51 protein-coding genes, 1 tRNA gene and 1 pseudogene (2 of these 53 cut by a window edge) are annotated in these 56682 nt (G+C 66.5%); 39 read left to right on the forward strand and 14 right to left on the reverse strand.

Annotated elements, in window-relative coordinates; translation table 11 throughout:
* The 3 genes from AC5P98_RS04550 to parE form a co-directional block, all read right to left on the reverse strand.
* Window positions 1-608 carry the beginning of a S10 family peptidase gene (locus tag AC5P98_RS04550; protein WP_049405803.1) on the reverse strand. The gene continues 889 nt to the left of window position 1, outside the view, so only the first 608 of its 1497 coding nucleotides appear in the window; its start codon is at window positions 606-608; the stop codon falls past the left edge of the window.
* Between the two features lie 110 nt (window positions 609-718).
* On the reverse strand, window positions 719-1297 hold the full coding sequence (locus tag AC5P98_RS04555; RefSeq protein ID WP_041864133.1) for a GNAT family N-acetyltransferase: 579 nt from the start codon (window positions 1295-1297) through the stop codon (window positions 719-721).
* A gap of 178 nt (window positions 1298-1475) precedes the next feature.
* Window positions 1476-3365 carry a DNA topoisomerase IV subunit B gene (gene parE / locus AC5P98_RS04560; protein WP_049405804.1) on the reverse strand — a complete coding sequence of 630 codons (1890 nt, stop codon included), beginning with the start codon at window positions 3363-3365 and terminating at the stop codon, window positions 1476-1478.
* Window positions 3366-3536: 171 nt separating this feature from the next.
* Between parE and AC5P98_RS04565 the strand changes: the two genes are divergently transcribed.
* From AC5P98_RS04565 to truD, 10 genes are all read left to right on the forward strand, one after another.
* On the forward strand, window positions 3537-3770 hold the full coding sequence (locus AC5P98_RS04565; protein WP_014646695.1) for a hypothetical protein: 234 nt from the start codon (window positions 3537-3539) through the stop codon (window positions 3768-3770).
* A 400-nt stretch (window positions 3771-4170) separates the two neighbouring features.
* Window positions 4171-5835 (forward strand): CTP synthase, encoded by a 1665-nt coding sequence (pyrG, locus tag AC5P98_RS04570; RefSeq protein WP_014646697.1) that lies wholly within the window; start codon window positions 4171-4173, stop codon window positions 5833-5835.
* Between the two features lie 89 nt (window positions 5836-5924).
* Window positions 5925-6755 (forward strand): 3-deoxy-8-phosphooctulonate synthase, encoded by an 831-nt coding sequence (gene kdsA / locus AC5P98_RS04575; RefSeq protein WP_014036736.1) that lies wholly within the window; start codon window positions 5925-5927, stop codon window positions 6753-6755.
* Window positions 6752-7099: a hypothetical protein gene (locus tag AC5P98_RS04580; RefSeq protein ID WP_495229894.1), complete on the forward strand. Its 348-nt coding sequence runs from the start codon at window positions 6752-6754 to the stop codon at window positions 7097-7099. The genes kdsA and AC5P98_RS04580 overlap by 4 nt, the downstream gene beginning before the upstream one ends.
* A complete protein-coding gene (locus tag AC5P98_RS04585; protein ID WP_049405810.1) occupies window positions 7099-7428 on the forward strand; it encodes a hypothetical protein in 330 nt (109 codons plus the stop codon). The genes AC5P98_RS04580 and AC5P98_RS04585 overlap by 1 nt, the downstream gene beginning before the upstream one ends.
* Before the next feature lie 96 nt (window positions 7429-7524).
* Window positions 7525-8817, forward strand: coding sequence for a phosphopyruvate hydratase (eno, locus tag AC5P98_RS04590; RefSeq protein WP_014646700.1), 1293 nt, complete (start codon window positions 7525-7527; stop codon window positions 8815-8817).
* A gap of 4 nt (window positions 8818-8821) precedes the next feature.
* Complete coding sequence (gene ftsB / locus AC5P98_RS04595; protein ID WP_495229895.1) at window positions 8822-9175, forward strand: cell division protein FtsB; 354 nt, start codon at window positions 8822-8824, stop codon at window positions 9173-9175.
* The gene (ispD, locus tag AC5P98_RS04600) at window positions 9172-9870 is read left to right on the forward strand and encodes a 2-C-methyl-D-erythritol 4-phosphate cytidylyltransferase (protein ID WP_049405812.1); all 699 of its coding nucleotides are present in this window, start codon (window positions 9172-9174) and stop codon (window positions 9868-9870) included. The genes ftsB and ispD overlap by 4 nt, the downstream gene beginning before the upstream one ends.
* A gap of 34 nt (window positions 9871-9904) precedes the next feature.
* Window positions 9905-10402 carry a 2-C-methyl-D-erythritol 2,4-cyclodiphosphate synthase gene (ispF, locus tag AC5P98_RS04605; protein WP_014646702.1) on the forward strand — a complete coding sequence of 166 codons (498 nt, stop codon included), beginning with the start codon at window positions 9905-9907 and terminating at the stop codon, window positions 10400-10402.
* A complete protein-coding gene (truD, locus tag AC5P98_RS04610) occupies window positions 10399-11430 on the forward strand; it encodes a tRNA pseudouridine(13) synthase TruD (protein WP_049405814.1) in 1032 nt (343 codons plus the stop codon). Before ispF ends, truD begins: the two co-directional genes overlap by 4 nt.
* An 85-nt stretch (window positions 11431-11515) precedes the next feature.
* Here the strand turns inward: truD and AC5P98_RS04615 are convergent, their stop codons facing one another.
* Window positions 11516-12055: a Smr/MutS family protein gene (locus tag AC5P98_RS04615; protein WP_495229896.1), complete on the reverse strand. Its 540-nt coding sequence runs from the start codon at window positions 12053-12055 to the stop codon at window positions 11516-11518.
* Window positions 12056-12264: 209 nt separating this feature from the next.
* Between AC5P98_RS04615 and surE the strand changes: the two genes are divergently transcribed.
* The 5 genes from surE to AC5P98_RS04640 all read left to right on the forward strand — a co-directional run bounded on the left by surE (window position 12265) and on the right by AC5P98_RS04640 (window position 16109).
* Window positions 12265-13044 carry a 5'/3'-nucleotidase SurE gene (gene surE / locus AC5P98_RS04620; protein WP_032959183.1) on the forward strand — a complete coding sequence of 260 codons (780 nt, stop codon included), beginning with the start codon at window positions 12265-12267 and terminating at the stop codon, window positions 13042-13044.
* Window positions 13041-13718, forward strand: a complete 678-nt coding sequence (locus AC5P98_RS04625; protein ID WP_010485977.1) for a protein-L-isoaspartate(D-aspartate) O-methyltransferase — start codon at window positions 13041-13043, stop codon at window positions 13716-13718. Before surE ends, AC5P98_RS04625 begins: the two co-directional genes overlap by 4 nt.
* 18 nt (window positions 13719-13736) lie before the next feature.
* Entirely contained in the window at window positions 13737-14351 is a 615-nt protein-coding gene (locus AC5P98_RS04630; protein ID WP_014646707.1) for a YqaA family protein, read from the forward strand.
* Window positions 14348-15133 carry a peptidoglycan DD-metalloendopeptidase family protein gene (locus AC5P98_RS04635; protein ID WP_032959180.1) on the forward strand — a complete coding sequence of 262 codons (786 nt, stop codon included), beginning with the start codon at window positions 14348-14350 and terminating at the stop codon, window positions 15131-15133. The genes AC5P98_RS04630 and AC5P98_RS04635 overlap by 4 nt, the downstream gene beginning before the upstream one ends.
* 487 nt (window positions 15134-15620) lie before the next feature.
* Window positions 15621-16109 (forward strand): hypothetical protein, encoded by a 489-nt coding sequence (locus AC5P98_RS04640; protein WP_049404588.1) that lies wholly within the window; start codon window positions 15621-15623, stop codon window positions 16107-16109.
* A gap of 27 nt (window positions 16110-16136) precedes the next feature.
* Here the strand turns inward: AC5P98_RS04640 and AC5P98_RS04645 are convergent, their stop codons facing one another.
* Window positions 16137-16511 carry an Mth938-like domain-containing protein gene (locus AC5P98_RS04645; RefSeq protein WP_049404586.1) on the reverse strand — a complete coding sequence of 125 codons (375 nt, stop codon included), beginning with the start codon at window positions 16509-16511 and terminating at the stop codon, window positions 16137-16139.
* 13 nt (window positions 16512-16524) lie between these two features.
* Complete coding sequence (gene yhbY / locus AC5P98_RS04650) at window positions 16525-16830, reverse strand: ribosome assembly RNA-binding protein YhbY (RefSeq protein WP_014646711.1); 306 nt, start codon at window positions 16828-16830, stop codon at window positions 16525-16527.
* Between the two features lie 65 nt (window positions 16831-16895).
* On the opposite strand from yhbY, the gene rlmE reads away from it, so the two are divergent.
* From rlmE to AC5P98_RS04725, 15 genes are all read left to right on the forward strand, one after another.
* On the forward strand, window positions 16896-17528 hold the full coding sequence (gene rlmE, locus AC5P98_RS04655) for a 23S rRNA (uridine(2552)-2'-O)-methyltransferase RlmE (protein WP_005409014.1): 633 nt from the start codon (window positions 16896-16898) through the stop codon (window positions 17526-17528).
* 69 nt (window positions 17529-17597) lie between these two features.
* Window positions 17598-19532, forward strand: coding sequence for an ATP-dependent zinc metalloprotease FtsH (gene ftsH / locus AC5P98_RS04660; protein ID WP_005409015.1), 1935 nt, complete (start codon window positions 17598-17600; stop codon window positions 19530-19532).
* A gap of 99 nt (window positions 19533-19631) precedes the next feature.
* Window positions 19632-19817, forward strand: coding sequence for a hypothetical protein (locus tag AC5P98_RS04665; protein WP_014646713.1), 186 nt, complete (start codon window positions 19632-19634; stop codon window positions 19815-19817).
* 457 nt (window positions 19818-20274) lie between these two features.
* The gene (folP, locus tag AC5P98_RS04670; protein WP_049405700.1) at window positions 20275-21171 is read left to right on the forward strand and encodes a dihydropteroate synthase; all 897 of its coding nucleotides are present in this window, start codon (window positions 20275-20277) and stop codon (window positions 21169-21171) included.
* Window positions 21171-22124, forward strand: coding sequence for a tRNA (adenosine(37)-N6)-dimethylallyltransferase MiaA (gene miaA / locus AC5P98_RS04675; RefSeq protein WP_049405702.1), 954 nt, complete (start codon window positions 21171-21173; stop codon window positions 22122-22124). The genes folP and miaA overlap by 1 nt, the downstream gene beginning before the upstream one ends.
* A gap of 96 nt (window positions 22125-22220) precedes the next feature.
* Window positions 22221-22496: an RNA chaperone Hfq gene (gene hfq, locus AC5P98_RS04680; RefSeq protein ID WP_004152891.1), complete on the forward strand. Its 276-nt coding sequence runs from the start codon at window positions 22221-22223 to the stop codon at window positions 22494-22496.
* Window positions 22497-22510: 14 nt separating this feature from the next.
* Window positions 22511-23821, forward strand: coding sequence for a ribosome rescue GTPase HflX (hflX, locus tag AC5P98_RS04685; protein WP_049405705.1), 1311 nt, complete (start codon window positions 22511-22513; stop codon window positions 23819-23821).
* Between the two features lie 119 nt (window positions 23822-23940).
* Complete coding sequence (locus tag AC5P98_RS04690) at window positions 23941-24435, forward strand: CinA family protein (protein WP_005409020.1); 495 nt, start codon at window positions 23941-23943, stop codon at window positions 24433-24435.
* A gap of 34 nt (window positions 24436-24469) precedes the next feature.
* A complete protein-coding gene (ubiB, locus tag AC5P98_RS04695; RefSeq protein WP_049418894.1) occupies window positions 24470-26152 on the forward strand; it encodes a 2-polyprenylphenol 6-hydroxylase in 1683 nt (560 codons plus the stop codon).
* Window positions 26153-26357: 205 nt separating this feature from the next.
* Window positions 26358-26993 (forward strand): transcriptional repressor LexA, encoded by a 636-nt coding sequence (lexA, locus tag AC5P98_RS04700; RefSeq protein ID WP_049405707.1) that lies wholly within the window; start codon window positions 26358-26360, stop codon window positions 26991-26993.
* 204 nt (window positions 26994-27197) lie between these two features.
* Window positions 27198-28235, forward strand: a complete 1038-nt coding sequence (gene recA / locus AC5P98_RS04705; protein WP_005412937.1) for a recombinase RecA — start codon at window positions 27198-27200, stop codon at window positions 28233-28235.
* Between the two features lie 110 nt (window positions 28236-28345).
* The gene (recX, locus tag AC5P98_RS04710) at window positions 28346-28837 is read left to right on the forward strand and encodes a recombination regulator RecX (protein ID WP_049405722.1); all 492 of its coding nucleotides are present in this window, start codon (window positions 28346-28348) and stop codon (window positions 28835-28837) included.
* Window positions 28838-28946: 109 nt separating this feature from the next.
* The gene (alaS, locus tag AC5P98_RS04715; protein WP_014646721.1) at window positions 28947-31595 is read left to right on the forward strand and encodes an alanine--tRNA ligase; all 2649 of its coding nucleotides are present in this window, start codon (window positions 28947-28949) and stop codon (window positions 31593-31595) included.
* Window positions 31596-31742: 147 nt separating this feature from the next.
* Window positions 31743-31946: a carbon storage regulator CsrA gene (gene csrA / locus AC5P98_RS04720; protein ID WP_004152909.1), complete on the forward strand. Its 204-nt coding sequence runs from the start codon at window positions 31743-31745 to the stop codon at window positions 31944-31946.
* A 78-nt stretch (window positions 31947-32024) separates the two neighbouring features.
* Window positions 32025-32117, forward strand: a tRNA-Ser gene (locus tag AC5P98_RS04725).
* Between the two features lie 59 nt (window positions 32118-32176).
* On the opposite strand, the gene AC5P98_RS04730 is transcribed toward AC5P98_RS04725, so the two are convergent.
* A complete protein-coding gene (locus AC5P98_RS04730; protein ID WP_049418892.1) occupies window positions 32177-34507 on the reverse strand; it encodes a TonB-dependent receptor in 2331 nt (776 codons plus the stop codon).
* 221 nt (window positions 34508-34728) lie between these two features.
* Between AC5P98_RS04730 and AC5P98_RS04735 the strand changes: the two genes are divergently transcribed.
* The gene (locus tag AC5P98_RS04735) at window positions 34729-35211 is read left to right on the forward strand and encodes a hypothetical protein (RefSeq protein ID WP_014646723.1); all 483 of its coding nucleotides are present in this window, start codon (window positions 34729-34731) and stop codon (window positions 35209-35211) included.
* A gap of 51 nt (window positions 35212-35262) precedes the next feature.
* On the opposite strand, the gene aceE is transcribed toward AC5P98_RS04735, so the two are convergent.
* Window positions 35263-37938: a pyruvate dehydrogenase (acetyl-transferring), homodimeric type gene (aceE, locus tag AC5P98_RS04740; RefSeq protein WP_049407060.1), complete on the reverse strand. Its 2676-nt coding sequence runs from the start codon at window positions 37936-37938 to the stop codon at window positions 35263-35265.
* 320 nt (window positions 37939-38258) lie between these two features.
* Here aceE and AC5P98_RS04745 point away from each other — a divergent pair, with 320 nt between their 5' ends.
* The 4 genes from AC5P98_RS04745 to AC5P98_RS04760 all read left to right on the forward strand — a co-directional run bounded on the left by AC5P98_RS04745 (window position 38259) and on the right by AC5P98_RS04760 (window position 44471).
* On the forward strand, window positions 38259-38774 hold the full coding sequence (locus tag AC5P98_RS04745) for an RNA polymerase sigma factor (protein ID WP_041863300.1): 516 nt from the start codon (window positions 38259-38261) through the stop codon (window positions 38772-38774).
* A complete protein-coding gene (locus tag AC5P98_RS04750; RefSeq protein ID WP_049407080.1) occupies window positions 38771-39793 on the forward strand; it encodes a FecR family protein in 1023 nt (340 codons plus the stop codon). Before AC5P98_RS04745 ends, AC5P98_RS04750 begins: the two co-directional genes overlap by 4 nt.
* A gap of 141 nt (window positions 39794-39934) precedes the next feature.
* Window positions 39935-42865 (forward strand): TonB-dependent receptor, encoded by a 2931-nt coding sequence (locus AC5P98_RS04755; RefSeq protein ID WP_049407083.1) that lies wholly within the window; start codon window positions 39935-39937, stop codon window positions 42863-42865.
* Window positions 42866-42875: 10 nt separating this feature from the next.
* Window positions 42876-44471, forward strand: a complete 1596-nt coding sequence (locus AC5P98_RS04760) for an alkaline phosphatase D family protein (RefSeq protein WP_049407085.1) — start codon at window positions 42876-42878, stop codon at window positions 44469-44471.
* A gap of 108 nt (window positions 44472-44579) precedes the next feature.
* Here AC5P98_RS04760 and AC5P98_RS04765 read toward each other — a convergent pair whose 3' ends face one another.
* From AC5P98_RS04765 to AC5P98_RS04780, 4 genes are all read right to left on the reverse strand, one after another.
* Window positions 44580-46688, reverse strand: a complete 2109-nt coding sequence (locus AC5P98_RS04765; protein ID WP_049407087.1) for a phosphocholine-specific phospholipase C — start codon at window positions 46686-46688, stop codon at window positions 44580-44582.
* An 8-nt stretch (window positions 46689-46696) separates the two neighbouring features.
* The gene (locus AC5P98_RS04770; RefSeq protein WP_049407090.1) at window positions 46697-49075 is read right to left on the reverse strand and encodes a TonB-dependent receptor domain-containing protein; all 2379 of its coding nucleotides are present in this window, start codon (window positions 49073-49075) and stop codon (window positions 46697-46699) included.
* A gap of 115 nt (window positions 49076-49190) precedes the next feature.
* Window positions 49191-50117 carry a c-type cytochrome gene (locus AC5P98_RS04775; protein ID WP_014646731.1) on the reverse strand — a complete coding sequence of 309 codons (927 nt, stop codon included), beginning with the start codon at window positions 50115-50117 and terminating at the stop codon, window positions 49191-49193.
* A complete protein-coding gene (locus AC5P98_RS04780) occupies window positions 50114-51460 on the reverse strand; it encodes a c-type cytochrome (protein ID WP_049407093.1) in 1347 nt (448 codons plus the stop codon). Before AC5P98_RS04780 ends, AC5P98_RS04775 begins: the two co-directional genes overlap by 4 nt.
* A gap of 184 nt (window positions 51461-51644) precedes the next feature.
* Here AC5P98_RS04780 and AC5P98_RS04785 point away from each other — a divergent pair, with 184 nt between their 5' ends.
* Window positions 51645-52763 carry an alpha/beta fold hydrolase gene (locus AC5P98_RS04785; protein ID WP_014646733.1) on the forward strand — a complete coding sequence of 373 codons (1119 nt, stop codon included), beginning with the start codon at window positions 51645-51647 and terminating at the stop codon, window positions 52761-52763.
* An 81-nt stretch (window positions 52764-52844) separates the two neighbouring features.
* Here AC5P98_RS04785 and AC5P98_RS04790 read toward each other — a convergent pair whose 3' ends face one another.
* The gene (locus tag AC5P98_RS04790) at window positions 52845-53984 is read right to left on the reverse strand and encodes an MFS transporter (protein ID WP_049407095.1); all 1140 of its coding nucleotides are present in this window, start codon (window positions 53982-53984) and stop codon (window positions 52845-52847) included.
* Window positions 53985-54168: 184 nt separating this feature from the next.
* Between AC5P98_RS04790 and AC5P98_RS04795 the strand changes: the two genes are divergently transcribed.
* Together AC5P98_RS04795 and AC5P98_RS04800 are read left to right on the forward strand one after the other, a co-directional pair.
* Window positions 54169-54864, forward strand: coding sequence for an alpha/beta hydrolase (locus tag AC5P98_RS04795; protein ID WP_014646735.1), 696 nt, complete (start codon window positions 54169-54171; stop codon window positions 54862-54864).
* Window positions 54865-54888: 24 nt separating this feature from the next.
* Window positions 54889-55131, forward strand: a pseudogene (locus AC5P98_RS04800) (TonB-dependent receptor domain-containing protein); the annotation flags it as partial.
* 115 nt (window positions 55132-55246) lie between these two features.
* Here the strand turns inward: AC5P98_RS04800 and AC5P98_RS04805 are convergent.
* Window positions 55247-55948 carry a pirin family protein gene (locus AC5P98_RS04805; RefSeq protein WP_014646736.1) on the reverse strand — a complete coding sequence of 234 codons (702 nt, stop codon included), beginning with the start codon at window positions 55946-55948 and terminating at the stop codon, window positions 55247-55249.
* Window positions 55949-56088: 140 nt separating this feature from the next.
* On the opposite strand from AC5P98_RS04805, the gene AC5P98_RS04810 reads away from it, so the two are divergent.
* A protein-coding gene (locus AC5P98_RS04810) for a LysR family transcriptional regulator (protein WP_049407098.1) crosses the window boundary here: on the forward strand, window positions 56089-56682 show its 5' portion. The gene runs 327 nt beyond the window's last position; 594 of the gene's 921 nt are visible here — the first part of the coding sequence; its start codon is at window positions 56089-56091; its stop codon lies beyond the right edge, outside the window.

A 56682-nucleotide genomic window follows, 5' to 3' on the forward strand; every position in this document is an offset into this window, starting at 1 on the left:
AGGTACTTGCGCGAGGCCATGCGCTGGTTGCGCAGCAGCCAGTCGTAGATCGAGCGCGACAGGTATTCGACGTCGGCACTGGGGTTGTAGAGCGCTTTCTTGGCTTCATCGTCGCCGATCCGCGCGCGGCTGAAGCCGGTACCGACCGGATCGATGAACACCAGATCGGTGAAGTCCAGCCAGGTGCCCGGGTTGTCGTGCAGGGTGGCCGGCGCCGATGCGCTGTCACCCTCGGAGCCGAAGGTCACCACCTTGGGCCCGATCGCGCCCATGTTGAGGTACACCGACGACGCACCGGGGCCGCCATTGAGCGCGAAGGTCACCGGCCGGTCCTTGCCCGGCATCGTGTAGGCGGTGAACACCACATCGGCGATCACCTTGCCCTTGGCATCGCGTACCGGCAGGGTGCCGACGGTGGCGGTGTAGTCCAGGGTGCGGCCGGCCAGGCGCATGCTCTGGCCGGCCGAGGCGTCGGCGGGCAGCGCAGGCGCTTCGGTCTTGTCGTCTTTCGGGTCGGGCTTGCCCTCGGCGTCGGGCGCGGCCAGCACGCTGGCAGGGGCGATGAGCAGGCCGACGCAGAGCGCGGCAGTGTGCAGCAGGGACTTCATGGCACCGGTTCGGCAGCGGAAGGGGGTTCCGATGCTAGGCCGGTGGCGGGCCATGCCGTATGTGTCCAAAGGCATGGCCGTGCGTTGAGCCCGCTACTGGCCAGATTGGGTCAAGCGGGGAGGGTGGCTGCGGCGTCGTCATCGGCCAGCAGGCCGTAGACGGCCGAGTCGGCCAGCTGCCCCTGGATGCGCCAGCGCTGGCGCAGCACCCCCTCGCGGTGGAAGCCCAGGCGTTCCAACACGTGCGCGGACGGCGCATTGCGCGGGTCGATCTCGGCTTCCACCCGATGCAGGTGCAGGGTGCGGAACAGGTAGGCGAGTACCTGTTGCAGGGCCTCGTGCATATAGCCCTGGCCCTGGCGATCGGGTGCCAGCAGGTAGCCGATCTCGGCGCGCGCCGCATCGCGGTCCACCGCGAATACCACGCAGATGCCCAGCAGCGGACCTTCCAGCGACTCGCGCACGGCCAGCTTCAGCTGGGTGCCGATGGCATGGGCGGCGAGGTCATCGTCGATCTGCTCGCGCGCTTCGGCCAGTCGCGTCCAGGCTGGATGGTTCCACCATCGCATGACATCCGGGTTGGACTGCAGCGTGAACAGCGCGGCGGCGTCGTCACGACGGATCGGGCTCAGGACCAGCCGTGCACTGTGCAGCGGCAGGCCGGGGAACAGCAGCGAGTGGCTGGCCAATACGATGGTCCACACGGGTGGACGCGCATTATGGCGCTGCCGGGTTTGCCGATGGGGGCGGATGGGGTCGGAGCGCATGGGGTCGGATCCGTTTCCTGACAGGAAACGGCTCTGACCCCACTGCCGCCAACCGGGTCAGAGCCCTTTCCTGCGGAAAGGGATCCGACCCCGCTCCGGATCAGACTTCCAGCGAAGCCAGATCGCCCTTCGACTCCAGCCAGCCCTTGCGGTCGGACGCGCGCTTCTTGGCCAGCAGCATGTCCATCAGCGAACGGGTCTGCTCGCCATCGTCCACGGTCAGTTGCACCAGGCGGCGCGTATCCGGATGGATGGTCGACTCGCGCAGCTGGTTCGGGTTCATCTCGCCCAGGCCCTTGAAGCGGGTGACGTTGACTGCGCCCTTGATCTTCTCGCGCTCGATCTTGTCCAGCATCGAACGCTTCTCTTCCTCATCCAGGGCGTAGAACACCTGCTTGCCCACGTCGATGCGGAACAGCGGCGGCATTGCCACGAACACGTGGCCGGCATCGACCAGCGCCGGGAAATGCCTGAGGAACAGCGCGGTCAGCAGGGTGGCGATATGCAGGCCGTCGGAGTCCGCGTCGGCCAGGATCACCACCTTGCCGTAGCGCAGGCCGGTGATGTCGTCCTTGCCGGGGTCGCAGCCGATGGCCACGGCCAGGTTGTGCACTTCTTCGGAGGCCAGCACGCTGTTGGACGACACTTCCCAGGTGTTGAGGATCTTGCCGCGCAGCGGCAGGATCGCCTGGAAATCCTTGTCGCGCGCCTGCTTGGCGCTGCCGCCTGCCGAGTCACCTTCCACCAGGAACAGCTCGGTGCGCGACAGGTCCTGGCTGATGCAGTCGGCCAGCTTGCCGGGCAGGGCCGGGCCCTGCGTGACCTTCTTGCGGACGACCAGCTTCTCGGTCTTCAGGCGCGCACTGGCGCGCTCGATGGCGATCTGCGCGATCTTCTCGCCCAGCTCCACGTTCTGGTTCAGCAACAGGCTGAACGCATCGTGCGCGGCGCCCTCTACAAAGCCGGCGGCCTGGCGCGAGGACAGGCGTTCCTTGGTCTGGCCGCTGAACTGCGGGTCGGTCATCTTCAGCGACAGCACGAACGACACCCGGTCCCACACGTCTTCCGGGGCCAGCTTGACGCCGCGTGGCAGCAGGTTGCGGAAGTCGCAGAACTCGCGCAGCGCCTCGGTCAGGCCGGTACGCAGGCCGTTGACATGGGTGCCATGCTGGGCGGTCGGAATCAGGTTGACATAGCTTTCCTGGACCAGCTCACCTTCCGGCAGCCAGGCCACGGCCCAGTCCACCACCTCGGTGTCCTTCTTGAGGCTGCCGACGAACAGGTCGGCCGGCAGCGATTCGCGCTCGCCCAGTTCCAGCTTCAGGTAGTCGCGCAGGCCGTCTTCGTAGTACCAGGTATCGACTTCACCGGTGGCTTCGTCGGTCAGCTTGACGGTCAGGCCCGGGCACAGCACGGCCTTGGCGCGCAGCAGGTGCTTCAACGCGCGCACTGCGAACTTGGGCGTGTCGAAGTACTTCGGGTCCGGCCAGAAGCGCACGCGGGTACCGGTGTTCTTCTTGCCGACGGTGCCGACCACCTCCAGCGGCGTGGCGCGGTCGCCATTGCGGAAGGTGATGCGGTGTTCGGCACCTTCGCGCTTGATGTGCACCTCCACCAGGGTCGACAGCGCGTTGACCACGCTGACGCCGACGCCATGCAGGCCGCCGGAGAAGGTGTAGTTGTTGTTGCTGAACTTGCCGCCTGCATGCAGGCGGGTGAGGATCAGTTCGACGCCCGGGATCTTCTCTTCCGGATGGATGTCCACCGGCATGCCGCGGCCGTCATCGCTGACCTCCACGCTGCCGTCCTTGTACAGGGTGATCTCGATCGAGCGGGCATGGCCGGCGAGGGCCTCGTCCACCGAGTTGTCGATCACTTCCTGCGCCAGGTGGTTCGGGCGTGCGGTGTCGGTATACATGCCGGGACGGCGCTTGACCGGGTCAAGGCCGGACAGGACTTCAATATCGGCGGCGTTATAGCGGGCGTTCATCTATCTTCTAAAGCGCGGAGCGACGCGCAAGTGTGCGGTCTGGACGGCGATTTTGCACGCCTGCGGTTCAGCCTCGGCGCCGGGGAGGGGGTAAAATGGCAGCCGCTGGAATCTGAACGCCGGCGGCCCCATCGGGTCGAAACATCCAAGCCATACCGCGAGGAGGACCTCATGAAGAAGTTGCTGACCGTTGCAATCCTGGCCGCTGCCGCCGTTGCAGTGCCGCTGGTGGTGGCGCAGAACGCGGGCCAGCCGGCCCCGCAGCAGGGTGACCAGGCCGACAAGGCGCAGGCCGAGGCCGATGCCAAGGCCAAGCGTCGTGCCCAGGCCAATGCCGAAATGAAGGCGCAGGGCCAGCCGGCCCCGCAGAAGGAAGAAGAGGAAGAAGCGCGCAAGAAGCGCTGATCCCGCAACCTGCCAAGCGCCCTTGCGACAAGGGGTGCGCAACGGAACGCCCCGCTCAGCGGGGCGTTTCTTTTTAGGAACGTGGCGTCTGCCCCTTGGGTTGGCGGCCATCAATCTGTAAACTATGGCTTTCCGGGAGTAAGTGCGTGTCCACCCTTTGCGAATGGGCTGGAGCGGCCAAGCGTGGCTTCCAGCATGGCGGGTCGCAGGTGACGGTCGATTTGACCGGCACGGCCGCCCCGACCTCGCACGATGGTCCCCGTCCGGCGCCTGCCGCCGCACGGATCCGCACCTCCCTCGCTGTCCCAGCGAACCGGAAAACCCCCTCCGAGCACCATGCCCGCCCTCCGGGTGCGCGTGGTGTTGCCGTTTTCCATTTCCAGACAGGATGCTTGCAGCCATGACTCCCTTGATTTTCGTAACCGGCGGCGTGGTGTCCTCGCTCGGCAAAGGCATTGCCGCCGCGTCGCTGGCCGCCATTCTCGAAGCCCGTGGCCTGAAGGTCACGATGATGAAGCTCGACCCGTACATCAACGTCGACCCGGGCACCATGAGCCCGTTCCAGCACGGTGAGGTGTATGTCACCGACGACGGCGCCGAGACCGACCTCGACCTGGGCCACTACGAGCGCTTCGTGCGCACCCGCCTGAGCCGCAAGAACTCGGTCACCACCGGCCGCATCTACGAGAACGTGATCCGCAAGGAGCGCCGCGGCGACTACCTGGGCGCGACCGTGCAGGTCATTCCGCACATCACCGACGAGATCCGCCGCTGCATCGACGAAGCCACCGAAGGCTACGACGTGGCGCTGGTCGAGATCGGTGGCACCGTCGGCGACATCGAGTCGCTGCCGTTCCTGGAAGCGATCCGCCAGGTGCGCACCGAGCGTGGCCCGGAGAAGGCGCTGTTCATGCACCTCACCCTGGTGCCGTACATCGGCGCCGCCGGTGAGCTGAAGACCAAGCCGACCCAGCATTCGGTGAAGGAACTGCGTTCGATCGGCATCCAGCCGGACGTGCTGCTGTGCCGTTCCGAGCAGGCCGTGCCGGATTCGGAGCGCCGCAAGATCGCCCAGTTCACCAACGTCTCCGAGCGCGCAGTGATCAGCGTGCCGGACGTGGACGTGCTGTATCGCATTCCGTCGGGCCTGCACGCGCAGGGCCTGGACGAGATCGTGGTCAACCAGCTGAAGCTGGCCGACAAGGCCGGTCCGGTCGATCTGTCGATGTGGGAGGACGCAGTCGATGCGACCCTGCATCCGCTGGATGAAGTGACCATCGCCGTGGTCGGCAAGTACGTGGATCACCAGGATGCCTACAAGTCGGTCGGCGAAGCACTGAAGCACGGCGGCCTGCGCCAGCGCACCAAGGTCAACCTGAAGTGGCTGGAAGCACAGGATCTGGAAGGCACCGACATGGCCGCGCTGGCCGATGTCGACGGCATCCTGGTGCCGGGTGGCTTCGGTGACCGTGGTTTCGAAGGCAAGGTGCTGACCTCGAAGTTCGCCCGCGAGCAGCACGTGCCGTACTTCGGCATCTGCTACGGCATGCAGGCGGCCGTCGTCGATTACGCGCGCAACGTGGTCGGCCTGGAAGGCGCCAACAGCACCGAGAACGACCGCCAGTCGCCGAACCCGGTGATCGGCCTGATCACCGAATGGCGCACCGCCACCGGCGATGTCGAGAAGCGTGACGACAAGAGCGACCTCGGCGGCACCATGCGCCTGGGCCTGCAGGAACAGCGCCTGAAGCCGGGCACGCTGGCCCGTGAGCTGTACGGCAAGGACGTCGTCGCCGAGCGCCACCGCCACCGCTACGAGTTCAACAACCGTTACCGCACCCAGCTGGAAGATGCCGGCCTGGTGATCGCCGGCAAGTCGATGGACGACACCCTGGTGGAAGTGGTCGAACTGCCGCGCGACGCGCATCCGTGGTTCCTGGCCTGCCAGGCGCACCCGGAATTCCTGTCCACGCCGCGTGACGGCCACCCGCTGTTCATCGGTTTCATCCGTGCCGCGCGCGAGCGCAAGGCCGGCGGCAAGCTGCTTTCCGAAGCGCGCGCCTGACTTGTGAATGGGGGCTTCGGCCCCCATCCTGCATGCTTCAACCCCCAGCGCACCGGCCCGGCCGGTGCTGCGGACAACAAGGAAACGCCATGAAACTGTGTGGATTCGAGGTCGGGCTGGACCAGCCCCTGTTCCTGATCGCCGGCCCCTGCGTGATCGAGTCGATGCAGCTGCAGCTCGATACCGCCGGCAAGCTGAAGGAAGTCACCGACAAGCTCGGCGTCAACTTCATCTTCAAGTCCAGCTTCGACAAGGCCAACCGCACCTCGGGCACCGCGTTCCGCGGCCCGGGCATGGAAGAGGGCCTGAAGGTCCTGGCCGAGGTCAAGAAGCAGATCGGCGTGCCGGTGCTGACCGACGTCCATGAGTACACCCCGATGGACGAAGTGGCCTCGGTGGTGGATGTGCTGCAGACCCCGGCGTTCCTGGTCCGCCAGACCGACTTCATCCGCAAGGTGTGCTCGGCCGGCAAGCCGGTCAACATCAAGAAGGGCCAGTTCCTGGCGCCCTGGGACATGAAGCCGGTCGTGGAGAAGGCCAAGGCCACCGGCAACGAGCAGATCATGGTCTGCGAGCGCGGTGCCAGCTTCGGCTACAACAACCTGGTCAGCGACATGCGCTCGCTGGCGGTGATGCGCGATACCGGTTGCCCGGTGGTGTTCGATGCCACCCACTCGGTGCAGTTGCCGGGCGGGCAGGGCACCAGTTCCGGTGGCCAGCGTGAGCACGTGCCGGTGCTGGCCCGTGCTGCCGTCGCGGTGGGCATCTCCGGCCTGTTCGCCGAGACCCATCCGGATCCGTCCAAGGCCCTGTCCGATGGCCCCAACGCGTGGCCGCTGGACCAGATGGAAGCGCTGCTCGAGACCCTGATGGAGCTTGACGCGGTGACCAAGAAGCACGGCTTCTCGCGCTTCGCGTGAGTCGTGACCCGCGGGTGGCGCTGGAAGCCCAGCGTCATCGCCGGCACTGGAAACAGTTGCCCTGGGGCCTGATCGCACTGGGCCTGGCCGTGCTGTTCACCGTGGGCATGTTTGGCCTGGTGCTGATCGGTGCGGCGTCGGTGCGCCCCCCGGGTGATGGCAGCAGCGCGCTTGATCTGCGCGCGTATTTCATTGCGCTGCTGGTCGCGGAGCTGCTCGGTGCCGCGGGGTGCCTCGCGGCCGCGATGCTGGCCTGGCGGCTGAATCGCGGCAAGGTGGCGGCCGGCTTTGCGATCATCCTGCTTTCGCTGTGGCTTGGCGCCCTGTTCTACGGATTGCTTTGATGAATACGAGCACGTCAGCGTGCGGCTGGCCCTGGGGCCTGGTCGCGCTGGGGCTGTCCGTGCTCGCCTGGGCGTCCCTGCTGCTGGGAGTAATGGCCTTTGCGGCCAGCTTCGGCTCGCCGGGTGACGGAAACCATGGCATCCAGGCCATGCAGTACTGGATCGTGGCCGCGCTGGTCACGCTGGGTGTGTCTTTCGTCGGCAGCCTGGTGGCGATGGTGCTCGCTTGGCGACGCCGTCGTGGACCCGTCGCGGCGGCGGTGGCCGGTGCGTTGCTGGTGATGCTGGTGTCGCTGGCCCTGATCGTGATCGGGTCCAGCTGGGGCTGATGCCGCCCAGGCCATTTGGCAAGTGGCGGGCAGCCGGGGATAATCACGCGGCATTCGTTTTGTCGCCCCCTCTCCAGACAGGTAACCGGCCCGACCATGAGTACGATCCGCAGCATCCACGCCCGTGAAATCCTTGACAGCCGTGGCAACCCCACGCTGGAAGCCGAAGTCATTCTGGAGGACGGTTCGTTCGGTCGTGCCGCGGTTCCCTCCGGCGCCTCGACCGGCACCAAGGAAGCGGTCGAGCTGCGTGACGGTGACAAGACCCGTTATCTGGGCAAGGGCGTGCGCAAGGCCGTCGACAACGTCAACACCACGATTGCCGCCGCGCTGAAGGGTTTTGAGGCCACCGACCAGGCCGGCCTCGACCGTCGCCTGATCGATCTGGACGGCACCGAGAACAAGGGCCGCCTGGGTGCCAACGCGCTGCTGGGTGTTTCAATGGCCGCCGCGCATGCCGCCGCTGCATCGAACAAGCAGGCACTGTGGCAGTACCTGGCTGCCAGGACCGGCGTGACCCCGGCGCTGCCGGTGCCGATGATGAACATCATCAATGGCGGCGCGCATGCCGACAACAACGTTGACTTCCAGGAGTTCATGGTGCTGCCGGTCGGCTTCACCTCGTTCTCCGAAGCGCTGCGTGCCGGTACCGAAATCTTCCATTCGCTGAAGTCGGTGCTGAAGGGCCACGGCCTGAGCACCGCGGTCGGCGACGAAGGTGGCTTCGCGCCGGACTTCCGCAGCAACGTCGAAGCGCTGGACACCATTCTCGAAGCGATCGGCAAGGCGGGCTACACCGCCGGTGAAGACGTGCTGCTGGGCCTGGACGTGGCCTCCAGCGAGTTCTTCGAGAACGGCAAGTACAACCTGGTCGGCGAGAACAAGCGCCTGACCTCCGAGCAGTTCGTCGACTTCCTCGCCGACTGGGCCGCGCAGTACCCGATCATCACGATTGAAGATGGCCTGGCCGAGAACGACTGGGCCGGCTGGAAGCTGCTGACCGACCGCATCGGCAAGAAGGTGCAGCTGGTTGGCGACGACCTGTTCGTGACCAACCCGAAGATCTTCCAGGAAGGCATCGACTCGGGCACTGCCAATGCGATCCTGATCAAGGTCAACCAGATCGGCACTCTCAGCGAAACCCTGGAAGCGATCGCCATGGCCGATCGTGCCGGCTACGCCGCCGTGGTCTCGCACCGTTCGGGCGAAACCGAAGACACCACCATCGCCGACATCGCAGTGGCCACAACCGCCACCCAGATCAAGACCGGTTCGCTGTGCCGCAGCGATCGCGTGGCCAAGTACAACCAGCTGCTGCGCATCGAGGAAGCCCTCGGCGCCGGCGCGCGTTACGCCGGTCGTGACGCGTTCGTTTCGCTGAAGCGCTGAGCCGATGCGCGACTGGCGCTGGATGCTGCTGGTGCTGGCCCTGTTGCTGGGCTGGCTGCAGTACCGCTTCTGGTTTGGTCCGGGCAATTCGGGTGAAGTGATGATGCTCGAAGCCCAGGTCGCCAACCAGGAGCGGGACAATGAGGGCCTGCAGCAGCGCAATGATGCGCTCGCTGCGGAAGTGAAGGACCTCAAGGAAGGCCAGTCCGCCATCGAGGAACGCGCGCGCAGCGAGCTGGGCATGATCAAGCCCGGCGAGAAGTTCTATCGCGTGGTCGAGAATGCGCCGGTGCACCCGGCGCAGCCTGCGGCAGGTGTCAGTGCGCAGGTTGGCGACCACCCGGCGGACGTGCCATGAGTGCGGCGATCTGGGTCGTGGTTCCGGCTGCTGGCCGTGGCACCCGCTTTGGCGCGCCGTTGCCCAAGCAGTACCTGCAGGCGGGCGGGCAGATCCTGCTCGCCCATACCCTGGACGCCCTGCTGGCGCATCCGGCCGTAGCCGGGGCAATGGTAGTGATCGGCCCGGACGACGCCGACTGGCCCGGCTGGAACGAGTGGGCGGGCAAGCCGGTGCTCACCTGCATCGGTGGCGCGACCCGTGCCGCTTCGGTGCTGGCTGGCCTGCAGGCGCTGCCGGAGACGGTGCGCGCTGATGAATTCGTGCTGGTCCACGATGCCGCGCGGCCGAACCTGTCCCTGGTCGATCTCGGCCGCCTGCTTGAAGTCGGTCGTGCCGATCCGGTCGGGGCGATCCTGGCCGCACCGGTACGCGACACCCTCAAGCGTGCGGGCGACGACGGTGGCATCGATGGCACCGAGCCGCGCGAGCGGCTGTGGCGCGCACTGACACCACAACTGTTCCGCCGCCACCAGCTCAGCCGCGCGCTGTCCGAAGCCGCCGCCGCCGGTGTTGAAGTCACCGATGAGGCCATGGCCATGGAGCGCCAGGGCCAGCGCCCGCTGCTGGTGGAAGGCAGCGAGGACAACTTCAAGGTCACCACCCCGGCCGATCTGGACCGGTTTGAATTCGTACTTTCCCGCCGCGCCGGCTGACCGTCCGCGCGGCCCTGCAGCAAGGGTTGCATCCATGAGCACCGCACCGTTCCCGCCCGTCCGCATCGGCCAGGGCTACGACGTCCATGCCTTCGGTGAAGGCGACCACATCATGCTTGGCGGAGTGAACGTGCCGCACAGCTGCGGCGTGCTTGCACACAGCGACGGCGACGTGATCCTGCACGCCCTCTGCGATGCCATGCTCGGCGCACTGGCGCTGGGCGATATCGGCCAGCATTTCCCGCCCAGTGACGACCGCTGGAAGGGGGCCGACAGCAGCGAGTTCGTGCGCCACTGCGACAGCCTGCTGCGTGAGCGCGGCTGGCGCGTCGGCAACACCGACATCACCGTGATCTGCGAGCGGCCGAAGGTCGGCCCGCATGCGCTTGCGATGCGTGAGCGCATCGGTGGGTTGCTGCAGCTGCCGCTGGACGCGGTCAGCGTCAAGGCCACCACCTCGGAGAAGCTGGGCTTCACCGGCCGTGGTGAAGGCATCGCCGCGCAGGCGGTCGTGTTGCTGGTGGCGGCATGATCCCGCTGCCGTTGGCGTTTGGTGCGCCGTTGTTGACGGCGCGCATCCGCACCACGCCGGACGATTTCCAGGTGGATGAACTGCCGGCGTTCGAGGCGAGCGGTGAAGGCGAGCATCTGCTGCTGCACATCCGCAAGCGCGGCGCCAACACCGTGCATGTGGCCAAGGTACTGGCAAAATGGGCGGGCCTGCCGGAAATGGCGGTGAGTTACGCCGGCATGAAAGACCGCCACGCGGTCACCACCCAGCGTTTCAGCGTGCACCTGCCCAAGCGCATTGCGCCGGACCTGGCCGAGTTGGCCAGTGACGAAATCGAAGTCATCGAGGCAACCTGGCACAACCGCAAGCTGCAGCGCGGCGCACTGGCCGGCAACCGCTTCAAGCTGGTGCTGCGCGAGGTGCAGGGCGATGCCGCCGCGATCAGCGAGCGCCTGCAGCAGATTGCCGCGCGCGGCCTGCCGAACTGGTTTGGTGAACAGCGTTTCGGCCGCGACGGTGGCAACGTGCCGGCTGCACTGGCGATGTTCGGTGGCCGCCGCATGCGCAAGGACCAGCGTTCGCTGCTGCTCTCTGCAGCCCGTTCGGCGCTGTTCAACCGCGTGCTGGCCGCGCGCGTGGAGCAGGGCAGCTGGGACCAGCCGCTCGATGGCGAAGTCTGGATGCTCGATGGCAGTCGCAGCGTGTTCGGCCCCGAGCCGTACACGGATGTGCTGGCCGAGCGGCTGGCGCGTTTCGACATCCATCCCAGCGCGCCGTTGTGGGGCGAAGGCGAGCTGCGCAGCACCGACGCTGCGCGTGAGCTGGAGCTGGCCGCGCTGGACGACGACGAGTCGAAGGCACTGCGGGCCGGCCTGGAAGATGCGCGCCTGAAGCAGGAGCGCCGCGCGTTGCGCCTGCGTCCGGCGCTGCTGCAGCACCAGTGGCTGGCCGACGACGTGCTGGAACTGTCGTTCGCGTTGCCGCCAGGCTGCTACGCCACCGCCGTACTGCACGAGCTCGGCCCCGTCGAAGACGCCTCGCAGGCCTGACAGAAAAAAAGGGGACGGAAAAAAAGGGGACGGAGGGAATTAAGTCGTTTGTGGCACAAACGACTTAATTCCCTCCGTCCCCTTTTCAACGCCGCGCCAGCAGCACCAGTACCGCGCCGGTGCCGCCTTGTCCGGTCGGTGCCGAATGGAATGCCAGCACGTCGTTGCGCAGCCGCAGCAGGCGATCGACCAGGTTCTTCAGCACCGGTGCGCCGCCATCGGACTGCAGTCCCTTGCCGTGGATGATGCGCACGCAGCCGTACTCGTGTGCATGCGCTTCCAGCAGGAACTGGCGTAGCAGGGCTTCGGCCTGTGCGGCGGTGGCGCCGTGCAGATCCAGTTCGTCCTGCACCGAGTACTGGCCGCGCTTGAGGCGCTGGAACAGGCGTGGTGGCAGGTTGTCGCGGCGATAGCTGGCCACGTCGCCGGCTTCCAGTGGCGCACTGTCGCGCAGCAGCCGGGCGAACTCGCCGGCGGCTTCGGCCTCGTCACGCTCGGCCATGCGCGCACGCGGTTTCGGCCGGGGCGCGGCAGGTGCCGGCTCGGCATCCTTGCGCAGCGGCTTCACTTCGCCGATGGCCGCACGGAACAAGGCGGCCGGATCTTCGTTATCAGGGTGCGACATGCGCACAGGGTAAACCGCCGGCGCAGGTCTGCCTATGACGGTTCGATGTCGGCCGTGACCGCTGACAGGGTAGGACCGGCGGCCCGCATGCGGCACAATAGACGATGCCCTTGCAGGGTCGACCGCTTCCGCAGGGGAGCGCGACGGTCCCGCCCACACTGCACGGTGATGGAATCGAATTCTTGGAAAATCAAGCGGTTAAATCGAAGATGCGAATCCTGGTCAGCAATGACGATGGTGTCGACGCCGCAGGCATCCGGATGCTTGCCGCGGTCCTGCGCGAGGCCGGTCACGAAGTCACGGTGGTTGCGCCCGACCGCGATCGTTCCGGCGCCAGCAACTCGCTGACCCTGGACCTGCCGATCCGGCTCAAGCGCATCGACCATTACACCGTTTCGGTGGCCGGTACACCCACCGACTGCGTGCACCTGGCGCTGACCGGCCTGCTTGAATTCGAGCCTGACATTGTCGTGTCCGGCATCAACAACGCCGCCAATCTCGGCGACGACGTGATCTATTCCGGCACCGTCTCGGCGGCGATGGAAGGTCGCTTCCTCGGCCTGCCGGCGGTGGCGGTCTCGCTGGTCAGCCGCAACCACGATCCGAAGCACTTCGAGACCGCCGCGCGTGCTGCGGTGGAGATTGTCGCCCGGCTCAAGGCCGATCCGCTGCCGGCCGACACCATCCTCAACGTCAACGTGCCGGACCTGCCGTGGAGCGAGGTCAAGGGCTTCGAGGTCACCCGCCTCGGCAACCGCCATCGTGCCGAAGGCTGCATCGCGCAGAAGGATCCGCGCGGCAACGAGGTGTACTGGATCGGCCCTGCCGGCCGTGAGCAGGATTCCGGTCCAGGTACCGATTTCCACGCGGTGCGCACCGGCCACATCTCGATCACCCCGATCCAGGTCGACCTCACCCGCTACCAGGCGCTGGAGAAGGTCGCCAGCTGGGTCGGCGGCCTCAGCGCCGCGCTGGACCAGCCGGCATGAGCCCACGCCTGCGATTGCAGCCGGAAGCCGTCGGTATCGGCATGACCTCGCAGCGCGTGCGTGACCGCCTGGTCGACCGCCTGCGCGAAGCCGGCATCGTCGACGAGCCGACCTTGAACGCGATCCGGGTGGTGCCGCGCCATCTGTTCATCGATGAAGCCCTGGCCTCGCGTGCCTATGAAGACACCGCGCTGCCGATCGGCCATGGCCAGACCATCTCGCAGCCCTGGGTGGTTGCGCGGATGACCGAGGCAGTGCTCCAGGTCGCGCCGAAGCGGGTGCTGGAAGTCGGTACCGGTTCCGGTTACCAGGCCGCCATCCTTGGCGCGTTGGGCCTGGAGGTCTACACCGTGGAGCGCATTGGTGATCTGCTGCGCCAGGCCCGCAAGCGCTTCCGTGCGCTGGGCATGAACATCCGCACCAAGCACGACGACGGCCGCGTCGGCTGGGCCGAGCACGGCCCGTTCGATGCCATCGTGGTCACTGCGGCGGCGCCGGCACTGGTCGACGCCCTGATCGAGCAGCTGGCCGAAGGCGGCCGCCTGGTGGCGCCGGTCGGTGGCCCTGGGGCGCAGTCGCTGGTACAGCTGGACCGCAAGGCCGACGGCAGCATCGAACAACACGTGCTGGCGCCGGTCACGTTCGTGCCGCTGCTGTCTGGCATGCTCGACTAATCCACGGAGCAGGGTTGCATGAAGATTTTCGGGCCGCTGTACGAGCGGGCGATGAAGTGGGCGGCGCACGAACGCGCGCCGACCTACCTGACGGTGTTGAGCTTCTTCGAGGCGATCATCTTCCCGGTGATGCCGGAGGTGATGCTGGCGCCGATGTGCGTGGCCCAGCCCAAGCGCGGCTGGTGGTTTGCCACCCTCAGCCTGGCCGGCTCGATGGTCGGTGCGCTGGTCGGCTACGCGCTGGGTCACTACGCTTTCGAGGCGATCAAGCCGCTGTTTGAAGTGCTGGGCATGCTGCCGGCGATCGAGCAGGGCATCACCACCGTGCAGGCGAAGATGGCCGAATCGCCGTGGGCGGTGTTCACCTTCCTGGTGCTGGGCGGCTTCATGCCCATCCCGATGAAGGTCTTCACGTGGGCATCGGGTATCGTCGGCGTACCGATGCCGCAGTACCTGTTGAGCATGCTGATCGGTCGCGGCAAGCGCGTGTTCGTGCTGGCTGCGGTCATCCGTATCGGTGGTGCGCGTGCTGAAGCGGCACTGCGTCGCTGGATTGAACCGCTGGGCTGGATCGCCACCGCGTTGGTGGTGGTGCTGATCGCCTGGCTTGTATGGAGGTCGAAGTTCGCATGAGTCCTGATCGTCTGAGCAAGGGAGTGCGCATCGGCGCGCTGGCGTTGCTGGTTTCCACCCTGGCCGCCTGCGGCACCGCCACTGTGGTTCGTCCTGGTGGTGGCAGCACCGGTGGTGGCGTGACCACGCCGAAGACCTCGGTGCCCAAGCCCGGGCAGACCGTGGTGGTGCGCAAGGGCGACACCATCTATGCGCTGGCCCGCATCCATGACATCACCCCGGCCGACCTGATTGCCTGGAACAGCCTGGATAACCCCTCGACCATCCATCCGGGGCAGGTGATCCGGCTGTATCCGGCCGGTGCCAGCGGCGGCCGCGCGCCGACCACGGTGGTCACCGCGCCGCGCTCGGGTGGCAGCAGCGCCGGCAGCACGGCGCCAACTCCGGCGCCGGCCGGTCCGGTGAAGAGCAACATCGCCTGGCGCTGGCCGGCCGATGGCGCGATCGTCGGCCGCTACGTTGCCGGCGATGCGACCAAGCAGGGCGTGGACATCGCCGGTACCAGCGGCCAGCCGGTCAAGGCCACCGCCAACGGTGTGGTGGTGTACTCCGGCGCCGGCCTGGTCGGCTACGGCGAGCTGATCATCATCAAGCACAGCGACCAGTGGCTGTCGGCCTATGGCCACAACCGCAAGCGCCTGGTGAATGAGGGGCAGAGCGTGAAGGCCGGTGAGCAGATCGCCGAGATGGGCCGCACCGGTGCGAACCGCGACATGGTCCACTTCGAGATCCGCTACAACGGCAAGCCGGTCGACCCGCAGCAGTACCTGCCGGCACGCTGATCGTCGATTCGCCATCTGGGCGGATCCCCGGCCCGGCGCAGCGCGCCGGGCGTTCGCCGACGGTGCGGCCCATGGGCCGCAAACACCGCCGGCTCACCCGCTACAACGGCAAGCCGGTCGACCCGCAGCAATACCTGCCGGCGCGCTGATCGTCGATTCATAATCCGGGCGGATCCCCGGCCGGGCGCAGCGCGCCGGGCGTTTGCCGACGGTGCGGCCCATGGGCCGCAAACACCGCCGGCTCACCCGCTACAACGGCAAGCCGGTCGACCCGCAGCAATACCTACCGGCGCGCTGAGGCAGTGGGATCAGGTGGCGCCGGGCAATGCTCGGCGTTCCCGACCTGTAGCGTCGAGCCATGCTCCACTCGCTGTACGCTGGCCGCCGTGGGTGGCCGTTTGCGACCTTGAGTGGCACATCTCAAGCTTCCCGACAAGCCAGGGAAGCGGCATGCTTCAACGGAACCAGCCTCCCGATCCGGTGCCGCATGTCTCGCCCAACAGCCCTTTTCGCGCTGCTCATCGCCGCGCCGTTGGCGACCGCCGCCAGCGATCCACGTGACGTGGTCACTCGCCTCTACGACGCCATCCAGGCGCCGCAGTCGAACGAAACGGCGATTGCTCCGCTGCTGGGTGATGCCCTCCGCTCAGCCATCGATGCGCAGCGTGCATATGAACAGGCCTGCACCGCACTGGCCGCGCCCGATGAGAAGCCGCACATGCTCGACCAGAGCCGGTATCTGTTGGCGCCGGACCGGCCGGAGACGATAACGGTGGGAGCGCCCGGATCGAGCGGTGACGCCACCTGGGTCCATGTCGACATGGCCGTGGGCGACTATCGCTGGACCGACCGGGTCCTGCTGCAGCGGCAGGGCCCGGACTGGAAGGTCATGGATATCCGCTGGGGGCAGGGTGGCAACCTGATCGGTCGGCTGCAGGCGTTCTCCGCGTTCCGCTGCACACCTTCGGGCAGCTAGCGCCCGGGCGCACCCGGCGGCTCGACCTCAGCCTTCCAGGATGAAGGCGGCCGCGACCTTGCGGCCTTCGCCGGCCAGAATGTTGAAGGTGCGCGCGGCGGCCGGATTGTTCATCACCTCCAGGCCGATGCCACGCGACAGACAGGCGGCCATCACCACCGCGGGCGGGAATACCTGACGGTCTCCCGTGCCGAGCACGATCAGCGCCGGATTCAGCACCAGGATCGGCTCCAGGTCCGCCAACTGCAGCGCGGCGGCACTTGCCACCGGCCAGTGCGTGACCAGTTGGTCCGGGGTGAGGAAGAAACTGCCGCCCAGCACCTGGTCATTCACCTTGGCCGAGCGGCCATCTGCGGCACGCAGGCTGTAGGCGTAATCCGGCGGTTCGTGGTTCAGCTGCATGACGGTAGGACGATCAGCCGCGCGGCAGCACGATCTGGCGCTGTTCCTTGCTCGGGCGGTACAGCACCGCGACGTGGCCGATGCGTTGCACCAGCGCGCTTTCGGTGGCTTCGACGATCTCGCCGATCATCGCGTCACGGGCGTCGCGATCCTCTGCGGCGACCTTCACCTTGACCAGTTCGTGGCGCTCCAGCACTTCGTTCAGCTCAGCGATGAAGGCTGGGGTCACACCCTTGCCGCCGGTCTGCAGCAGGGCCTTCAGGTCGTGGGCTTGGCCGCGCAGGAAACGGGTCTGGGAGGCGGTCAGGGCGATGGACATGCAGGAAAACACGGTTGAATGGGACGATCAGGGTATCATGAGGACCCCATCAGCCCCTATTTTCAATGGCTACCCGCAGCAAAAGCAGCCAGCGCTGGCTCAAGGAACACTTCTCCGACCCCTTCGTGAAGAAGGCGCAGGCTGAGGGCATGCGCTCGCGCGCCGCCTACAAGCTCGAGGAGCTGCTCGAACGTGACCGCCTGCTGAAGCCGCACATGGTGGTGGTCGACCTTGGCGCGGCCCCCGGCGGCTGGTCTCAGCAGGTTCGGAGACAGATCGGGGACACCGGTCGTGTGCTGGCGCTGGACATCCTGGACATGCCGCCGCTGGCCGGCGTGGAGTTCCTTCATGGTGACTTCAGGGAAGAAGCCGTCCTATCGCAGTTTGAAGCCATGCTCGGGGATCAGCCGGTAGACCTTGTGCTGTCGGACATGGCCCCCAATAAGAGTGGTGTAGGCGCGGTCGACCAGCCGCGGATGATGCACCTGGCGGAGCTGGCCCTGGATTTTGCCGACAACCACCTGAAGACCGGTGGGGCGTTCCTGATCAAGCTGTTCCAGGGTGAGGGCTTTGACGACTACGTGCGCGACATGCGCCGCCGTTACGACAAGGTCTCCATCCGCAAGCCGGAGGCGTCGCGCAAGCGCTCTCCCGAGGTGTATGCCTTGGGTCAGGGAAAACGCGCCCACATGAAGTAAGCTCGCAACGTACGCAAGTTCGACCCCCACGCAACGCCAGCACTGAGAGGAACACCGGAGCCAATGAGGATGAACGACTTGACCAAGAACCTCCTGCTATGGGTGGTCGTCGCCGTCGTGCTGATGGTGGTCTTCCAGAGCTTCTCGCCGAAGTCCTCCGGGGCCGGCGCGCAGGGCGCGTCGTACTCGCAGTTCCTGGACCAGGTGGACAGCGGCAACGTGCAGAAGGTCGCCTTCGGCGGCGACATGCGCGGCGGCACCAGCCAGCTGACCTACACCACCCGCGGTGGGCAGTCGTCCACCATCACCGCGCCGTTCGATCGTGACCTGATCAACGTGCTGCGCACCAAGAACGTGGAGATCGTGCAGGAGGAGCCGTCCAGCGGCATTTCCCTGGGCGCGATCCTGATGAATTTCCTGCCGGTCATCCTGATCATCGGCTTCTGGTTGTTCATCATGCGCCAGATGCAGGGCGGCGGCGGCGGTGCCAAGGGCGCGATGTCCTTCGGCAAGTCGCGCGCCAAGCTGCAGGGCGAGGACCAGATCAAGGTCACCTTCGCCGACGTCGCCGGCTGCGACGAGGCCAAGGAAGAAGTGGGTGAGCTGGTCGACTTCCTGCGCGACCCGTCCAAGTTCACCAAGCTGGGCGGCAAGATTCCGCGCGGCGTGCTGATGGTGGGCCCGCCGGGCACCGGCAAGACGCTGCTGGCCAAGGCCATTGCCGGCGAAGCCAAGGTGCCGTTCTTCTCGATCTCCGGTTCGGACTTCGTGGAAATGTTCGTCGGCGTGGGTGCCAGCCGCGTGCGTGACATGTTCGAGCAGGCCAAGAAGCACGCCCCGTGCATCATCTTCATCGACGAAATCGACGCCGTCGGTCGCCACCGTGGCGCAGGCCTGGGCGGTGGTCATGACGAGCGCGAGCAGACCCTGAACCAGCTGCTGGTCGAGATGGATGGTTTTGAAGGCGGCGAAGGCGTGATCGTGATCGCGGCGACCAACCGTCCGGACGTGCTGGATCCGGCGCTGCTGCGTCCGGGCCGTTTCGATCGCCAGGTGGTGGTCGGCCTGCCGGACGTGAAGGGCCGCGAGCACATCCTGAAGGTCCACATGCGCAAGCTGCCGCTGGCCGACGACGTCGAGCCGATGGTGATCGCACGTGGTACCCCGGGCTTCTCCGGCGCCGACCTGGCCAACCTCTGCAACGAGGCGGCCCTGTTCGCCGCGCGCGGCAACGAGAAGGAAGTCCGCATGGACCACTTCGACCGTGCCCGCGACAAGATCCTGATGGGTGCCGAGCGCCGCTCGATGGCCATGAGCGAGGACGAGAAGACCCTGACCGCGTACCACGAAGCGGGTCACGCCATCGTCGGCCGCCTGGTGCCCGAGCACGATCCGGTCTACAAGGTCACCATCATTCCGCGCGGCCGTGCGCTGGGCGTGACGATGTACCTGCCGGAAGGCGACAAGTACTCGATGAACCGCGTGGCGATCCAGTCGCAGCTGTGCTCCCTGTACGGCGGCCGTGTCGCCGAAGAGCTCATCTTCGGCGAGGACAAGGTCACCACCGGCGCCTCCAACGACATCGAGCGCGCAACCAAGATGGCCCGCAACATGGTCACCAAGTGGGGCCTGTCGGAGCAGCTCGGCCCGATCGCCTATGGCGAAGAGGACGACGAGGTGTTCCTGGGGCGTTCGGTCACCCAGCACAAGAGCGTGTCCAACGACACGGCGCGCCGGATCGACGAGGAAGTGCGCAACATCCTCGACAAGGCCTATGCCCGCACCACCCAGCTGTTGACCGAGAACATCGACAAGCTGCATGCGATGTCGCAGCTGCTGCTGCAGTACGAGACCATCGACGCACCGCAGATCGACGCCATCATGGAAGGCCGCGATCCGCCGCCGCCGGCGGGCTGGAGCAAGTCGAACAAGGACGGTGGCAACGACAAGGGCGGCGACGCCCGCCCGCTGCCGCCGATCGCAGGCCCGGCCGAATCGCATTGACGGCCCGCTGCACGTAACACCAGACGAGGCCGGGGAAACCCGGCCTTGTCGTTTCCGGGCCTTCGGCCCCTTCCGAACCGAACTGATGCTGGAGCCTGCATGTCCGCCCCGAAGCCTGAACCGATTTCCCACACCGCCGAAATGATCATCGCCACCGTGGTCGGCGTGGGCGTAGGGCTGGGCGCCGACAACCTGCTGCTGGGCTGCGTGGTGGGGATCGGTGTCGGCATCGTGCTGAGCATCGCCAGAACCCTGTACGTGGACCGCAAGCGTCGGCGGCGTTGACGGCGCCGCGGCAGGGCTGCGCCCTGCACCCGCGGTAGTGCCGGCCGCTGGCCGGCAACCTCAGCAGCAACAGCAACAGCAACATTCCGTGGGTTGGCGGGGCGGTGTCGGAGTGCGGGGACGCCGTGAACCCATCCATGGGGGCTTGGCAGCCGCATCCATACGGCTGACACCCCGCCCTCCGACACCGCCCCACCTCTGACAGATTCCGGCCGCTGTTGGCAGGTGTCGACCTTGGTCGACACGGTAGATCCACGCCATGCGTGGATGAATCTCTGCCAGATATCGAATCAATTCGGGGTCAGATCCGTTTTCCGTAGGAAAACGGATCTGACCCCACGCCATCCCTCAGTACACCTGCTGTTGCTCCGGCTGTTGCTGTAGCCCGGGCCTCTGCGGGTGCAGGGCGCCGCCCTGCCGAACTAAACTACCCGCCGTCGTCCCTGCAGGATTGCCCATGTTCGATACCTCGCCCCAGCTCGATTGCGCCGGCCGCATCCTGCGCCTCGACCGTGCCCGGGTCATGGGCATCGTCAACGTCACCCCGGACTCCTTCTCCGATGGCGGCGCGCATGACACCACCGAGGCTGCGGTCGCCCATGGCCTGAAGCTGGTCGAGGAGGGCGCCGACCTGCTCGATATCGGCGGCGAATCGACCCGTCCGGGCGCTGCGCCGGTCTCGGTCGAGGAGGAGCTGCGCCGGGTGATTCCGGTAATCGAGCAGCTGGCCGCCCGCACCCGGGTGCCGATCAGCATCGATACCTTCAAGCCGGAGGTGATGCGCGCGGCGGTGGCCGCTGGCGCTGGCATGATCAACGACATCTTCGCCCTGCGCCAGGGCGGTGCGCTTGAAGCTGCCGCCGAAACCGGCGTGCCGGTGGTGCTGATGCACATGCAGGGCGAGCCGGGCCACATGCAGGCCGATCCGCACTACGACGACGTGGTCGCCGAGGTGCACGGGTTCCTGGTGCAGCGCCTGTTCGCTGCCGAGATGGCGGGCATTGCGAAGAAGAACCTGCTGATCGACCTTGGTTTTGGCTTCGGCAAGAGCACCGCCCACAACATGACCCTGCTGGCGCGTTCGGAGCGCTTCCTGGAACTGGGGGTGCCGGTGCTGGCCGGCCTGTCACGCAAGCGCAGCCTGGGAGAACTCACTGGCCGCGACACGCCCTCCGAACGCGTGGCGGCTTCGGTGGCCGCGCACCTGATCGCGGTCCAACGTGGCGCGCGCATCGTGCGCGTGCATGACGTGGCGGCCACCGTCGATGCGCTGAAGATCTGGCAGGCAGTGGAGGCCGTGCCGACGCCCCGTGCCGACGCTGCGCCGACGATCCGCTGGCCGGACGAAGACTGATGGGCGTCGATCGGCGGCCGCTGGCGATCGCCGTGATGGGGCCGACCGCCAGTGGCAAGACCGCCACCGCAATCGCTTTGGCACAGCAACTGGACGGCGAAATCGTCAGCGTCGATTCGGCGCTGGTATACCGCCACCTGGACATCGGCTCGGCCAAGCCTGATGCGGCCGAGCGTGCGCAGGCGCCGCACCATCTGCTGGACCTGCGCGATCCGTGGCAGACCTACTCGGCGGCCGAGTTCGCCGCCGATGCCGGCCGGGTCGTGGCCGACATCGTGGCACGCGGCAAAACGCCGATCCTGGCAGGTGGCACGGGGCTGTACTTCCGGGCCCTGCTGCAGGGCCTGTCGCCGATGCCGGAGGCCGACCCGGTGATGCGCGAAGCACTCAGCACCGAGGCGGCCGAGCGGGGCTGGGCGGCATTGCACGCAGAGCTGGCCGAGGTCGATCCGGCCGCCGCGGCACGCATCCATGCCACCGACCCGCAACGCATCCAGCGGGCACTGGAGGTCTATCGCCTGACCGGTACGCCCATCACTGAATGGCAGCGCCGTCCGGGCGTAGCGCGGCTGCCGGTGCGCACCCTCAAGCTGATCCTGGCCCCGCGTGACCGCGTGGTACTGCACCAGCGCATCGAGGCGCGCTTCGACACCATGCTGGCGCAGGGCTTCCTGGACGAAGTGCGGGCACTGCGCGCGATGCCGGAAATGGCCGCCGTGGAGGCCCCGTTGGACCTGCCGGCGGTGCGTGCGGTCGGCTATCGCCAGGCCTGGGAGTACCTGGACGGGGAGGGGGATGCCGCCCGTTTCCGTGACAAGGCGATCTTCGCCACCCGCCAGCTGGCCAAGCGCCAGCTGACGTGGCTGCGCGGCGAGCTTGATGCGCGCTGGTTCGACCCCCATATCGACCAGGAGCGCCTTGCCGGCGCGGTGTCGGCCTTCGTCGCACGCTGAACCCCCGCCAGCCGTGTAACATCATCGGTCGGCGGGCGGCTCGGGGGCCGTGGCAACCGTCGGCAACCCAATAAGAACAATAATCAGGAGTGTGCAATGTCCAAGGGGCAATCGCTGCAGGATCCTTTCTTGAACGCACTGCGGCGCGAGCGCGTGCCGGTTTCGGTGTACCTGGTGAACGGCATCAAGCTGCAGGGCACGATCGAGTCGTTCGACCAGTTCGTGGTCCTGCTGCGCAACACGGTCAGTCAGATGGTCTACAAGCACGCCATTTCCACGGTGGTTCCGGCACGCAACGTGAAGGTCGGTCCGGGCGGTGGTTACGTGCAGTCGGGTGAAGGTGGTCAGGCAGGTGATGAAGCAGACGAGTAATACCGGAGCGGTGAATGTTTGACCGCTCGAAAAAGGGCGAACACGCCCTGTTGATCCAGCCCCATTTCGGCAAGCTGGAAGACGATGTGCTGGAAGAGTTCGGTGATCTGGCCCGCTCGGCTGGGGCCAGCATCGCCGCGACGATCACCGCGCGCCTGGACCGTCCGAATCCGTCAACCCTGATCGGCAGCGGCAAGCTGGACGAGATCAAGGCCGCGGCCGATGCCAGTGGCGCCGACCTGATCCTGGTCAACCATGCGCTGAGCCCGGGTCAGGAGCGCAACCTGGAACGCTTCCTCGAGCGCCGGGTGATCGACCGCACCGGTCTGATCCTGGACATCTTTGCCCAGCGTGCACACAGCCACGAGGGCAAGCTGCAGGTCGAGCTGGCGCAGCTGCGTCACTTGGCTACGCGATTGGTTCGCGGCTGGACCCACCTGGAGCGCCAGCGCGGCGGTTCGATCGGCCTGCGTGGCCCGGGTGAAACCCAGCTGGAAACCGACCGCCGCCTGTTGCAGAAGCGGGTCGAGCAGCTGCAGAAGCGCCTGGAGAAGGTTGAAGTGCAGCGCACCCAGATGCGCCGTGCGCGTGTGCGCAGCGAGCTGCCGCGCGTGGCCCTGGTGGGCTACACCAACGCCGGCAAATCGACCCTGTTCAACGCCATGACCGGCGCCGAGGCCTATGCCGCCGACCAGCTGTTCGCCACGCTGGATCCGACCGTGCGCCGCATCGCGGTCCCGGGCGGCAGCGTGGTGCTGGCCGACACCGTCGGTTTCGTCCGCGACCTGCCGCATGATCTGGTCGCCGCGTTCCGCTCGACGCTGTCCGAGGCACGCGAGGCCGATTTCCTGCTGCATGTGGTCGACGCCGCCGATCCGCACCGCGAGGAGCGCATCGCCCAGGTGGACGAGGTGCTGACCGCGGTCGGTGCCGGTGACCTGCCGCAGCTGCTGGTGTTCAACAAGATCGACCGCATCGACGGTGCCGACGTCCGCCACGATGGCCAGGATGGCGTGCCCGACGAGTCGCGTCGTGAACGTGTCTGGATTTCCGCGCGTGACGGGCAGGGCCTTGAGCTGCTGCAGGCAGTGCTGGGCAAGCGCCTTGGCCTGCAGCACGTGACCGGTGAATTGCGCCTGCCGCCGGATGCCGGCCGCCTGCGTGCGCGCCTGCACCAGCTGGAAGTGATCCGCAGCGAACAGGCCGATGAAGAGGGCTGGCTGCTGCAGGTGGACCTGCCGATTGCCGAAGCCGAGAAGCTGGCCGCCAGTGCCGATGGCGCGCCGATCCGGGCGCTGCTGCCGGAGAAACTGCCGGAGTGGTGAGCTAGCGGCCCATGGCTGGTGGTGCCGGCCGCTGGCCGGCAACGCAATCGTGCCGGAGGGGCGCGACATCCGGCTGTCATCTGCGGTACAACGGGGTTCTTCACCCCACCGTCATGCCGATGTCCATCCCCACCGACGCCGATCTCAATGCCCAGTCCGCCGCGCTCGGGCAGCGCCTGCAACAGGCCTCGCTGCAGCTGGTCACGGCCGAAAGCTGCAGTGGCGGCTGGATCGCCAAGTGCATGACCGACATCGCCGGTTCTTCGGCGTTCTTCGACTGCGGCATGGTGGTCTACAGCTATGAAGCCAAGCAGCGCCTGCTGGGCGTGCGTGCGCAGACGCTGGAACAGTTCGGCGCGGTCAGTCGCGAAACCGTTCTGGAGATGGTGTCCGGTGCGCTGGTCAATTCCGGTGCCGGCATCGCCGTGGCGGTGACCGGTATCGCCGGCCCCGGCGGTGGCAGTCCGGACAAGCCAGTCGGCAGTGTCTGGATCGGCTGGAAGCGCCGCGGTGGCTACGCCCGCGCCGAGCTGTTCCAGTTCGATGGCGACCGCGAAGCCATCCGCCGGCAAACCGTGGCGGCGGCATTGCGCGGTATCGACGCCCAGCTGTGACATGCTGCTCCGGTAACCGTCCGGAGCACGCATGATGTGGGAAACGCTGGGCACGGTCCGTGACCTGGGCCGACTGCAGGAAATCGCCGTTGTCCTGATCCGCTACGGCTTCGGCGACGTGGTTCGGCGCATCGGCCTGGCCAGCACGCTGGAGCGGGCAGGGCGCCTGTTGCACTGGAACGAGGACCGGCAGGAACTGCTGCGGATGACCGCACCGGTGCGCGTGCGCAGTGCGATGCAGGATCTTGGCCCGACCTTCGTCAAGCTTGGCCAGGTGCTGGCAACGCGCGTCGACCTGTTGCCGCCGGAGTGGATTGCCGAGCTGTCCGAACTGCAGAACGCGGTGCCGGCCCTGCCGTACGCCGAGATCCGCGGGCAGCTCGAAGCCGACCTGGGCGCGTCGCCGGCGGAGGTATTCGCCTTCCTTGACGAAACCCCGATGGCCGCCGCCTCGCTGGCGCAGGCCCATCGCGCCCGGCTGCACGATGGTCGTGAGGTGGTGCTGAAGGTGCGGCGTCCCGGCATCCGCGACGTGGTCGAGGCCGACCTGCGGCTGCTGGCGCGGCTGGCCGAGATCGTCGAGGCCCGGTTGCCGGACCTGCGTCGCTATCGCCCGGCCGAGGTCGTGCAGCAGTTCACCGTATCGCTGCGCCGTGAGCTGGATTTTGCCGCCGAATGCCGCAATGCCGAACGCATCGCGCGCCACTTCAGCGGCCGTGACGACATACTGATTCCGAAGGTGCACTGGCAGTGGACCTGCGAGAGCCTGAACGTGCAGGACTTCGTCGACGGCATTCCCGGCCGCGATCTGGCCGGCGTCGATGCGGCGGGCCTGGACCGGCGCGAGCTGGCGCGGCGTGGTGCCGGCATCGTGCTGAAGATGGTGCTGGAGGACGGCAGCTTCCACGCCGATCCACACCCCGGCAACATCATCTACCTGCGTGACGGCCGCATCGGCGTGATCGATTTCGGCATGGTCGGCGCGCTGTCCGAAGTGCGCCGCTTCCAGGTCGCGCAACTGCTGCACGGCCTGGTCGAGCAGGACCCGCAGGGCGTGGCCGACGTGCTGCTGGACTGGGCCGGCGGCGTGGAAGTGGACGAGAACCGGCTGCAGCACGACATCAGCCAGTTCGTCGACCAGTACCGTGGCGTGCCGCTGAAGGACCTGCGCATCGGCCTGATGCTGGGCGACATCACCCAGCTGCTGCGCAGCTACAGCCTGACCCTGCCGGCCGACCTGGCACTGATGATCAAGGCCTTCCTGACCCTGGAAGGCATGGGCCGGCAGCTGGATCCGGATTTCGACATGGCCAGCGCCGCCCGCCCGTTCCTGGAGCGTGTGGTGCTGCAGCGTTATGCGCCCAGGGCGCTGCTCAAGCGCGGCCGGCGCAGCCTGTTGGGCCTGGTCGACTTCGCTGGCGAGTTGCCGCGCGACCTGCGCAAGCTGGTCCAGGCGGCGCGCCGTGGGCGCCTCCAGCTGAAGGTGGAGACCACCGCGCTGCAGGGCTTTGGCGAGCAGGTGAACCGGGCCGCGAACCGACTGGTGGTGGGCGTGATCACGGCCGCGCTGATCATCGGCTCGTCGATCGTGATGCACAGCGTCGGCGGGGTTTCCAGCCGCTGGTTGCTGGCGCTGGGCGTGTGCGGATTCATCGGCGCCGGCTTCTGCGGCGTATGGATCCTGGTTTCGATATGGAGAAGCGGCAAGCACACCTAGTGTGCTTGCCGCAGCGGTTCCCGCTGGGAACCGCGGAATCGCACAGCGATTCCTGTAGAGCCGACTGCCAGTCGGCTGCATTTGCTTTTGCCCGCCGGCCGGGCGTTCGCGCGCTTGCCAAGCGTGCCTCGGCCCAACAGGCACGCACCATCCCGTATCGCCCCGGCACTTGCAGTCGCGCATATTAGTAGTAATACTACTAACCATGGACCTGACCGACACCCAGCACGCGATCCTGCAGTTGATCGCCGAGCGTATCGAGAGCGAAGGCGCACCGCCGTCGCAGGCTGAAATCGCACGCGCATTCGGCTTCAAGGGCGTGCGCGCGGCCCAGTACCACCTGGAAGCCCTGGAGCAGGCCGGTGCGATCCGTCGCATCCCGGGTCAGGCCCGCGGCATCCGCCTGGTGCAGGCACCGCCGGTCGAGAAGCTGGCCGAGCCGGGCCTGGCCGACAGCGTGCTGCGGCTGCCGGTGCTGGGCCGGGTTGCGGCCGGCCTGCCGATCGGTGCCGACATCGGCTCGGACGATTTCGTGGTGCTGGACCGGGTGTTCTTCTCGCCGGCGCCGGACTACCTGCTGAAGGTGCAGGGCGACTCGATGATCGATGAGGGCATCTTCGACGGTGACCTGATCGGCGTGCACCGCACCCGCGACGCCCATTCCGGGCAGATCGTGGTGGCCCGCATCGATGACGAGATCACGGTCAAGCTGCTGAAGATCGCCAAGGATCGCATCCGCCTGCTGCCGCGCAATCCCGACTACAAGCCGATCGAGGTGCTGCCGGATCAGGACTTCGCGATCGAGGGCCTCTATTGCGGCCTGTTGCGGCCCAACCGTTGACCCGTTCCGTAGCGCATTACCCCGCGGTCTTTTGTGGCGATTCTCTGGTTCCACTGAGGTTGGTACGGATGTCCGATAATTCTTTTCAGAGCGCCGGGCAGAATCTCAGCCTGTGCGATACGTCCGACTTAAAGTGAGCCCATGGCAAAGAAGACCCCCAAAGACAGCACCTCCAACGACACGACCTCTGCAAGGACCAATCCGATGGACGAGAACAAGAAGCGCGCCCTCGCTGCAGCTCTGGGCCAGATCGAAAAGCAGTTCGGCAAGGGCTCGGTGATGCGCATGGGCGACCGCGTGGTCGAGCCCGTCGAAGCCATCCCGACCGGTTCGCTGATGCTCGACATCGCGCTGGGCATTGGTGGTCTGCCAAAGGGCCGTGTCGTTGAGATCTACGGGCCGGAATCCTCGGGCAAGACCACCTTGACCCTGCAGGCCATCGCCGAATGCCAGAAGATGGGCGGCACCGCGGCCTTCATCGACGCCGAGCACGCGCTGGACCCGATCTACGCCGCCAAGCTGGGCGTGAACGTGGACGACCTGCTGCTGTCGCAGCCGGACACCGGTGAGCAGGCGCTGGAAATCGCCGACATGCTGGTCCGTTCGGGTTCGGTGGACATCCTGGTGATCGACTCGGTTGCCGCGCTGACCCCGAAGGCCGAAATCGAAGGCGAGATGGGCGACCAGCTGCCAGGCCTGCAGGCCCGCCTGATGAGCCAGGCGCTGCGCAAGCTGACCGGCAACATCAAGCGCTCCAACACCCTGGTGATCTTCATCAACCAGCTGCGCATGAAGATCGGCGTGATGATGCCGGGCCAGAGCCCGGAAACCACCACCGGTGGCAACGCGCTCAAGTTCTACGCCTCGGTCCGCCTGGACATCCGCCGTATCGGCGCGATCAAGAAGGGTGACGAGATCATCGGTAACCAGACCAAGATCAAGGTCGTCAAGAACAAGCTGGCGCCTCCGTTCAAGCAGGTCATCACCGAAATCCTGTATGGCGAAGGCATCAGCCGTGAAGGCGAGCTGATCGACATGGGTGTGGATGCCAAGCTGGTGGAGAAGGCTGGCGCCTGGTACAGCTACGGTGAAGAACGCATTGGCCAGGGCAAGGACAACGCCCGCGGCTACCTGCGCGACAACCCGACTGTCGCCGCCAAGCTCGAGGCCGAGCTGCGCGAGAAATTCCAGCCGGCCGAAGCGGCCCGCGAGGAAGGCGACGACGAAGGCGAAGACGAATAAGGCTTGCTGTGGGGCAGGGTGGCGCCGTCAGTGACGTCGCCCTGTCCCGCAGGTTCGAATCGCCCAGGGATGGGCTGGGCGCCACGGATGGCGCCACCCTTGGAGTACCCATGTCCGACGCCGAAGACATTCCGATCGGCCGCAAGCGCCGGCCGCGTGAGCAGACCCCCGTGCAACGGGCGTTGGGCCTGCTGGTCCGCCGCGAGCACTCGCGTAAGGAACTCACCCGCAAGCTGACCTCCCGTGGCATCGAAGACGAAGTCGCGCAGGCCGCTGTCGCCAAGTTGACCGAGGCCGGCTGGCAGGACGACACCCGTTTTGCCGAGAACCTGGTGAGGATGCGCGCCAACACCGGTTATGGGCCGATCCATGTCCGCGCCGAGCTGGGGACCCACGGCCTGGACAGTGCCGCGATTGCCGCAGCGATGGACAGCTACGAAGGCGACTGGCAGGAAAACGCCCGTGATCTGGTCCGCCGACGCTTTGGCGAGGCCGGCCCGCAGGACCTGACGCAGCGGCGCAAGGCTGCCGATCTGCTGGCCCGGCGGGGCTTCGACGGCGACAGCATCCGCCGCGCGACCCGCTACGACCCGGATGACTGAGACTGGCGGCGCCGGGCCTGATACCCTTTAGGTTTTCGGCGGTCCCTCGCGACCCTGGCCAACGCGGCCGGTGGTCCGGGTCCGCCGGCCCGCAGACTGCCAGCCCCCAATGAACGCATCCGCCAAATTCACGACATCCCAGATCCGCAGCGACTTCCTTGAGTTCTTCAAGGGTAAAGGCCACACCATCGTGCCGTCGGCGCCGCTGGTGCCGGGCAATGATCCTACCCTGCTGTTCACCAACTCCGGCATGGTGCAGTTCAAGGACGTGTTCCTTGGCGCGGAAAAGCGCAGCTACGTGCGCGCGGCCGACGTGCAGCGCTGCCTGCGCGCGGGCGGCAAGCACAACGACCTCGACCAGGTCGGCTACACCGCGCGCCACCACACCTTCTTCGAAATGCTGGGCAACTGGTCGTTCGGCGACTACTTCAAGAAGGACGCGATCGCCTGGGCCTGGGAGCTGCTGACCCAGGTATGGAAGCTGCCGGCCGAACGCCTGCTGGTCACCGTGTACCAGACCGACGACGAAGCCTACGAACTGTGGCGCGACATGGTCGGCGTTCCGGAAGAGCGCATCGTACGCATCGGCGACAACAAGGGCGCGCCGTTCGCTTCGGACAACTTCTGGCAGATGGCCGACACCGGCCCGTGCGGCCCGTGCACCGAGATCTTCTACGACCACGGTGATCATATTGCCGGTGGTCCCCCGGGTTCCCCGGACGAAGACGGCGACCGTTTCATCGAGATCTGGAACCTGGTGTTCATGCAGTTCGACCGCCAGCCCGACGGCACCCTGGTGCCGCTGCCGGCGCCGTGCGTGGATACCGGCATGGGCCTGGAGCGCCTGGCGGCGATCCTGCAGCACGTGCACACCAACTATGAGATCGACCTGTTCCAGGCGCTGATCCGCAAGGCTTCCGAGCTGACCGGCACCGCCGACCTGGAGAACAAGTCGCTGCGCGTGATTGCCGACCACATCCGTGCCTGTTCGTTCCTGATCGTCGATGGCGTGCTGCCGTCCAACGAAGGCCGCGGTTACGTGCTGCGCCGTATCATCCGCCGCGCCCTGCGCCATGGCTGGATGCTGGGTGTGCGCCAGCCGTTCTTCAGCAAGCTGGTGCCGACCCTGGTCGAGCAGATGGGCGAGGCCTATCCAGAGCTGCCGGCGGCGGTGGACACCGTCACCCGTGCGCTGCAGGCCGAAGAAGAGCGTTTCGCCGAAACCCTCGACGCCGGCATGAAGATCTTCGAGGACGTGGCCGGCAAGGCCAGCAATGGCGTGATCCCGGGCGTTGACGCGTTCCGCCTGTACGACACTTATGGCTTCCCGCTCGACCTGACCCAGGACATCGCGCGCGAGCGCGACCTGACCGTCGACATCGCCGGCTTCGATGCCGCGATGGAACAGCAGCGCGAAACCGCACGGGCGGCCGGCAAGTTCGGCGGCGGCGTGACCCTGCCGGCCGAGCTGGTGGCAACGCTGAGCCCGACCCTGTTCCTGGGCTATGACCGCCTGCAGGCCGACGGCCTGAGCGTGCTGGCCCTGCTCAAGGACGGTCGTCCGGTGCAGTCGGCCGATGCCGGTGATTCGGTCATCGTCATCACCAACCAGACCCCGTTCTATGCCGAATCCGGCGGCCAGGTCGGTGACACCGGCGTGCTGGCCGGCAACGGCGTGCGCCTGGCGGTGGAGGACACCCAGAAGTTCGCCGGCCAGTTCCATGGCCACGTCGGCACCTTGTCCGAAGGCGGCCTGAAGGTCGGCGATGTACTGTCCGGCCAGGTCGATGGCGAGCGCCGTGGCGCCACCATCCTCAACCACTCGGCCACCCACCTGCTGCACGCCGCGCTGCGCGAAGTGCTGGGCACCCACGTGCAGCAGAAGGGCTCGCTGGTCGCGCCGGACCGCCTGCGTTTCGACTTCTCGCACTTCCAGCCGATCAGCGCGGAAGAGCTGGCGGTGATCGAGCGCAAGGTCAACCAGCAGGTGCGTGCCAACAACGCCGCTGAAGTGCACACCATGGCCATGCAGGAAGCGCTGGACTTCGGCGCGATGGCCCTGTTCGGCGAGAAGTACGGTGAGCATGTGCGCGTGCTGAAGATGGGTGACTACTCCACCGAGCTGTGCGGTGGCACCCACGTCAACCGTACCGGCGACATCGGTCTGTTCAAGATCACCTCCGAGGGCGGTGTTTCCGCCGGCGTGCGCCGCATCGAGGCGGTTACCGGCCAGGGCGCCCTGGACTACGTGGACGCCGAAGAGGCCCGCCTGGCCGAGGCCGCTGAACTGCTCGGTGGCAGCGCTGCCGACGTGGTCGAGAAGATCCGTGCCCTCGGCCAGCGCCAGAAGCAGCTGGAACGCGAACTGGAGGCCGTGAAGGCCAAGGTCGCGGCCGGTGCCACGGCCGACCTGTCCGGTCAGGCCGTCGAGGTCGCCGGCGTGAAGGTGCTGGCTGCCCGCCTGGAGGGCTTCGACGCCAAGGCCCTGCGTGACGCCATGGACCGCCTGAAGCAGCAGCTGGGCGACGCGGTGATCGTGCTGGCCGGTGCCCAGGACGGCAAGGCCGCCCTGGTCGCGGGTGTGAACGGCAGCGCAATGGGCAAAGTCAAGGCCGGGGAACTGTTGTCCCATATCGCCGGTCAGATCGGGGGCAAGGGCGGCGGACGCCCGGACCTCGCCCAGGGTGGTGGCGAGGACGGGCCCGCCCTTGCCACTGCGCTGGCTGCAGTCGTCGAATGGGTCAGCCCCCGCCTGTGATGAACCCCGCCGTCCCCCTCCTTGTAGGAGCGGGACGGCTGACGGTACCATTGCGAATCTTTTCCCTTTGTCGTGGTAGCGCTTCTTGACGGAGCGTCAAGCCGGTGGGGGATACCCTTCCACACGGTTCCATGGAGACTTACAAAAATGTTGATCCTGACTCGCCGCGTCGGCGAAACCCTGATGATCGGTGACTCGGTGAGCGTCACCGTGCTTGGCGTCAAGGGTAACCAGGTGCGTATCGGCATCACTGCGCCGAAGGACGTCGCTGTGCATCGCGAAGAGATCTACCAGCGCATCCAGCGTGGTGATGAAGCCGGTGGCACCGGTAGCGAAAATTCTGCCGAATAACGCTTTACCTTCGCACTCGATTAACGTTATGATTCACGCCCCGCTGAGGTGCAACGCACCAGACGCGGAGAATACCCCGGAGTGATGCCCGAGTGGCCGAAGGGGCTCCCCTGCTAAGGGAGTATAGGGTCAAAAGCTCTATCGAGGGTTCGAATCCCTCTCACTCCGCCAGATACAAAGAAGCGCCTGCAGATCCTCGATCTGCAGGCGTTTTTCTTTATGGCCGGCCTTCAGAGCCGTATCGTCACGCCGACCTGGAAGCCCCGCCCCGGCAGGGGCGCGATGTACTTCAGCGGCGAGTTGTGCGGCCGCGCTTCTTCATTGAGCAGGTTGCTGCCATTGACGAACACTTCCACGCCTGCGATGTAGCTGTTGCGCACTGGAAGTTCGCGGCTGACCTGCAGGTCGACCAGGTTGAATGCGTCGAGCGGAATTTCCTCACTGACATTGCGACCCAGGTACTTCTGCGCGTCGTAGTAGGTGCTGGACAGTTGTGCCTTCCAGCCTTCGCGCTGCCACTGCAGGTTGGCGCCGTAGCGGTTGGTCGGCATGTTCGGCAGATACTCGCCGTCGTTGTGGGCGCGCAGCGAATCCGGGTGGTCGGCCTTGTTCTTCACCAGGTCGGCGAAGGCGGAGACGTTCAACGTGCCATAGCGGCCCAGGTCCAATGCCTGCGACGCGTCGATCTCGAAGCCCTTCACCGTGGTGTCGGTCTGCTTCCAGTACTTCAGCGGCAGGCGGTTGGCGGTCTGCAGGCCGGAATAGCCGAGGTAGAGGTAGTTCTCGTACCGCATCCGGTACGCGGTGGCGGACAGCTCGAAACCGGCGAGGTGGAACAGGCCGGTCAGTTCCAGGTTCTTCGCGCGCTCCGGTTCCAGGTTCTGGTTGCCTTCTTCCTGTGTCATCACCGAATAGTGCGCGTTGCTGGCATACAGCTCGTTGATCTCCGGGGCGCGCTGTGAGGATGAGTAACGGACCTTGGCCGCGAACCAGGGGCCGAGCTCGACGTACGAGCCGAGGCTGTAGCTGTTGAGCCGGTAGTCGCGGTCCTGCAGTTTCGTGTTGGCGGCATTGCGCGCGGTCTTGAAGCGGCTGGGCTGTAGTGCGTGGTCGACCCGTTCGTGGCGTACGCCAGCATCGAACGTAACCCAGCCGACGTCCACCGTTTCCTTCAGGAATACCGCATTGCTGCGGGTGTCCACGTCCGGCAGGTAGCGCTGCGAGCCGCTGCCGGTGACATCACGCGACTGGTGGCTGAAACCGACCAGGCCGCTGAGCGGGCCGACGCGTTGATGGCTGAGCAGCAACTCGGCCTGGGTGCTCTCGAAATCGTAGTCGTTTGCCCTGGTGGTACCCAGCCGCTCGCCTGAAGTGTTGTCCAGCCTGGACACGCGGAGTTCCGCGCGCTCGAACCACGGCAGCGGATTGCGCAGCAGGGCTTCCAGCGCGTAGCGCTGCTGCTTGATCACCACGCCCACCGGCAGGCCATCGGCATGGTTGGAACCGAACGACAGGTTCTGCATCGAGAAGCCCGGCACGCCGTACTCGCTGTCCTTGGCATCGATGCTGACACCGACGTAGCCGCGGTCAAAGAACAGGGTCGAGCCGAAGGCCACCTGCGAGTTGCGCGCGTAGCTGTTGCCCAGTCGATTATGGTAGTCGGGCGTCACATCATTGTTGATCTGCTTCTGCACGTATGACGGCGTGCCGGCGACATAGGCAGGATTGACCGGGTTGATATAGGTGCGGCGCTGCCAGACCGAGGTCGGGTTGTTGGTGTAGAACGAGAATTTACCATCGGCCCAGTCAGGATTCTCGGTCATGAACTGGTCGATGTAAGGCTGCGAGGCCTTGTTGTAGATCTGCTGTACGCGTGCTTCCTTCTGGCAGCTGTCGGCCAGCGCCGAGTTGACGCCGCCGGTCGGCGGGAACAGTCGGGTGTTGCAGACACGGGCCTTGCTGTTGCCGGGGATGTCGTAGTGCGAGATGCGCTGGCGCGAGACCTGCAGGTTGGTCGAGAGGTTGCGCTGGTTGTTGAAGTTCATGCGGAAGCCCTGCGCATCGGCGGCATTGAAGCCCTTGCGCAGGACCAGTTCCATCGACTGGTCCTTGTCTTCCATGCTGCGCGAGATCAGGCCCGAATCGATCTCCACGCTGCCGCCGATCGCATTGCCGCCATAGCGCACCGTGTCCGAGGACTTGTTGACGGTGACGCTGCGCACGAACAGTGGATCGAACGGAATGTTGATGTCGCCGCTGATCGCGTTCATGCCGAGGATGGACTGGCCGTCCTGCAGGATCTGCACGCGGTTGCCACTGAGGCTGCGGATGACCGGGGCGCCCGCGTTCGGCCCGAAAGCACTGTTCTGCACGCCGGAGACGTGTTCGAGCAGGCCGCCGAGGGTGCGGTTCTGCGCCTGCGGATTGTCGACGGTGACCCGGCTGTCGATGCGCGAGGGCTGGGAGGCCTGGACCTGGAGGGTGGGGAGGGTGGGTTCGTCCGCGGCCTGGGCGGTGTGGACGGCGAACAGAATGGCAGCAGCAAGCAGGTGGCGACGCATGGCAGGACTCGTGAAGGCGAAGTGAAATGTTATAACGTAACTCTTTGTATCGGCAAGGACGGATGAGACCTTGCCGCCAGACCGAAATCGCGGGGGCGCGAATGAGGTTGCCTCGTGTTCAGCGCCCCGCCTTGCGCCGGGCGCCGATGCTGTGCACGATCCGAGGCGCTGCGCCCCACAACGCGTCACGCAGAATCTTCTTCACTGGAACGGAGCAACGTATGAAGCTGTTGTCCGCTGTGTTGTTGTCTGCGCTTTCACTCCCCGCCGTTCCGGCGCTGGCAGTGGAGACTTCGCCTTCCCCACTGCTGGGGCGCTGGTCGCTGGATATCGCCACGTCTGCGCTACCCGAAGCGCAGCGCCCGAAGCACGTGGTGCTCGAGTTCAAGGACGCCGGTGGTGGCCGCTGGAGCTCGCACGTGGACATCGTCCTGCACGACGGCAAGACCATGAAATCCGACGGCACGCTGGCCCTGGATGGCACGCCCGGCGCCCTGTCCGGCACCTATGGCGCGGACAAGGCCAACCTGAAACTGCCTGCACCGAACACGCTGGTGATGCAGCTGGTGGACCATGGCACGCCGGCCTCCACCCGCATCTACACCGTGGCGGATGACCAGGCGACGATGACCGAGACCAAGGCGTTCTACGGTCATGACGGTACGCCGATCCTGCAGACCAACCTGTTCAAGCGTATGCCGTAGCGATGCCGCATTCACCGCGCCCGCAGGGCAGGCGTGGTGAATGCAACGGCCTTACACGGCGGCGGCCGGATCGCGCTTGCCGGTGTCGATGCCGTACTTGTCGATCGCGTCCTGCATCCGCGAGCGTTCGATGCGGCCTTCGTCGGCCAGCGACTTCAGGGCCGCCAGTACGATGAAGTGGCGATCCACTTCGAAGAACGTGCGCAGCGATTCACGCGTGTCGGAACGGCCGAAGCCATCGGTGCCCAATGCGGTGAAGCGGCGGTCGTTGATGAAGGGACGGATCTGGTCGCCGACGATCTTCATGTAGTCGGTGGCCACCACCACCGGGCCTTCATGACCCTGCAGGCACTGCTGCACGTAGGGCACGCGCGGTTCTTCGGCCGGATGCAGCAGGTTCCAGCGCTCGGCGGACAGCCCGTCGCGGCGCAGTTCGGTCAGGCTGGTCGCGCTCCAGACATCGCTGGCGATGCCGAAGTCCTGCTGCAGCAGGTCTGCCGCGGCTTCCACTTCGCGCAGGATCGAGCCGCTGCCCATCAGCTGCACGCGTGGCTGCAAGGCGTTGTCGGCGGCTGCAGGATGCAGCAGGTACAGGCCCTTCAGGATGCCGGCTTCGGTGCCTTCGGGCAGTGCCGGCTGCGGGTAGTTCTCGTTGAGTACAGTGATGTAGTAGTAGATGTCTTCCTGGTCGACATACATGCGTCGCAGGCCGTCGTGGATGATCACCGCCAGCTCGTAGTTGTAGGTCGGGTCGTAGGACACGCAGCTCGGAATCACCGACGACAGCACGTGGCTGTGGCCGTCATCGTGCTGCAGGCCTTCGCCCATCAGCGTGGTGCGGCCCGACGTGGCACCGAGCAGGAAGCCGCGGGTACGCGCGTCGGCAGCGGCCCAGGCCAGGTCACCGACGCGCTGCAGGCCGAACATCGAATAGAAGATGTAGAACGGAATCGTGGCCAGGCCGTGGTTGCTGTAGGCGGTACCGGCGGCGATCCACGAACAGATCGCACCGGATTCATTGATGCCTTCCTGCAGGATCTGGCCGTCCTTGGCTTCCTTGTAATAGCTCAGCTGGCCGGCGTCCTGCGGGGTGTACAGCTGGCCCAGGTAGGAGTGGATGCCGATCTGGCGGAACAGGCCTTCCATGCCGAAGGTGCGCGATTCATCGGGCACGATCGGAATCACCAGCTTGCCCAGATCCGGGTCCTTCAGCAGGCTGGTGAGGATGCGCACGAAGCCCATGGTGGTGGACTGGCCGCGATCGCCACTGCCCTGCAGCTGGGTGTTGAAGATCGACAGCGGCGGCAGCGGCAGCGGATCCACCCTGGCCAGGCGCGCCGGCAGCTGCCCACCCTGGATGCGGCGGCGGTCGGCGAAGTAGGCGGCCTCGGCGCTGCCCGGTTCCGGGCGCAGATAGGGCATCTCCTCCAGCTGCTCGTCGCTGACCGGCAGGTTGAAGCGGTCGCGGAAGGCGCGTACTGCATCGGCGCTCATCTTCTTCAGCTGGTGGTTGATGTTCTGGCCTTCGCCGGCTTCGCCCATGCCGAAACCCTTGACCGTCTTGGCCAGGATCACCGTCGGGCGGCCGCGGGTGTTCACCGCCTGCTGGTAGGCGGCGTACACCTTCTGCGGATCGTGGCCACCACGTGCCAGCGCCCAGATGTCGTCATCGCTCATGTGCGCGACCAGCTCCAGCAGCTCGGGGTAACGGCCGAAGAAGTGTTCGCGCACGTAAGCACCGCTCTGCGACTTGAAGGTCTGGTAGTCGCCATCCACGCATTCCATCATGCGCTGGCGCAGCAGGCCGCTGTGGTCGCGGGCCAGCAGGTCGTCCCAGCCACTGCCCCAGATCAGCTTGATCACGTTCCAGCCGGCCGCGCGGAACGTGCCTTCCAGTTCCTGGATGACCTTGGCGTTGCCGCGCACCGGACCGTCCAGGCGCTGCAGGTTGCAGTTGACCACGAACACGATGTTGTCCAGCCGCTCGCGGCCGGCCAGCGAAATCGCCGCCAGCGATTCGGGCTGGTCCATCTCGCCGTCGCCGAGGAAGGCCCAGACCTTGCGGTCCTGGTGCTGCTTCAGGCCGCGGTACTCGAGGTAACGCATGTAGCGCGCCTGGTAGGCGGCGGTCAGCGGGCCCAGCCCCATCGACACGGTGGGGAACTGCCAGAACTCCGGCATCAATCGCGGGTGCGGATACGAAGACAGGCCGTCACGACCGGCTTCGCGGCGGAAGTTGTCCATCCGTGCCGGATCGATGCGCCCTTCCACATACGCGCGGCCATAGATGCCCGGCGCGGAATGGCCCTGGATGTAGATCATGTCGCCGTCGAAGGTGTCGGTACGGCCACGGAAGAAATGGTCGAAGCCCACGTCGTACAGGACAGCCGCCGACTGGTAGGTGGCGATGTGGCCGCCGACGTTGGAGTGCTTGCCGGCACGCAGCACCATCACCATCGCATTCCAGCGGATCATCGCGTTCAGGCGGCGCTCGATGGCCAGGTCGCCCGGGTAGGCCGGCTGGCGCTCCGGCGGGATGGTGTTGACGTAGGCGGTCCACGCGCGCGCATGCAGGTCGCCGTGCTGCCGGGCGTCCAGATCGCTGAGCTGGTCGATCAGGTAGTGCGCGCGCGGCCGGCCGCCGGCCTGCATCACCGCCTCCAGTGATTCCCGCCACTCCCGCGTTTCCAGCGGGTCGGTATCGAAGGGGGTCAGGGCTTGGTTCATGAGTGTCTCCAGAGGGCGCCGGCTCTGCCTGGGCGACAACACCGGCAGGGCGCACAGCACTGGAGCGGGGTCGCAATGGCGGGGCCGTGACGCGAAGGGCGACCGTGGCGGCCACCGGGGAGGCAAGCGTAGGCCCGGCCCCGCGGCTTCGATAGGCGGGCCTGGCTTGGATCTCTGGCAAGCAAGGGTTGGCAGGGTGCGCCGTATCATGGGCGAATGTGCCGGGCGGAGAGTGCCTGGCATGGCCGCCTGCTGCAACGCCACTGTCATCGATGGCCGTCACCCTGCGGGGCTTTCCAGCCTCGGGGTGTTGGCCGGCCGTGAACAGCGTGAGGATCTGGGAGAAGAGCTACGCGCTGCGCCGACGGCTGCTGCGTGGCTTCTTCCTGCGTCGCGGCTCTGCCAGCGAAGACGCCGAGGACCTGGCGCAGGAGGTGTACCTGCGGCTGCTGCGGGCCACCGGCGAGAATGCCGCAGCGATCGAGAACCCGGAGGCCTACCTGTTCACGGTCGCGGCCAACCTGGCACGCGAGCACGCGCGCGCGCGTTTGTCGCTGCCGCCGCTGGAAGACGTGGATCAGCTGGCCGAAGTGCTGAAAAGCGAAGAAGACATCGAGGGCGAGTTCGAGCGCGCGCAGCGCTGGAACGATATCCGCAGCACCATCGCACGTCTGCCGGCGACCACGCGACGGGTGATGGAGCTGCATTACCGCGACGGGCTGGACTGCCCGGCAGTCAGCCAGCAGTTGCAGGTGTCGGTGCACATGGTGCGCAAGCACATCGGCAAGGGTCTGGAGGCCTGCAGGAAGGCGCTGGGCGCCAGGGAGCACGCATGAACCGGAACGCATCGCCCATGGCCGACGACACGGTCGCCTGCGAGGCAATGGACTGGTTCCTGCGCAATCGCGAGGGAGTGCTGAGCGAGGCCGAGCGGGTTGCGTTCCTGGACTGGATGAAGCGCTCGCCCGAGCACGTGCGCGCCTATATGCACGCCCTCGCGCTGCACCGGCAGGTCGGCGAGGCACTGCAATCGCCGTTGCCGGAAGAGGCGCCGGCGTCGCCACGGCAGGCGGCCGCCAAAGTGGTGCCTCTGTTCGATAGTGCCCCCGCCGCGCCGCACGCCGCGCCGCTGCGCCGCCGCACGCGCGGGTGGGTGATGGCTGCCGCAGCCTGCATCGCCCTGCTCGGCGTGGGCCTGGTTCCGCAGCTGATGCCCACCGAACAGCTGTACAGCGCCGACCACGGTGAACTGCGTGACCTGGTGCTGCCTGACCGGACACAGGTGCGGCTCAACGCGGACAGCCGCCTGCGGGTACGCATGGGCTGGTTCAGTCGCACGGCGGAACTGCTGCAGGGCGAGGCGACGTTCGACATCGCACGCGACCGCCGCCCCTTCGAGGTGCAGGTGAACGGTCTGGAGATCCGGGACATCGGCACAGTCTTCGACGTGTCGCGACGGCTGCAGAGCACGCGCATCGGTGTGGTTTCCGGCGAGGTCGAGGTCTGGAGCCAGGGCGCGGGCGCCCGCCGCCTGGCCCGGTTGGGGCAGGGCCGGGTGGTGCAGGTCGACGCGCGCAGCCATGCGGTGGAGTCATTGGACATGCCACTGTCGATGCTGCTGGACTGGCAGCAGCGCAAAGTGTCCTTTCTTGACGAGCGCTTGGACGAAGTGGCTGCTGCCTTCAACCGGCACAACCAGGTGCAGGTGCGCGTGCTGGACGAGGGCGCGGCATCGGCACGGTTGTCCGGCAGCCTCGATGCGCATCGCATCGGTGCGCTGCAGGCCTTCCTCGAACGTGACCCGCGCTTCGTGGTGAGCCGCGAGGGCGACATAGTGCGGGTTGGCAGCCGCTGAGGCCGAGGTGGCCGTGGACTGTCAGAAAAAATTCATTGAATCCGCGTTCTCCACTTTGGTGGATGCGGGCTCTTACTTGGGAGAAGCCGCTGCCGATCCGCGCAGCGGCGCCTGCTGCCTTCTCTCTTCCAAGGACCCGTGATGCGCAACACGCTCTACCTGTCGATCATCCTCGCCCTGTCTCCCGGCAGCATGCCATTGGCCTTCGCCGCCGCCGATGGCCTGGAGGCGCGTGTGTCCACGCCGATCGCGGCACAGCCGTTGGCGCGTGCACTGGAGCAGTTGTCACGCAGTTCCGGGGTGCAGTTCCTGTACTCGGCCGATGGCGATGCCCGCATGGCCGGTGCGGTGCCGCGCGGTGCCACCGTCAGGCAGGCGCTGGATGCACTGCTGGCCAGTACCGGCCTGGGCTACACCGTGGTGGATGGCAATGTCATCGCCATCGATCCGGCACCGGTACGCAACGCGCCGAAGCCCGCCGCACCGAAGCCGCGCGAGGCCGAGGCGGTGGTGGCGCCGACCCTGGACACGGTGAAGGTGATTGCCGCGCACGAGGTGATCGACCAGAAGAAGACCTCACCGGTGATCAAGGATTCGGTGGTCTACGACGAAATGGACAGCTACGGCGACGAGACCCTGGCCGAGAGCCTGATGGCCGCTCCAGGCCTGAGTGCGGTGGAGGATGCCGGCGAGCCACGTTACGTGACGGTGCGCGGCGTACAGGCCAACCTCAACTACACCACCATCGATGGCATCGCGATTGCCAGCGTGGGTGGCAGTGGCTCCGGCGAACGCATGAACAACCTGCAGCTGATTCCCAGCGACATCGGCACCCGTACCGACATCTACAAGAGCTTCAGTGCGGAGCAGGCACCGGATGCGATCGGCGGCGTGATCGACATCATCAGCCGCAGTGCCTTCGACCGGTCCGGCAAGTACGTGTTTGCCGACGTGGCAGGTATCTATTCCACGGCCGAGACCAACGTCGAGCGCAGCGCTGGCGGCAACCACGAAACCCTGGGCCACTTCGGCAAGAGCGCCAAGATGGTGTTCTCCAACCAGTTCGGCGCCGGGCAGGAGTTCGGCATCGTTGCGGTGGCACGCTATGAGCAGCGTTCGCGCAACAGCGTCAAGCGCTGGGTGGAGTCGAACTACTACTACAACGACGCCGGCAAGTACCTCACCGACGGCACCACCGGGCCGGATGAGGCCAAGGGTTGGAACGGGCTGCGTGCGCCCGGCAATTTCAGCACGGGCACCTACACCAACTTCATCACCAACTTCGGCGGCTCGGCCAAGCTGGAATGGAAGCCGTCGGACGATCCGTTCTACGCATCGCTGCTGCTGTACTCGTACCGGTTCTACGAGAACTCGACGATGAACAAGACCGACCTGTACGGCAACGCCAAGTTTCCGATCCGCAACCAGACCGAGGACAGCGGCACCACCCAGATCAACAGCATCTACATCAAGAACCGCCACGACCGATGGGACCGCAGCAACCGCGGCGCCATCGCCAGCTTCAACTGGGACATCGGCGACCGTTCGCGGCTGACCCTGCGCGGCGGCCATACCGAAGAGACTTTCCACAACAACCAGGTCTACTGGGGTGTGCGCGCCTACCCAAGCAGCCTGTTCGTCGACTACGAGAACGACAGCCACGGTTTCCCCAACGCGGTGGCGGTGTCCGATTCCAGCCTGCTGACCAGCTCGGCGTTCAAGCTCAATCCGGCGCAGGCCTATGTCTCCCCGCGCGATGCCAAGGAGAGCATCGACAACCTGCGCGCCGACTTCAGCTACAACATCGATGCCGACGCGCGCGGCTTCGGCCTGGCTGCCGGCGCCGAGTACCGCCACCTGAAGATCTGGCAGGACATCGACTTCGACTACTTCAAGACCAGCGCCACGCTCAACGATTACCTGTATCCGGGATCCACGCTGCTGGGCAGCGTGCCGGGCTTCCCGCTGATCGACAACCGCAAGTGGAACGAGGAACTGCTACCGAAACTGGGCAACAACAATGCGGCGTATCCGAATGCCAACTTCACCAGTGACTACAAGTACGTGGAGGACATCACCAATGCGTACGTGTCCGCGCACTACGCCTGGAACCGGCTGCTGCTGATCGGCGGCCTGCGCTATGACCACACCCGCTTCGATGCCTACAGCCCGTTCAGCAATGATGGCGGCACCACCTATACCTCCGCCTTCCGCAACACGAGCGGTGGCTACAACAACCTGTTGCCCTCGTTGAATGCGACGTTCAAGCTGAGCGAGGACCAGCGCCTGCGCTTCTCCGCCAGCCGAACGCTGGGCCGGCCGACGCCGAGCAACATCGCCCAGGCCACCAGCACCAGCTGTGGCGACGACGAGGAGGGCAGGGGCTTCTGCACCATCAAGCAGGGCAATGCGAACCTGCAGCCGCGCCGTTCCACCAACATCGACCTTGCATGGGACCTGTACTTCAACGGCAACAACGGCCTGGTCTCTGTGGCGTTGTTCGACAAGGTAATCAAGGACGACATCTACACCCTGACCACTTTCGAGAACGTGGGCGATACCCGTTACCGGGTGACCCAACCGATGAACACCGATGAGTCCAGGCTGCGCGGCGTCGAGTTCGCGGTGGCCAACCGCAACCTGCAATGGGGCCGCCAGCGCTTCGACATGTACTTCAACGCCACGCGGCTGGAAGGCAGGACCAACTACCGCATCACCGATGGCACCGAGCGACGCCTGGACCGGCTGCTGTACCAGCCGGACTGGTCGCTCAATGGTTCGGTGATCTGGCGCATGCCGTGGAAGAACTCGCAACTGCGCCTGTCCGGAACCTACCGCAGCCGGATGCTGGTCGACTTCGGCGATACCCAGTGGCTGGACTCGTACTACGACCCTTACATGACCTTCAACATGGCCTTCAGCCACAAGGTCAGCAGGCACGTGACGCTGAAGTACGAAGCCAAGAACCTGTTCAACACCCAGCCGACCTACAGCACCGGCCCGAACGGGCGCTTCCGTACCGAGATCGACGACTACGGCCGCTTCTTCTACTTCCACATCATCTACAACTGAGGGCACAGCCGTGGAGACGATCAATCGCAGGCGATTCCTGGCCCTGGCCGGCCTGTCCGCTGCCGGCGCCTGGATGGGCACGGCACGCGCGCTGGCCGCGCAGGCCGATGCCACCACGCTGAACCCGCGCAACCTGCTGGCCAAGCCGCGCTTTGCCAGCACGCCCTTCACCCTGGGCGTGGCCTCGGGTGACCCCACGGCCGACGGCGTGGTGCTGTGGACGCGGCTGGCGACCGAGCCGCTGGTGTTCGGCGGTGGCATGCCGCCCCGGCCGATGGTGGTCGAATGGCAGCTGGCAGCGGACGAAGGCATGCGCAAGGTGGTACGCCAGGGTTCGGCGCTCGCGCATCCCGAACTCGGCCACGCGGTGCACGTGGAACTGGAAGGATTGGCGCCCGGACGGCCCTACTGGTACCGCTTCACCGTGGGTGGCCACGCCAGTGCAGTCGGTTGTACCCGCACGCTGCCGGCAGCCGCGGCAGCGGTGGATCGCGTGCGCTTTGTGGTGGCCGGCTGCCAGCACTACGAAGAAGGCCACTACACCGCGTGGCGGCGCATCGCCGAGGAACCGTTGGATTTCGTCTTCCACTACGGTGATTACATCTACGAAGGTGAAAGCCAGCCTGGCCTGCGGAAGATGAACGGACAGCCGTTCACCAACCTGCGCAACCACGTCGGCCCGCAGACCTACACGCTGGATGATTACCGCCGCCGCTACGCCCAGTACAAGAGCGATGCCGACCTGCAGGCCGCGCATGCGTCGGCACCGTGGTTCGTCACTTTCGATGACCATGAAGTGGACAACAACTGGGCCGGCGCCGAAGACCAGGACGATACGCCCAGCGAAGTGTTCCTGCTGCGGCGCGCACAGGCGTTCCAGGCCTACTACGAGAACATGCCGCTGCGCCGTTCGGCATTCCCGCGCGATGGCCACATGCAGCTGTACCGGCGCGCACGCTACGGAACGCTGATGGACCTGCACCTGCTCGACACACGCCAGTACCGCAGCAAGCAGGTGAACATGGCGCTGCGTGAGGACGTGGAATCGGCGGAGCGCAGCATCGTCGGTGCGAAGCAGGAGCGCTGGCTGTTCGATGGCCTGGCCGATGCCGCACCGCGTTGGCACACCATCGCCCACCAGGTAGCGCTGGGCAACTACATGCGCGAGAAGGACGGCGTGGTGCAGTCGTCCGATGATCAATGGTCGGGTTACCTGGACAGCCGTCGGCGCCTGCTCGACCACATCCAGAAGGTCGGCTTCGGCAACGTGGTGACCGCCTGTGGCGACGCGCACCGGCATTACGCCAGCGACCTGGTGCAGGACCACCGTGACTCGGGCGTGGTCTCCAGCGAGTTCCTCGCCACCTCGATCACTTCCGGTGCTGACGGCCAGGGCGTGGACGCGTATGCCAGGAACCAGCTTGCGCACAGCCCCAATCTGAAGGCGACCACCGACAAGCGTGGCTATGTGCTGTGTGATGTCACCCGCGATGCGTGGATCGGCGACATGAAGACGCTGGATACCGTGATGCAGCCCAATGGCGCGCTGCAGAGCTGGAAGCGCTACGCGGTGGAGCACGGCCGGCCGGGGCTGCAGGAGGCCTGAGTCTAGCGGTCTGCGCTGTAGAGCCGAGCCCACGCTCGGCTGCTTCTTTCGGGGCAATGCGACCGGGGCGAAAGCAGCCGAGCATGGGCTCGGCTCTACAGGGATTCTTCAATCGTGCTCGAACCGCAGCGGTTCGGTGCCCATCGCCGGGTCACTGGTGCCGGGGCGACCATCCTCGGCGCGGCCGGCCAAACGCAGCACACTCCCACCCGCGCTGATGCGCAGGTCATACCAGCCGGCGGTAGGCGTTGCATCCCACGCCAATGAAGTCTGCGCATGTGCGGGCAGCGCCAATGTCTGTTCGGGCATGTGTCCTGCATAGGCGCCGCCATGCACGCGCACCTGCTGTGCACTGTCACCCAGATTGCGCAGGTGCAGCCGCAGCTGGCCATCCGCGCGATCAATTGAAGCCTGCACGGCAGGAGTCTTGGCCGCACCCTGGAAGTGGCGGTGGAAGCCGTTCGGACCGAGCAGCCACAGGTCATAGCGGCCCTGGGCGTCCAGCGGCCAACGCTCGCGCAGCGGCATGCCCGGCAGCAGCGTGTAACGGCGCGGCACCGCCTCCAGCCGCAGCCGATCGTAGACATGCAGCACTGCCGCTGCGCCCTCGCAAGACAACGCCAGGTCAACGCCCGCGACGTCGACCGCAGCAATCGACGCCTGCGGTCGATAGGGAAGGGCACGCGCCGGGCGTACACCGCTTTCCTGTTTCGCTGGCTTCAGCCCCTCTGGCAGCGCGGGCACGGTGCGCCCCGGCAAAGCAGCGGCGCGTGCGGCCACCGCGCTCACGTCGGGCAGGCCGCGGACGAACGGGCGGGTATCGCGCTGGGCAAAGTCGAACGCAGTGCTGAGGTCGCCGCAGACCGCGCGGCGCCACGGCGAGATGTCCGGCGCGGACACACCAAAGCGGCGTTCGATCAGTCGAATGACCGAGGTGTGGTCGTACACCTGCGAATCGACCCAGCCACCGCGGCTCCAGGGCGAGATCACGTACAGCGGCACGCGCGGGCCCAGTCCATACGGGCGGCCGCGCAGTTCGGCGAAGTCGTACTTCTCATCTCCCGGTGCCGGATGGCGGTGGTACTCGCCTTCAGTGCTGACCGAGGACGCACCCGCCCAGCCACCGTCCACCGGCGAAGGCGGTGCCGGTGGCGGCATGTGGTCGAAGAAACCGTCGTTCTCGTCGAACATCAGCAGCAGGGCGGTGCGGCTCCACACCTGCGGATCGGCGGTCAGTGCATCCAGCACGCGTGCGGTATAGGCCGCGCCCTGGGCCGGGCTGGAGGGGCCGGGATGCTCGCTGCCGGCCGCGTCGGCGATGATGAAGCTGACCTGCGGCAGGCGTCCGTCGATGACGTCCTGGCGCAGCTGCGCCAGGCCACGCGTGCTGACCCCGCGTGCGCGCAGCTGCGGGTCATGCCCCGGCGCAGCGCGGTAGGCCTGGCGGAACGCCTCGAAGCCGGCCAGCGGGTTGTCGGTGAAGTTGTCGGCCATGTCCTGGTAGATCTGCCAGGATACCCCCGCCCTCTGCAGGCGTTCGACATAGCTGGCCCAGCGGTACGACGCAGGATGCCCGCCGTGCTCGGGGAAGTTGTCGTGCGAGTTGGCGATCACCGGGCCGCCGGCGCGGGCGGCAGCATCGTTGTGGCCGGTCCACAGGAACACCCGGTTCGGGTTGGTTCCGGCCTGCATCGCGCAGTGGTAGGCGTCGCAGATGGTGAAGGCATCGGCCAGGGCGAACTGGAAGGGCAGGTCGCTGCGCTGGAAGTAGCCCATGGAGTGGTTCTGCTTGGCCTTCGGCCAGTGCCCCATGCGGCCGTGATCCCAGGCGCGCTGCGCATCCGGCCAGGTGTGCGGCGTGCCTTCCACCCGCATGTAGCCGAAGTGCGCGGCGGTATCCAGCGGGAACGGTGCGATCGCCCGCGTGCCAATGGCATCGGGCTGCAGCCACAGGCTGCGCGCGCGGCCACCGGCCTGCAGCGCGGCGGCCGGGGCCACGAAGCGGTCACCGAAACCACGTACGCCCGGCAGCGTGCCGAAGTAGTGGTCGAACGAACGGTTCTCCTGCATGAACACCACGATGTGCTGCAGGTCTTCGAGGCTGCGCGTCTGCGCGGCGGGGGCGATCGCTGCGGCCCGTGCGATGCTGGGCAGCAGCGAGGCAAGGCCGGCGGCAACGCCGGCCTGCAACAACCGGCGTCGGCCGATATCGGTCACGGGCTCACTCACAGGTCCACGCGGAAGGAGATGCCGACGGTGCGCGGGGCGCCGATGAAGGCGTTGTCGCGGCCGTCCACCCCCGCAAGATACCGCTTATCGGTGAGGTTGCTCACCACCAGGTTGGCACCCATGCCCTTCAGGCGCGGCGACAGGCCCTGCAGGTCGAAGCCGATGTTGGCATTGAACACGGTGGCCGAGGGCAGCTTGTTGACGTTGGCGGCGTCGAGGTAGCGGGTGCCTAGGTAACGGCCGGACAGGCCGAAGTTCCAGTTCTCGCCCTGCCAGTCCGCCGAGAGTACGAGGGTCTGTTCGGGCTGGCCGATCACCTTGGCGCCGTCGACGATGCCCAGCTGGGTATCGCGCGCGGCATCACCGCTGCCCAGGTACTTGGAGCGGTTGTAGGTGTAGGCGGCGTTGAGACGCCAGCCGTTGTCCCAACCGTAACCGAACGCCGCTTCCAGGCCGTTGCTTTCCACGCCGCCGAAGTTCTCGTAGACGCCGTCGGTCTCGCCCAGGTAGTCGATGCCGCTGACGAAGCCGGCCGGCAGGTAGACGATGCGGTTGTCGAATTTGATGTTGTACAGCGTGACCGAGGCGGTCAGGGGCCAGCGGCTGATGCGCATGCCCACTTCAATGTTGTCAGCGGTCTCCGGCTCGACGTTGCGGAAGCGCTGCGGGTCGGTCTCGCCGAGCACGCCGGAAGGAATCGCGGCGAAGTTCTGCGAGAAGCCGGCGAACAGCTCCATGCCTTCCACGCCCGGCGCCCAGGTCAAGCCGGTGGACAGAAGCGGGTCGGACCTGGAATCGGATGTGACGTGCTCGCTGGCACCGATCACGCGGCGGCGCGACTGGTCGACGAAGAACTGCTTCACGCCCAGACGTGCGCTGAACGGCCCGAACCGCGCCACGTCCTCGACGTAGTACATCTGTTCGTCGACCTTGTACTTGTCCTCGAACTGTACCCAGTACGGCTGGTGGTCGAAGGCGATGTCCTGGCCGACGTTGAGCAGGCGATGCCAGTCGCGGCGTGCCGAACGGTCCAGCTTCTCCACCCACAGGCCGCCGCGGATCGTGTTGTCGACTGCGCCGAAAGTCTGGCGCCATTCAACGTCGGCGGTCACGCCCATGCGGTCGTTGTCGTAGTGGGTGTGGCGATACGACTGCGCGCCCAGCACGTTGCCGGCGTAGCAGTTCGGATCGTACTCGGCGGTGAAGCCCAGGCGCGGGCTGCAGCTGGCCAGGCGCTGCGCGGCACTGCCATCGGGATTGACGAAGAAAATCTGGCCACGGTTGCTGCCGCCGTACACGGTCTTGCCACCGAGGTATTCCGATTCGGGGCGGCCCGCACCCTCATCGCTGACCTGCGCCAGGTACGGTGGCAGCCAGTCACCACGGCCTTGCATGCGGTGCCCGTAGGCGGCCACCGAGGTCTTGAAGCCGTTGCCACCGTCGAAGGCCGCGCGCAGGTAGCCGAAGGTGTTCTCGCGCAGCGCACGCGAGCCGGAACGGTAGTTCTGGTCCAGGTAGGGAATGCCGGTGAGGGTACCGACCAGGTTGTCGCGATCCGGATTGGTCGCGAAGCCCTTCGGTGAGACGCTGGTGTACTCCGGCTCGTCCGCATCGTTGTAGGACAGGTAGCCGGTCAGGGTCCAGCGATCCAGTTCGGTGATGAACTTGCCGGCGATGTGGTCATTGCTGGTCCTGCCGCTGCCATCGATCCAGTCATGCACGCGCGCCGACGAGGCACTGACCCAGGCGCGGGTGTGGCCGCCGAGCAGGCCGGTGTCGTAGCGCACGTAGTACTTGCGCGCCTCGTTGTCACCGGCGCCGACCACGAAGCGCAGGCGGCTGTCCTGCAGCGGATCGCTGGTGAGGAAGTTGAGCGTGCCGCCCAGGGCCTCGTTCGAGCGCGAGGAGATATCGGCAGTGCCCTGGCTGACTTCCACCGTTTCCAGGTCGAGGGTGTCGATGTAGCGGTTGGCCAGCGAGCCGCCGCCGTAACCCGAGCCACCATTGGGCAGGCCGTCGATGGTGGTGCCGATCTGCTGGGTATCACGGTTGGTGACGAAGCCACGCATGCTGATCTGCGTGCCCCACACTGACGAGCCGGTGGCATCGGCCTCGCTGACCACCACGCCGGGCACTTCGTTGAGCGCGTCGTTGACGCTGCTCATCACGGTCTGCCGGTTCAGCGTTTCCGCACGCACGGAAGTCTTGGCATAGCTGGTGGCCTGGCCGATCACCTGCACCTGGTCGAGGGTGCGGGCCTCACTGCTGCGCGCTTCAGCGGCATCGCCCTGCGGTGCTTCGGCCAGGGCGTCCAGTGCGGGAGCGATCAGCAGGGCAAGCAGCGAGACACGGGGAAAGCGCGCAGACGTTCGCATCGAGACCGGACCTTCAGAGGAGGGAAGCCCCGGAGTGTCGGCAGCGCCAATGACATCGGCATGACGTGGCGATGCAGGAATCGTGTTGTGCGACGGCCGGCACCCGCCGCCTGCTTCAGTACCGTGCGTCCTTGGGCTTCGGGTCACGCGGCCAGTCCTTGCCCTTGTTGGCGAAGTCCGGCCGCGGCTGGTTGATGAAATAGCCGGCGATGTCCACCGCATCCTGGTCCGGCATCACCTGCTGCCCCAGCGGCGGTGCGCGGGTCACTGCCGGTGGCATGTTGTGCTTGATGAAACCGGCCGCCTTGTACAGGCGCGCCATGCCGGCACCGATGTTGAAGCTGTGGTCGCCCCACAGCGGCGGGAACGCGATGTCACCGCTGGCATCGCGTCGGCCTTCGCCGTTGTCGCCATGGCAGGCGGCGCACTGCACGGCATACAGCGCCTGGCCGCGGACCGGGTCCGGAGTCAGCGTGCTGTCGATGGGGCCCTCACTGGGCGCGGCCACTTTTGCACCCTCTGGCACCGGGCTGCTCAGCCACGCCATGTAGTCGAGCATCGCGCGCATCTGCGGTGCGTCCTTCGGCAGCGGCTTGCCGTTCATCGAGCGCTGCAGGCAGCCATTGATGCGCTCGGTCAGCCCGATCACCTTGCCCGGGCGCGGCATGTAACGCGGATAGGCACCGCCGCCGGTATTGAAGTAGTGGTTGCCGAACGGTCGCTTGCCCTCGGCCATGTGGCACGAATTGCAGTTCAGATCGTTGCCGACGTTGTCCGGAAGCAGGCGCGCGGTCTCGTTGAGGATGCGCCGGCCGAGCATTACCGATTCGGCATTGCCCAGGCCGGCGATCTCCTCGGCACTGGGCGCGTGGTAGTGGGCGACCACCTTGCCCTGTGCATCGAGGATATCGATCGTACTGGCTACGGCTGCATCCAGGCCCGGGTGCAGGTGACGATAGGCGAGGGTGCCCGCACCGGCCAGCAGCACCACGGTGATCGCACTACCGAGCAGCAGGCGGGAACGTTTGCGCGAACGCTTCATCGTGCGGACTCCTGCGGAACGTAGTGCACCGGCTTGTCACGCACCACCCGGCGCATGCGTGCCACCTCGACCTCGCTCACCGCGCTGGCCTGGTTGCCCCAGCTGCTGCGGATGAAGGTCAGGATCTGTGCCAGCTGCGCGTTCGGCAGCTGCTCGAAGCCGGGCATGGTGAAGGCCATGCGGTCGTGCGGGGTATGCGGCGTGCGACCCCCGATCAGGGTCACCTGCACCAGCGAACTGGGGTCGTCGGCGAACACGATCGAGTTGCCGGCCAAGGCCGGATAGACGCGTGGCATGCCGCGCCCGTCGGCACGGTGGCAGGCCTGGCAGTGCTCGGCATAGGCCAGCGAACCGGCCACGCGATAGTCGCCACTACGCAGCGCGGCGGTGGTGGTGTCGGTACCAGGCGACCACTGCGCACTGCGTCCCTCACGCGCCGGCAGCTGCTTCAGGTAGCGCGCCATGGCCAGCAGGTCAGCGTCGGACAGGTACTGCGTGCTGTGCTCGACCACGTCGGCCATGCCACCGAAGGCTGCCGATCGATCGGTGCGCCCGGTGCGCAGGAAGTCGACGATCTCGCCCTCGCTCCAGCTGGCCAGGCCGGTCGATTCATTGCGCAGGTTCTTCGCATACCAGCCTTCCAGCACCGAGCCGGACAGGAACTGGCGGCTGCCATCGTCGGCCATCGCCTTCTCCTGGAACGCCAGCCCACGTGGTGTATGACAGGCGCCGCAGTGGGCCAGGCCCTCAACCAGCTCAGCGCCACGCTGCTGGCCCACATCCAGCGACGGATCCGGGTTGAAGCTGCGCGGGCGCGCGAACAGCAGCTGCCACCATGCCAAAGGCCAGCGCATGTTGGCCGGCCATGGAATCGTGCTGTCGGCGTTGCTTTGCTTCACCGGCTTCACCGAGCCCATGAAATAGGCATACAGCGCCTTGATCTCGGCATCGCTGGCGATCACGTACGAGGCATACGGCATCGCCGGATACAGCGGCTGGCCGTCGTGGCGGATGCCGCGGCGGACCGCGCGTTCGAAATCGGCGTAGTCGTAGGCACCAATGCCGGAGTCCGGATCGGGGGTGATGTTGGTCGAATAGATCGTGCCCATCGGCGTCTGCATGCCCAGGCCACCGGCGAACGGCTTGCCGCCCGGCGCGGTGTGGCAGGCCGCGCAGTCGGCGGCACGTGACAGGTAGCGCCCCTGCGCGATCAGCGCCGGATCGTGGATGTCGACCTGCGCGGTCTGTCGCGGTGCGAACCAGTAGGGCGTGCTGCGGGCGATGCCGTAGGCGGCGGCCACCGTGGCGGCCAGGGCAATGGCGAGCTTGAACGAGATGCGCATGGCGGCACTGTGGGCACTCCCGGGCGCGCGTTCATTGATCCGGATCAATGACTGAACGGATACAGCTTTTACACCAAACTGAATCGTTCCTGCGTTGTCATCAAGCCGTCATCCGTGCGCGATAGATGGCCGGTCTATTGGGCGTTACCGTCCCAATCTGTCTGATTCATCCCTATGACGTGATATGAAGCGCCTGCTGCTGTTGTTGCTGGCGTGCGCCGGCCTGTGGCTGGCTGCATGCTCATCCTCGATCAACGCCTCGTCCACCTCACTCGCCGATCAGCTGATCGCGCCGGGTGGCGTGTCGACCCTGCTCGATCGTCCGCGCATCGCCGCGGCCATCGCCGAACTGCCCAACCGCCATGGCTTCGCGGCGGGCCGCGATGGCGTGCCGATCTTCTGGCGCGTATTCGATCCGGGCGACTACGGCGCGCGTTACCGCTACCTGCCGCAGCGCCACGAGAACGGCCTGCCGCTGGATACCGGCCTGAGCCTGGCCGTGCCGCAGCCGTTCCGCGCGCAGGCGCCGCGCGGCACCGTGGTGCTGCTGCATGGGTGGATGATGAACGGTGATTCGATGCTGCCATGGTCGCTGCAGCTGGCCGAATCCGGCTACCGCGTGGTCACGCTCGACCTGCGCAACCATGGCCAGTCCGGCACCGGCCCGTCCGGCTATGGCACCTATGAGTCGGATGACGTGGTCGATGTGATCGGCGAGCTGCGCGCGCGCGGCGAAGTGACCGGGCCCCTGTACCTGTTCGGTGTGTCCTATGGTGCGGCCACGGCGGTGTTCACCGCCGACAAGCTGGGTGACCAGGTCGAAGGCGTGGTGGCGATGGAATCGTTCGCCAATGCCGGCGTGGCGATCCGCACCATGATCCCGCACCTGATGGGGCTCCAGCCGGAAGGCCTGAAGGCGCAGGCGGTGGCGTCGTACGCGCGCTGGCGCTACGGCGGCCAGGACATCAACCAGGTGATCGCCGCCGCCAGCCGCCGCATCGACGTCGATCTGGACCGCGTGGACGTCGCGCGTGCGTTGGCCGATACCCGCGCCTGCGTGCTGTTGCTGCACGGGCAGGGCGACCAGCACATTCCGGTCAGCCAGGGCCGCGAACTGGCCCAGGCCAATCCGCGCGCGCACTACATCGAAATGCGCGGCGAGGACCACATCACCCTGCCGCTGCGGCTGGACCTGCTGGCGGGCGTGGTCGATGACTGGATGGCGCGCGACGAGCACCATCCGCAGAGCGCGTGCCCGGCACCGCAGCTGCCGGCCCAGGCTGAGTGGCTGGCGCGCAGCTGAGAAAAGGGGACGGAGGGGATTAAGTCGTTTCCAGGCCAGGTGTGCGGGAAACGACTTAATCCCCTCCGTCCCCTTTTTCTGTCAGGCCACGCGTCGTGCCAGTGCGCGGGCAGACGCCGCGACGCCGAGCAGCAGCGCGGCCACGCACAGGAAGGCGAAACCGAGGCTGGTGGCATGCGCCAGTGCGCCGATCGCTGCCGGACCGGCGAGGATGCCGGCGTAACCCAGTGTGGTCACCGCGGTGATGGCGATGCTCTCCGGCATCACCCGCTGCTGGCCCGCCATCGAGAACAGCGCCGGCACGATGTTGGCGCAGCCCAGCCCGACCAGTACGTAGCCGGCCAACGCCACCGGGAACGAGGGCACCAGCGTAGCCAGGGTGAAGCCCGCCGCAGCAGTGATGCCGCCGATGACCAGCGTGCGGGTCCGGCCGAGGCGCTCGACGATGCCGTCGCCGAACAGGCGCATCGCGGTCATCGCCAGGGTGAACAACGCAAAGCCGGCCCCGGCCTGGTCGCGCGGTACCTGCCGCACTTCCGCCAGGAACACCGCACTCCAGTCCAGCATTGAGCCCTCGGCAAGGAACACCACGAAGGCCAGCACGCCGATGAACAGGACCACGCCGTGCGGCAGCGCCAATAGCGGGCCTTCGTGCAGGATCCGTTGCGGACGCCAGTGCGGTGCCGACAGCACGGCAACCAGCAGCAGCGCGGCCACCGAAACCAGCGCGGCCAGCCACAGCGGCGTGCCGAGGATCAGCAGCCCGGTCATGCAGCCGGCGCCGACAAACCCACCGATGCTGTAGAAGGCGTGGAAGCCGGACATCATCGCGCGCCCGGCGTCGCGCTCGACCGCCACGGCCTGCATGTTCATCGCGCAATCCAATGCACCGACGCCGGCGCCGAACACGAACAGCGCTGCGCCCAGCGCCACGGGCGAGGGTGCCAGCACCAGCAAGGGCAGGGCGCCCAGCATCATCGCGCAGGTGATCACCATCACCCGACGGCATCCCAGCCGTCCGGTCAGCGCACCTGCCAGTGGCATCGCCAGCAGCGAGCCGAGCCCGAGGCACAGCAGCACGGCGCCGAGGCTGGCGTCGGACAGCCCGGCCTTGGCCTTGGCGTAGGGGACCATCGGTGCCCACGCGGCGGTGGCGAATCCGGGAATGAAGAAGGCGGCGCGGGTGGCGTGCTGCTGGGCACGTGGGGATGAAGGCGTCATGCTTGATGCGAAGCTCCGGGAGAGCTCCATGAAATCGTTATCAGGCCAGGTCGGCAAGTGCCACGCATGACATCAAACGACGCATACGATTGCAGTGACCCGATTGCGTCACCAGCGATTAACGCCACGCACGGACAGTGGCTGCACAGTCGGCATCCCGCCGGCCGCTGCCGGAGACCTGTACATGAGCACGACACCGACCATCCTCCTTGTCCATGGATTCTGGGGCGGGGCCGCACATTGGGCCAAGGTGATCCTGGAACTGCATCGCAACGGCCACGACCGCGTGCAGGCGGTGGAACTGCCGCTTACCTCGCTGGCCGACGACGCAGGACGCACCCGGAAAATGATCCGGCAGATCGACGGGCCGGTGCTGCTGGTCGGCCACTCCTACGGCGGCGCGGTGATCAGCCAGGCCGGTAGCGAGCCCAACGTGAAGGGCCTGGTCTACATCGCTGCCTTCGCGCCTGATGCCGGCGAGAGCCCCGGTGGCATCACCCAGCAGCACCTGCCGGAGGCAGCGCCGAACCTGGCACCCGACAGCGATGGCTACCTGTGGCTGCGTGCGGACAGGTTCCATGAGAGCTTCTGCCAGGACCTGAGCGCCGACGAGGGCCGGGTGATGGCGGTGACCCAGAAGGCGCCGTTGGCGAGCACCTTCGGTGATGCGGTCAGCGATCCGGCCTGGAAGCACAAGCCGAGCTGGTACCAGCTGTCCCGCCAGGACCGCATGATCGCGCCGGACAACCAGAAGGCCATGGCCACGCGCATCCAGCCCAAGCGATTGCTGGAGCTGGATGCCAGCCATGCCTCGCTGGCCTCGCAGCCGAAGGAAGTGACCGCGCTGATCCTGGAGGCCTGCGCCGCCATCGGCGGCTGAGCCCGCGCGGCGCGTCGCACCGCACGACAGGATTCCACCTTCGGCGAGATCACCAACCCGGCCACGCAGGCCAAGGTGGTACATCGCACCCAACCGTATTGGTTGCTGGATGCGATGGCGCGTTATGAATTCAGTGATCGCCTGTCGGCCACGCTCAACGTCAACAACCTGCTGGACAAGCGCTACTACACGATCTTCAGCTGGTACAGCACCTACACCTGGGGTGAGCCACGCAATGTGCGGCTGGCGATGACGTACAGGTTCTGACGCGGGTCCTGTAGAGCCGAGCCCGCGCTCGGCTGGCTGTCACACCGCAGCCGAGCGTGGGCTCGGCTCTACGGAAATACGCCCGCGATGCTTTGCGGCTTCGCGGGCGTTGTGGTTACAGCGGCAGGTCGAACACCAGCACTTCGGCGTCGTTGCCGTTTTCCAGGGTCAGCTGCGCTTCGTCGCTGACCTGCAGTGCATCACCGGCTTCCAGGGTGATGCCATTGACCTGCAGCTGGCCTCGGGCAACCTGCACATAGGCACCACGGCCATTGCCGAGCGCGTGGTGCAGCTTCTGGCCGCCATCGAGGATGGTGGCGAAGATGCGGGCATCCTGGTGGATGCGCAGCGAACCGTCGGCGCCGTCCGGCGAAGCGATCAGGCGCAGCTGGCCGCGCTTGGTCTCCGGGGCGAAGTGGGTCTCCTCGTAGGACGGCGTGATGTTCTCGCGGTCCGGGAAGATCCAGATCTGCAGGAAGTGCACGGTCTCGTCGGCCGAGTGGTTGAATTCGCTGTGGCTGACACCACTGCCGGCACTCATGCGCTGCACGTCGCCGTAGCGCAGCACCGAGCCGGTGCCCATCGAGTCCTTGTGCTCCAGCGCGCCGCCCAGCACATAGGAAACGATCTCCATGTTGCTGTGGCTATGGGTGCCGAAGCCCTGGCCGCCGATCACCTTGTCTTCGTTGATCACCCGCAGCGGGCCGAAGCTGACGTAGCGGGGGTCGTAGTAGTTGGCGAAGGAGAAGGTATGGCGCGAGGACAGCCAGCCATGCTCGGCCAGGCCACGGGTAGCGCTCTTGCGGATCTGCAGCATGATGGAATCTCCTTGTTCGATGGTTTCGATGGGGCGGGGTGAGGCGGTAGTTGCCGTGTTTCCCCGTTGGAGAGAAGTATCCGCTTGCGCCCGGGGTTTGAAAAACGGATAGTTTTGACGGCCATCATCGAAAAATTCGAATGCTCAAGCTCAGCCTCGATGCCCTGCAGATCCTGGATGCCATCGACCGCCGCGGCTCTTTTGCCGGCGCCGGCAAGGCGCTGCACAAGGTGCCCTCGACCATTTCCTACACTGTGGCCAAGCTGGAGGAGGACCTGGGCGTGCAGCTGTTCGACCGGGTCGGCCCGCGTGCCGAACCGACCGAGGCCGGACGCGCCCTGCTGGACGAGGGGCGGCATCTCCTGCGTGCGGCCCGCGAGCTGGAGCTGCGGGTGCGCCGGGTGGCGTCGGGCTGGGAGACCGAACTGACCCTGGCGGTGGACTCGGTGTTCCCGACCTGGCTGCTGGGCCCGGACATCGCCGCGTTTCGTGAGGCCGAGGCGCCGACCCGGCTGCGGCTGATCGGCGAGGCCCTGTCCGGCACCTGGGAGGCCCTGCTGGACCGGCGCGCCGACCTGCTGGTCGGGGCGCCGGGCGAGGGGCCCAGTGGCGGTGGTTACGTGGTCGAGCCGCTGGGCACGGTGGAGTTCGTGTTCGCGGTCGCACCGGATCATCCGTTGGCCAAGGTGGCGGGCGTGCTCGGTCGCGAGCAGCTGGTCGAGCACTGCGCGATC

It is taken from the genome of Stenotrophomonas sp. YJH_SMC_135, from assembly GCF_059372355.1.

Excerpts from the sequence above, each read along its gene's own strand:
- parE (WP_049405804.1), bottom strand. The coding sequence starts at position 3,365 with ATGAACGCCCGCTATAACGCCGCCGATATTGAAGTCCTGTCCGGCCTT.
- AC5P98_RS04565 (WP_014646695.1), top strand. The coding sequence starts at position 3,537 with ATGAAGAAGTTGCTGACCGTTGCAATCCTGGCCGCTGCCGCCGTTGCA.
- pyrG (WP_014646697.1), top strand. The coding sequence starts at position 4,171 with ATGACTCCCTTGATTTTCGTAACCGGCGGCGTGGTGTCCTCGCTCGGC.
- kdsA (WP_014036736.1), top strand. The coding sequence starts at position 5,925 with ATGAAACTGTGTGGATTCGAGGTCGGGCTGGACCAGCCCCTGTTCCTG.
- AC5P98_RS04585 (WP_049405810.1), top strand. The coding sequence starts at position 7,099 with ATGAATACGAGCACGTCAGCGTGCGGCTGGCCCTGGGGCCTGGTCGCG.
- eno (WP_014646700.1), top strand. The coding sequence starts at position 7,525 with ATGAGTACGATCCGCAGCATCCACGCCCGTGAAATCCTTGACAGCCGT.
- ftsB (WP_495229895.1), top strand. The coding sequence starts at position 8,822 with ATGCGCGACTGGCGCTGGATGCTGCTGGTGCTGGCCCTGTTGCTGGGC.
- ispD (WP_049405812.1), top strand. The coding sequence starts at position 9,172 with ATGAGTGCGGCGATCTGGGTCGTGGTTCCGGCTGCTGGCCGTGGCACC.
- ispF (WP_014646702.1), top strand. The coding sequence starts at position 9,905 with ATGAGCACCGCACCGTTCCCGCCCGTCCGCATCGGCCAGGGCTACGAC.
- truD (WP_049405814.1), top strand. The coding sequence starts at position 10,399 with ATGATCCCGCTGCCGTTGGCGTTTGGTGCGCCGTTGTTGACGGCGCGC.
- AC5P98_RS04615 (WP_495229896.1), bottom strand. The coding sequence starts at position 12,055 with ATGTCGCACCCTGATAACGAAGATCCGGCCGCCTTGTTCCGTGCGGCC.
- surE (WP_032959183.1), top strand. The coding sequence starts at position 12,265 with ATGCGAATCCTGGTCAGCAATGACGATGGTGTCGACGCCGCAGGCATC.
- AC5P98_RS04625 (WP_010485977.1), top strand. The coding sequence starts at position 13,041 with ATGAGCCCACGCCTGCGATTGCAGCCGGAAGCCGTCGGTATCGGCATG.
- AC5P98_RS04630 (WP_014646707.1), top strand. The coding sequence starts at position 13,737 with ATGAAGATTTTCGGGCCGCTGTACGAGCGGGCGATGAAGTGGGCGGCG.
- AC5P98_RS04635 (WP_032959180.1), top strand. The coding sequence starts at position 14,348 with ATGAGTCCTGATCGTCTGAGCAAGGGAGTGCGCATCGGCGCGCTGGCG.
- AC5P98_RS04640 (WP_049404588.1), top strand. The coding sequence starts at position 15,621 with ATGTCTCGCCCAACAGCCCTTTTCGCGCTGCTCATCGCCGCGCCGTTG.
- AC5P98_RS04645 (WP_049404586.1), bottom strand. The coding sequence starts at position 16,511 with ATGCAGCTGAACCACGAACCGCCGGATTACGCCTACAGCCTGCGTGCC.
- yhbY (WP_014646711.1), bottom strand. The coding sequence starts at position 16,830 with ATGTCCATCGCCCTGACCGCCTCCCAGACCCGTTTCCTGCGCGGCCAA.
- rlmE (WP_005409014.1), top strand. The coding sequence starts at position 16,896 with ATGGCTACCCGCAGCAAAAGCAGCCAGCGCTGGCTCAAGGAACACTTC.
- ftsH (WP_005409015.1), top strand. The coding sequence starts at position 17,598 with ATGAACGACTTGACCAAGAACCTCCTGCTATGGGTGGTCGTCGCCGTC.
- AC5P98_RS04665 (WP_014646713.1), top strand. The coding sequence starts at position 19,632 with ATGTCCGCCCCGAAGCCTGAACCGATTTCCCACACCGCCGAAATGATC.
- folP (WP_049405700.1), top strand. The coding sequence starts at position 20,275 with ATGTTCGATACCTCGCCCCAGCTCGATTGCGCCGGCCGCATCCTGCGC.
- miaA (WP_049405702.1), top strand. The coding sequence starts at position 21,171 with ATGGGCGTCGATCGGCGGCCGCTGGCGATCGCCGTGATGGGGCCGACC.
- hfq (WP_004152891.1), top strand. The coding sequence starts at position 22,221 with ATGTCCAAGGGGCAATCGCTGCAGGATCCTTTCTTGAACGCACTGCGG.
- hflX (WP_049405705.1), top strand. The coding sequence starts at position 22,511 with ATGTTTGACCGCTCGAAAAAGGGCGAACACGCCCTGTTGATCCAGCCC.
- AC5P98_RS04690 (WP_005409020.1), top strand. The coding sequence starts at position 23,941 with ATGTCCATCCCCACCGACGCCGATCTCAATGCCCAGTCCGCCGCGCTC.
- ubiB (WP_049418894.1), top strand. The coding sequence starts at position 24,470 with ATGTGGGAAACGCTGGGCACGGTCCGTGACCTGGGCCGACTGCAGGAA.
- lexA (WP_049405707.1), top strand. The coding sequence starts at position 26,358 with ATGGACCTGACCGACACCCAGCACGCGATCCTGCAGTTGATCGCCGAG.
- recA (WP_005412937.1), top strand. The coding sequence starts at position 27,198 with ATGGACGAGAACAAGAAGCGCGCCCTCGCTGCAGCTCTGGGCCAGATC.
- recX (WP_049405722.1), top strand. The coding sequence starts at position 28,346 with ATGTCCGACGCCGAAGACATTCCGATCGGCCGCAAGCGCCGGCCGCGT.
- alaS (WP_014646721.1), top strand. The coding sequence starts at position 28,947 with ATGAACGCATCCGCCAAATTCACGACATCCCAGATCCGCAGCGACTTC.
- csrA (WP_004152909.1), top strand. The coding sequence starts at position 31,743 with ATGTTGATCCTGACTCGCCGCGTCGGCGAAACCCTGATGATCGGTGAC.
- AC5P98_RS04730 (WP_049418892.1), bottom strand. The coding sequence starts at position 34,507 with ATGCGTCGCCACCTGCTTGCTGCTGCCATTCTGTTCGCCGTCCACACC.
- AC5P98_RS04735 (WP_014646723.1), top strand. The coding sequence starts at position 34,729 with ATGAAGCTGTTGTCCGCTGTGTTGTTGTCTGCGCTTTCACTCCCCGCC.
- aceE (WP_049407060.1), bottom strand. The coding sequence starts at position 37,938 with ATGAACCAAGCCCTGACCCCCTTCGATACCGACCCGCTGGAAACGCGG.
- AC5P98_RS04750 (WP_049407080.1), top strand. The coding sequence starts at position 38,771 with ATGAACCGGAACGCATCGCCCATGGCCGACGACACGGTCGCCTGCGAG.
- AC5P98_RS04755 (WP_049407083.1), top strand. The coding sequence starts at position 39,935 with ATGCGCAACACGCTCTACCTGTCGATCATCCTCGCCCTGTCTCCCGGC.
- AC5P98_RS04770 (WP_049407090.1), bottom strand. The coding sequence starts at position 49,075 with ATGCGAACGTCTGCGCGCTTTCCCCGTGTCTCGCTGCTTGCCCTGCTG.
- AC5P98_RS04775 (WP_014646731.1), bottom strand. The coding sequence starts at position 50,117 with ATGAAGCGTTCGCGCAAACGTTCCCGCCTGCTGCTCGGTAGTGCGATC.
- AC5P98_RS04780 (WP_049407093.1), bottom strand. The coding sequence starts at position 51,460 with ATGCGCATCTCGTTCAAGCTCGCCATTGCCCTGGCCGCCACGGTGGCC.
- AC5P98_RS04785 (WP_014646733.1), top strand. The coding sequence starts at position 51,645 with ATGAAGCGCCTGCTGCTGTTGTTGCTGGCGTGCGCCGGCCTGTGGCTG.
- AC5P98_RS04790 (WP_049407095.1), bottom strand. The coding sequence starts at position 53,984 with ATGACGCCTTCATCCCCACGTGCCCAGCAGCACGCCACCCGCGCCGCC.
- AC5P98_RS04795 (WP_014646735.1), top strand. The coding sequence starts at position 54,169 with ATGAGCACGACACCGACCATCCTCCTTGTCCATGGATTCTGGGGCGGG.
- AC5P98_RS04805 (WP_014646736.1), bottom strand. The coding sequence starts at position 55,948 with ATGCTGCAGATCCGCAAGAGCGCTACCCGTGGCCTGGCCGAGCATGGC.